At 73.5% G+C, this 57,671-nt stretch carries 48 protein-coding genes (2 of these 48 only partly in view); 15 read left to right on the top strand and 33 right to left on the bottom strand.

What is annotated here, in order from left to right; all coding sequences use genetic code 11:
* The 4 genes from ABD208_RS17730 to ABD208_RS17715 all read left to right on the top strand — a co-directional run.
* Positions 1–518, top strand: partial view of an amino acid ABC transporter ATP-binding protein gene (locus ABD208_RS17730; RefSeq protein ID WP_344105763.1) — the 3' portion only. It extends 241 nt beyond the left edge of the window; 518 of the gene's 759 nt are visible here — the last part of the coding sequence; its start codon lies beyond the left edge, outside the window; it ends in the stop codon at positions 516–518.
* A 49-nt stretch (positions 519–567) separates the two neighbouring features.
* Positions 568–1,413 carry a glutamate ABC transporter substrate-binding protein gene (locus tag ABD208_RS17725; protein ID WP_344105509.1) on the top strand — a complete coding sequence of 282 codons (846 nt, stop codon included), beginning with the start codon at positions 568–570 and terminating at the stop codon, positions 1,411–1,413.
* Positions 1,414–1,499: 86 nt separating this feature from the next.
* A complete protein-coding gene (locus ABD208_RS17720) occupies positions 1,500–2,189 on the top strand; it encodes an amino acid ABC transporter permease (protein WP_344105506.1) in 690 nt (229 codons plus the stop codon).
* The gene (locus ABD208_RS17715) at positions 2,186–3,055 is read left to right on the top strand and encodes an amino acid ABC transporter permease (RefSeq protein WP_344105503.1); all 870 of its coding nucleotides are present in this window, start codon (positions 2,186–2,188) and stop codon (positions 3,053–3,055) included. Before ABD208_RS17720 ends, ABD208_RS17715 begins: the two co-directional genes overlap by 4 nt.
* 110 nt (positions 3,056–3,165) lie before the next feature.
* Here ABD208_RS17715 and ABD208_RS17710 read toward each other — a convergent pair whose 3' ends face one another.
* The 4 genes from ABD208_RS17710 to ABD208_RS17695 form a co-directional block, all read right to left on the bottom strand.
* Positions 3,166–3,750, bottom strand: a complete 585-nt coding sequence (locus ABD208_RS17710) for a regulatory protein RecX (protein ID WP_344105501.1) — start codon at positions 3,748–3,750, stop codon at positions 3,166–3,168.
* Positions 3,751–3,770: 20 nt separating this feature from the next.
* The gene (gene recA / locus ABD208_RS17705) at positions 3,771–5,009 is read right to left on the bottom strand and encodes a recombinase RecA (protein ID WP_344105498.1); all 1,239 of its coding nucleotides are present in this window, start codon (positions 5,007–5,009) and stop codon (positions 3,771–3,773) included.
* Between the two features lie 253 nt (positions 5,010–5,262).
* Positions 5,263–5,502, bottom strand: a complete 240-nt coding sequence (locus tag ABD208_RS17700) for a DUF3046 domain-containing protein (protein WP_344105495.1) — start codon at positions 5,500–5,502, stop codon at positions 5,263–5,265.
* Positions 5,503–5,540: 38 nt separating this feature from the next.
* Complete coding sequence (locus ABD208_RS17695) at positions 5,541–6,464, bottom strand: NADP-dependent oxidoreductase (RefSeq protein WP_344105492.1); 924 nt, start codon at positions 6,462–6,464, stop codon at positions 5,541–5,543.
* A gap of 150 nt (positions 6,465–6,614) precedes the next feature.
* Between ABD208_RS17695 and ABD208_RS17690 the strand changes: the two genes are divergently transcribed.
* Both ABD208_RS17690 and ABD208_RS17685 read left to right on the top strand, forming a co-directional pair.
* Positions 6,615–11,633 carry an Lhr family helicase gene (locus tag ABD208_RS17690; RefSeq protein ID WP_344105489.1) on the top strand — a complete coding sequence of 1,673 codons (5,019 nt, stop codon included), beginning with the start codon at positions 6,615–6,617 and terminating at the stop codon, positions 11,631–11,633.
* On the top strand, positions 11,620–12,420 hold the full coding sequence (locus ABD208_RS17685; RefSeq protein ID WP_344105487.1) for a DNA-formamidopyrimidine glycosylase family protein: 801 nt from the start codon (positions 11,620–11,622) through the stop codon (positions 12,418–12,420). The genes ABD208_RS17690 and ABD208_RS17685 overlap by 14 nt, the downstream gene beginning before the upstream one ends.
* A gap of 104 nt (positions 12,421–12,524) precedes the next feature.
* Here ABD208_RS17685 and ABD208_RS17680 read toward each other — a convergent pair whose 3' ends face one another.
* From ABD208_RS17680 to ABD208_RS17665, 4 genes are all read right to left on the bottom strand, one after another.
* Positions 12,525–12,881 (bottom strand): helix-turn-helix domain-containing protein, encoded by a 357-nt coding sequence (locus ABD208_RS17680; RefSeq protein WP_344105485.1) that lies wholly within the window; start codon positions 12,879–12,881, stop codon positions 12,525–12,527.
* A 256-nt stretch (positions 12,882–13,137) separates the two neighbouring features.
* Positions 13,138–13,677: a CinA family protein gene (locus tag ABD208_RS17675; protein WP_425561126.1), complete on the bottom strand. Its 540-nt coding sequence runs from the start codon at positions 13,675–13,677 to the stop codon at positions 13,138–13,140.
* On the bottom strand, positions 13,674–14,267 hold the full coding sequence (gene pgsA, locus ABD208_RS17670; protein ID WP_344105483.1) for a CDP-diacylglycerol--glycerol-3-phosphate 3-phosphatidyltransferase: 594 nt from the start codon (positions 14,265–14,267) through the stop codon (positions 13,674–13,676). Before pgsA ends, ABD208_RS17675 begins: the two co-directional genes overlap by 4 nt.
* A 129-nt stretch (positions 14,268–14,396) precedes the next feature.
* A complete protein-coding gene (locus ABD208_RS17665) occupies positions 14,397–17,306 on the bottom strand; it encodes an FtsK/SpoIIIE family DNA translocase (protein ID WP_425561125.1) in 2,910 nt (969 codons plus the stop codon).
* Between the two features lie 146 nt (positions 17,307–17,452).
* On the opposite strand from ABD208_RS17665, the gene ABD208_RS17660 reads away from it, so the two are divergent.
* Both ABD208_RS17660 and ABD208_RS17655 read left to right on the top strand, forming a co-directional pair.
* Positions 17,453–19,327 (top strand): HSP90 family protein, encoded by a 1,875-nt coding sequence (locus tag ABD208_RS17660; RefSeq protein WP_344105481.1) that lies wholly within the window; start codon positions 17,453–17,455, stop codon positions 19,325–19,327.
* Positions 19,324–21,717: a hypothetical protein gene (locus ABD208_RS17655; RefSeq protein ID WP_344105478.1), complete on the top strand. Its 2,394-nt coding sequence runs from the start codon at positions 19,324–19,326 to the stop codon at positions 21,715–21,717. Before ABD208_RS17660 ends, ABD208_RS17655 begins: the two co-directional genes overlap by 4 nt.
* Positions 21,718–21,906: 189 nt before the next feature.
* Here ABD208_RS17655 and ABD208_RS17650 read toward each other — a convergent pair whose 3' ends face one another.
* Positions 21,907–22,560: a TetR/AcrR family transcriptional regulator gene (locus tag ABD208_RS17650; protein WP_344105476.1), complete on the bottom strand. Its 654-nt coding sequence runs from the start codon at positions 22,558–22,560 to the stop codon at positions 21,907–21,909.
* 124 nt (positions 22,561–22,684) lie between these two features.
* Between ABD208_RS17650 and ABD208_RS17645 the strand changes: the two genes are divergently transcribed.
* Positions 22,685–23,095 carry a hypothetical protein gene (locus ABD208_RS17645; RefSeq protein ID WP_344105474.1) on the top strand — a complete coding sequence of 137 codons (411 nt, stop codon included), beginning with the start codon at positions 22,685–22,687 and terminating at the stop codon, positions 23,093–23,095.
* Between the two features lie 90 nt (positions 23,096–23,185).
* On the opposite strand, the gene ABD208_RS17640 is transcribed toward ABD208_RS17645, so the two are convergent.
* Together ABD208_RS17640 and dapA are read right to left on the bottom strand one after the other, a co-directional pair.
* The gene (locus ABD208_RS17640) at positions 23,186–24,871 is read right to left on the bottom strand and encodes a ribonuclease J (protein ID WP_344105471.1); all 1,686 of its coding nucleotides are present in this window, start codon (positions 24,869–24,871) and stop codon (positions 23,186–23,188) included.
* A 37-nt stretch (positions 24,872–24,908) separates the two neighbouring features.
* A complete protein-coding gene (gene dapA, locus ABD208_RS17635) occupies positions 24,909–25,898 on the bottom strand; it encodes a 4-hydroxy-tetrahydrodipicolinate synthase (protein WP_344105468.1) in 990 nt (329 codons plus the stop codon).
* A gap of 68 nt (positions 25,899–25,966) precedes the next feature.
* On the opposite strand from dapA, the gene ABD208_RS17630 reads away from it, so the two are divergent.
* Complete coding sequence (locus ABD208_RS17630) at positions 25,967–26,476, top strand: GNAT family N-acetyltransferase (protein WP_344105466.1); 510 nt, start codon at positions 25,967–25,969, stop codon at positions 26,474–26,476.
* Positions 26,477–26,552: 76 nt separating this feature from the next.
* Positions 26,553–27,023: a hypothetical protein gene (locus ABD208_RS17625; protein WP_344105463.1), complete on the top strand. Its 471-nt coding sequence runs from the start codon at positions 26,553–26,555 to the stop codon at positions 27,021–27,023.
* Positions 27,024–27,054: 31 nt separating this feature from the next.
* On the opposite strand, the gene ABD208_RS17620 is transcribed toward ABD208_RS17625, so the two are convergent.
* From ABD208_RS17620 to ABD208_RS17575, 10 genes are all read right to left on the bottom strand, one after another.
* Complete coding sequence (locus tag ABD208_RS17620; RefSeq protein WP_344105461.1) at positions 27,055–27,519, bottom strand: hypothetical protein; 465 nt, start codon at positions 27,517–27,519, stop codon at positions 27,055–27,057.
* Positions 27,516–28,298, bottom strand: coding sequence for a 4-hydroxy-tetrahydrodipicolinate reductase (gene dapB / locus ABD208_RS17615; protein WP_344105459.1), 783 nt, complete (start codon positions 28,296–28,298; stop codon positions 27,516–27,518). Before dapB ends, ABD208_RS17620 begins: the two co-directional genes overlap by 4 nt.
* Before the next feature lie 14 nt (positions 28,299–28,312).
* On the bottom strand, positions 28,313–29,644 hold the full coding sequence (locus tag ABD208_RS17610) for a M16 family metallopeptidase (protein ID WP_344105457.1): 1,332 nt from the start codon (positions 29,642–29,644) through the stop codon (positions 28,313–28,315).
* A 1-nt stretch (position 29,645) separates the two neighbouring features.
* Positions 29,646–31,925 (bottom strand): polyribonucleotide nucleotidyltransferase, encoded by a 2,280-nt coding sequence (locus tag ABD208_RS17605; RefSeq protein ID WP_344105455.1) that lies wholly within the window; start codon positions 31,923–31,925, stop codon positions 29,646–29,648.
* A gap of 198 nt (positions 31,926–32,123) precedes the next feature.
* On the bottom strand, positions 32,124–32,393 hold the full coding sequence (gene rpsO / locus ABD208_RS17600) for a 30S ribosomal protein S15 (protein WP_344105453.1): 270 nt from the start codon (positions 32,391–32,393) through the stop codon (positions 32,124–32,126).
* Between the two features lie 82 nt (positions 32,394–32,475).
* The gene (locus ABD208_RS17595) at positions 32,476–34,209 is read right to left on the bottom strand and encodes a bis-aminopropyl spermidine synthase family protein (RefSeq protein ID WP_344105451.1); all 1,734 of its coding nucleotides are present in this window, start codon (positions 34,207–34,209) and stop codon (positions 32,476–32,478) included.
* Positions 34,210–34,303: 94 nt separating this feature from the next.
* Positions 34,304–35,554 carry a type II toxin-antitoxin system HipA family toxin gene (locus ABD208_RS17590; RefSeq protein ID WP_344105448.1) on the bottom strand — a complete coding sequence of 417 codons (1,251 nt, stop codon included), beginning with the start codon at positions 35,552–35,554 and terminating at the stop codon, positions 34,304–34,306.
* Positions 35,541–35,876, bottom strand: a complete 336-nt coding sequence (locus ABD208_RS17585; RefSeq protein ID WP_344105445.1) for a helix-turn-helix domain-containing protein — start codon at positions 35,874–35,876, stop codon at positions 35,541–35,543. Before ABD208_RS17585 ends, ABD208_RS17590 begins: the two co-directional genes overlap by 14 nt.
* Before the next feature lie 308 nt (positions 35,877–36,184).
* Entirely contained in the window at positions 36,185–37,144 is a 960-nt protein-coding gene (locus tag ABD208_RS17580; RefSeq protein WP_344105756.1) for a bifunctional riboflavin kinase/FAD synthetase, read from the bottom strand.
* A 198-nt stretch (positions 37,145–37,342) separates the two neighbouring features.
* Positions 37,343–37,936 (bottom strand): TetR/AcrR family transcriptional regulator, encoded by a 594-nt coding sequence (locus ABD208_RS17575; protein ID WP_344105443.1) that lies wholly within the window; start codon positions 37,934–37,936, stop codon positions 37,343–37,345.
* A gap of 137 nt (positions 37,937–38,073) precedes the next feature.
* Between ABD208_RS17575 and ABD208_RS17570 the strand changes: the two genes are divergently transcribed.
* Positions 38,074–39,258 carry an ABC-2 transporter permease gene (locus tag ABD208_RS17570; protein WP_344105441.1) on the top strand — a complete coding sequence of 395 codons (1,185 nt, stop codon included), beginning with the start codon at positions 38,074–38,076 and terminating at the stop codon, positions 39,256–39,258.
* A 91-nt stretch (positions 39,259–39,349) separates the two neighbouring features.
* Here the strand turns inward: ABD208_RS17570 and ABD208_RS17565 are convergent, their stop codons facing one another.
* The 7 genes from ABD208_RS17565 to ABD208_RS17535 form a co-directional block, all read right to left on the bottom strand.
* Positions 39,350–39,784 (bottom strand): hypothetical protein, encoded by a 435-nt coding sequence (locus tag ABD208_RS17565; RefSeq protein ID WP_344105440.1) that lies wholly within the window; start codon positions 39,782–39,784, stop codon positions 39,350–39,352.
* A 162-nt stretch (positions 39,785–39,946) separates the two neighbouring features.
* Positions 39,947–41,050, bottom strand: coding sequence for a tRNA pseudouridine(55) synthase TruB (truB, locus tag ABD208_RS17560; protein ID WP_344105438.1), 1,104 nt, complete (start codon positions 41,048–41,050; stop codon positions 39,947–39,949).
* Positions 41,047–41,544, bottom strand: a complete 498-nt coding sequence (rbfA, locus tag ABD208_RS17555; RefSeq protein ID WP_344105436.1) for a 30S ribosome-binding factor RbfA — start codon at positions 41,542–41,544, stop codon at positions 41,047–41,049. Before rbfA ends, truB begins: the two co-directional genes overlap by 4 nt.
* A 136-nt stretch (positions 41,545–41,680) precedes the next feature.
* Entirely contained in the window at positions 41,681–44,662 is a 2,982-nt protein-coding gene (infB, locus tag ABD208_RS17550) for a translation initiation factor IF-2 (protein WP_344105433.1), read from the bottom strand.
* 176 nt (positions 44,663–44,838) lie between these two features.
* Positions 44,839–45,033: a YlxR family protein gene (locus tag ABD208_RS17545; RefSeq protein ID WP_344105430.1), complete on the bottom strand. Its 195-nt coding sequence runs from the start codon at positions 45,031–45,033 to the stop codon at positions 44,839–44,841.
* A 132-nt stretch (positions 45,034–45,165) separates the two neighbouring features.
* Positions 45,166–46,269, bottom strand: a complete 1,104-nt coding sequence (gene nusA / locus ABD208_RS17540; RefSeq protein WP_344105428.1) for a transcription termination factor NusA — start codon at positions 46,267–46,269, stop codon at positions 45,166–45,168.
* A gap of 1 nt (position 46,270) precedes the next feature.
* A complete protein-coding gene (locus ABD208_RS17535) occupies positions 46,271–46,936 on the bottom strand; it encodes an LSm family protein (protein ID WP_344105426.1) in 666 nt (221 codons plus the stop codon).
* A 192-nt stretch (positions 46,937–47,128) separates the two neighbouring features.
* Between ABD208_RS17535 and ABD208_RS17530 the strand changes: the two genes are divergently transcribed.
* On the top strand, positions 47,129–48,229 hold the full coding sequence (locus tag ABD208_RS17530) for a DUF4439 domain-containing protein (protein ID WP_344105425.1): 1,101 nt from the start codon (positions 47,129–47,131) through the stop codon (positions 48,227–48,229).
* Between the two features lie 18 nt (positions 48,230–48,247).
* On the opposite strand, the gene ABD208_RS17525 is transcribed toward ABD208_RS17530, so the two are convergent.
* Entirely contained in the window at positions 48,248–50,071 is a 1,824-nt protein-coding gene (locus ABD208_RS17525; protein WP_344105423.1) for a proline--tRNA ligase, read from the bottom strand.
* Positions 50,072–50,166: 95 nt separating this feature from the next.
* On the opposite strand from ABD208_RS17525, the gene ABD208_RS17520 reads away from it, so the two are divergent.
* Entirely contained in the window at positions 50,167–51,090 is a 924-nt protein-coding gene (locus ABD208_RS17520; protein ID WP_344105421.1) for an Fpg/Nei family DNA glycosylase, read from the top strand.
* A 22-nt stretch (positions 51,091–51,112) separates the two neighbouring features.
* Here ABD208_RS17520 and ABD208_RS17515 read toward each other — a convergent pair whose 3' ends face one another.
* The 3 genes from ABD208_RS17515 to ABD208_RS17505 all read right to left on the bottom strand — a co-directional run bounded on the left by ABD208_RS17515 (position 51,113) and on the right by ABD208_RS17505 (position 54,627).
* On the bottom strand, positions 51,113–52,060 hold the full coding sequence (locus tag ABD208_RS17515) for a GNAT family N-acetyltransferase (RefSeq protein ID WP_344105419.1): 948 nt from the start codon (positions 52,058–52,060) through the stop codon (positions 51,113–51,115).
* Positions 52,061–52,109: 49 nt separating this feature from the next.
* Positions 52,110–53,252 carry a flavodoxin-dependent (E)-4-hydroxy-3-methylbut-2-enyl-diphosphate synthase gene (ispG, locus tag ABD208_RS17510; protein ID WP_344105754.1) on the bottom strand — a complete coding sequence of 381 codons (1,143 nt, stop codon included), beginning with the start codon at positions 53,250–53,252 and terminating at the stop codon, positions 52,110–52,112.
* A gap of 73 nt (positions 53,253–53,325) precedes the next feature.
* On the bottom strand, positions 53,326–54,627 hold the full coding sequence (locus ABD208_RS17505) for a M50 family metallopeptidase (protein ID WP_344105417.1): 1,302 nt from the start codon (positions 54,625–54,627) through the stop codon (positions 53,326–53,328).
* Positions 54,628–54,676: 49 nt separating this feature from the next.
* On the opposite strand from ABD208_RS17505, the gene ABD208_RS17500 reads away from it, so the two are divergent.
* Positions 54,677–57,097 carry an AAA family ATPase gene (locus tag ABD208_RS17500; protein WP_344105414.1) on the top strand — a complete coding sequence of 807 codons (2,421 nt, stop codon included), beginning with the start codon at positions 54,677–54,679 and terminating at the stop codon, positions 57,095–57,097.
* 93 nt (positions 57,098–57,190) lie between these two features.
* On the opposite strand, the gene dxr is transcribed toward ABD208_RS17500, so the two are convergent.
* Positions 57,191–57,671 carry the final stretch of a 1-deoxy-D-xylulose-5-phosphate reductoisomerase gene (dxr, locus tag ABD208_RS17495; RefSeq protein ID WP_344105412.1) on the bottom strand. It continues 689 nt past the right edge of the window, so only the last 481 of its 1,170 coding nucleotides appear in the window; the start codon falls outside the window, past its right edge — the gene reads right to left on this strand; it ends in the stop codon at positions 57,191–57,193.

Genomic DNA, 57,671 nt, shown 5'->3' with positions numbered 1-57,671 from the left:
CCCTGGCGCGGCTGCGGGCCGACGTCGGCATGGTGTTCCAGTCGTTCAACCTGTTCGCGCACAAGAGCGTCCTGGACAACGTGACGCTCGGACCGCGCAAGGTCCGCGGCCTGTCGAAGCCCGCCGCCGAGAAGGAGGCCATGGCGCTCCTGACACGCGTCGGCGTCGACTCGCAGGCGCGCAAGCTGCCCGCGCAGCTGTCCGGCGGGCAGCAGCAGCGCGTCGCGATCGCGCGCGCCCTGGCGATGCACCCCAAGGTCATGCTGTTCGACGAGCCGACCTCGGCGCTCGACCCCGAGATGGTCAACGAGGTGCTCGACGTCATGGTGGGGCTCGCCAAGGAGGGCATGACGATGATCGTCGTGACCCACGAGATGGGCTTCGCGCGCAAGGCCGCGGACCGCGTGGTCTTCATGGCGGACGGCCAGATCGTCGAGGAGGCCACCCCCGACGAGTTCTTCACCAACCCGCGGACCGAGCGGGCGCAGGACTTCCTGTCGAAGATCCTCACGCACTGACCCACCGGACCAACCGATCCAGCACATCCGCATCATCGAAAGGGAACCCATGCGCAAGCACACCACCGCTGCCGCACTGGCCGCAGTGTCCGCCCTCACCCTGGCGGCCTGTTCGTCGGCCACGCCCGGCGAGACCGGCGGCGAGGACGGTGGCGACGCCGCCGAGAGCATCAAGATCGGCATCAAGTACGACCAGCCCGGTCTGGGCCTCCAGGAGGGCTCGGACTTCACCGGCTTCGACGTCGACGTCGCGCGGTATGTCGCCGCGGAGCTGGGCTATGCCGAGGACCAGATCGAGTTCGTCGAGACGGTGTCGGCGAACCGCGAGACGGCGCTGCAGAACGGCGACGTCGACATGATCTTCGCGACCTACTCGATCAACGACGAGCGCAAGGCGCTCGTGGACTTCGCCGGCCCGTACTTCGTCGCCGGCCAGGACTTCCTCGTCAAGGCCGACGACGACTCGATCGAAGGTCCCGAGGACCTCGAGGGCAAGAACCTCTGCTCCGTCACCGGCTCGACGTCGGCCCAGAAGATCAAGGACGAGTACGCCTCGGGCGTCGAGCTCGTCGAGCAGCCCGGGTACGCCGAGTGCATGACCGCGCTCGAGTCCGGCACCGTCGACGCCGTCACCACGGACGACATCATCCTCGCCGGGCTCGCCGCCAACCAGGCCGACCCGTCGGCGTTCAAGGTCGTGGGCAACCCGTTCTCCGAGGAGAACTACGGCGTGGGCCTGCCCAAGGGCAGCGACCAGTGCGAGGCGATCAACGAGGCCATCACCAAGATGATCGACGACGGCACCTGGGAGCAGCTCATCACGGCGAACACCGAGGGCACCGGCTACGAGTTCAACGCGGAGCTGAACCCGCCGGAGCCCGCCGCGTGCGCGTGACGCACGACTAGTCTCCGGTTCGTCCGACGGCCCCGGGTGCGGTTCACCCGGGGCCGTCGGACATCATCACGATCGAAAGGGAAGGTGTGGGCGACTACCTGTCCGGCCTCTGGGAGGTGCTCCAGAAATACGATGCGCTCGGGGCCTTCTGGGTCAACATCCAGCTGACGTTCTGGGCGGGGCTCCTGGCCCTGGCGCTCGGCACGGTCCTGGCCGTCATGCGGATCTCGCCGATCGCGAGCCTGCGGTTGGCCGGGGCGGCGTACGTGAACGTCGTCCGGAACACGCCGCTGACGATCATCATGGCGTCGATGGTCCTGGTCATCACGTTCCAGCTGGGACTGAAGCTGTCGCCGAACCTGAACGAGAGCGGCTTCCGGTTCGCCGTCGTGGGCCTGGCGATCTACCACGCGGCGTTCTTCTGCGAGGCGATCCGCTCTGGTGTAAACACCGTGCCGCTCGGGCAGGCCGAGGCCGCCCGCGCGATCGGGCTGCCGTTCGCGGACTCCGCCCGGCTGATCATCCTGCCGCAGGCGTTCCGCGGCGCCGTCGCTCCCCTGGGCAGCACGCTGATCGCGCTGATGAAGAACTCGACCGTGGCCGCCGCCGCGAGCGTCGCGACGGAGACCGCCTCGGTGATGAAGGTCGCGATCGAGCTCAGCCCCGACTACCTGTACGCGATCTTCGCCGCGTTCGCGATCGGCTGGCTCATCCTCGTCATCCCGGTCGGCCTGCTGACCACGTGGCTCTCCCAGCGTCTGGCGGTGAAGCGATGAGCACCTCTGTCCTGTTCGACGCCCCGGGTCCCCGGGCCCGGGCGCTCATGACGGTCCTCAACGTGGTGGCCGCCGTCGCGGTCCTCGCGCTCGTCACCTGGGTGGCGTACCTGCTGCACCTCAAGGGGCAGTGGTCCTGGACCCTGTGGGGTCCCGTGTTCGGGCCTGAGTTCTGGCAGTTCTACGTCATGCCCGGCCTGACGAACACCCTGCGCTCGGCCGCGTTCGCGACCGTGGGCGCGGTGGCGTTCGGGGTGCTCTTCGGCATGGGGCGGCTGGCGGCCAACCCGCTCCTGCGGGGATTCTGCGGCGCGGTCGTCGAGTTCTTCCGCGCGATGCCCGTGCTGCTGCTGATGATCTTCCTGAACCTGTTCCTGGCCAAGCTCATGCCGGGGTCACCGGAACGGCTCTTCCTCGCCGTCGTGCTCGCGCTCGTGCTGTACAACGGGTCCGTGATCGCGGAACTGGTGCGGTCCGGGGTGCACAACCTGCCCAAGGGGCAGGGTGAGGCCGGTCTCGCCGTCGGCCTGACGCCCGAGCAGACCCTGCGGGCCGTCCAGCTCCCCCAGGCGCTCGTGGCGATGCTGCCGGCGCTCCTGTCGCAGCTCGTCGTGGTGCTGAAGGACTCGGCGCTGGGTCAGATCATCGGCTACGCGGAGCTGCTGCGGTCCGCGCGGATCTTCGCGTCGGCGAACAACGACCCGCTGCAGGCGCTCGTCGTCGTCGCGATCCTGTTCATCGTGATCAACTGGCTGCTGACGGTGCTCGCCAACCGGCTGGCGCGGGGGCTGTCGAGCCGGACGAGCGCGCCCGTGAAGGTGACGCCCGAACGCGTGGCCGCCGGCGTCGGCAACGCCGGCGGCTGACGGGTACGACGGAGATCGCCCCGGCCACGGATCCCGTGGCCGGGGCGAACTCTTTGCGGCTCGGTCCGAGCAGGCCGGCTCGTCAGCCCGTTCAGTCGGAGCAGGGCGCCTCAGTCGGGGCCGGGGAGATCCTCGGTGTCCTCGCCGTCCGCCTCGAGGGCGGTCCGGACCAGCTCGAACGCCAGGCCCGGGGCGTAGCCCTTGCGAGCCAAGGAGCCGACGGCGCGGCGGACGCGGACCTGGCGGTCCAGGCCCTGCGTCCGTGCGACGAGTTTGGCCGCGAGCCGGGCGCCGGCCGCGCGCTCGTCGTCGGGGTCGATCTCGCCGAGGGCCGCGGTGGCGGTGTCCTCGTCGATGCCGCGACGGCGGAGCTCCGCCGAGATGGCCCGGCGGGCCAGGCCGCGCTCGCCCTGGCGGGTGCGGACGATCATGCCGGCGTAGGCGGCGTCGTCGACCAGGCCGACCTCGTCGAAGCGGTCCAGGATCGGGACGACCACGGATTCCGGGTATCCCTTGCGGGCCAGGGCCTGCTCGAGCTCGCTGCGGGATCTCGGGGCGGCGGTGAGGATCCGCAGGACGGTCTCACGTGCCTCGACGGCGGCTTCCTCGGGGCTGAGCTCACCGCTCTCCAGCCGGTCGGCGACCGTCCTGCGCACCGCCCGGCTCCGACGCTTCCCCACGCCGGAACCGGGCATCTGCTCACGGTACTGCACCGTCAGAACGGCGCCTTCGCGGCGGCGGCCTCGGCAACGGCCTCGGCGGAGTCCGCACCGCTCGCGTCCGCGGCGCCGTCGGCCTTCGCCTTGGTGGTGCGGGCGCGCGTCGTCTTCTTCGCACCCGCCTTGGCGGTCGCCGTGGTGCGGGCGGAGGCGGACGCCGCAGCCACCGTACCCGTGGCGGCGGCGTCCTCGGTGCCGTCCGCCGGCGTGGCGCCGGGTTCGGCCGGGGTGTCGACCTGCGGGCCGATGCCGAGCTTCTCCTTGATGCGCTTCTCGAGCTCGGCCGCCAGGTCGGGGTTGTCGCGGAGGAACGACCGCGCGTTCTCCTTGCCCTGACCGAGCTGGTCCCCCTCGTAGGTGAACCAGGAGCCGGACTTGCGCACGAGCCCGTGGTCCACGCCCATGTCGATCAGGCTGCCCTCGCGGGAGATGCCGTGGCCGTACAGGATGTCGAACTCGGCCTGCTTGAATGGCGGCGCCATCTTGTTCTTGACGACCTTGACGCGGGTGCGGTTACCGACCGCATCGGTGCCCTCCTTGAGGGTCTCGATCCGCCGGATGTCGAGCCGCACCGAGGCGTAGAACTTCAGCGCCTTACCGCCGGTGGTCGTCTCGGGGCTGCCGAAGAAGACGCCGATCTTCTCGCGGAGCTGGTTGATGAAGATCGCCGTGGTCCCCGACGAGTTCAGGGCGCCCGTGATCTTGCGGAGGGCCTGGGACATCAGGCGGGCCTGGAGGCCGACGTGGCTGTCGCCCATCTCGCCCTCGATCTCGGCCTTCGGCGTCAGCGCCGCGACCGAGTCGATGACGATGATGTCCAGGGCGCCGGAGCGGATCAGCATGTCCGCGATCTCCAGGGCCTGCTCACCGGTGTCCGGCTGCGAGACCAGGAGCGCGTCCGTGTCCACGCCGAGCTTCTTGGCGTACTCCGGGTCGAGCGCGTGCTCGGCGTCGACGAACGCGGCGATGCCGCCGGCCCGCTGCGCGTTGGCGACCGCGTGCAGGGCGATCGTCGTCTTGCCCGACGACTCCGGCCCGTAGACCTCGACGACACGGCCGCGCGGCAGGCCGCCGATGCCGAGCGCCACGTCGAGCGCGATCGAGCCCGTGGGGATGACCTCGACGGGAGCGCGGGACCCCTCCCCGAGACGCATGACCGAGCCCTTGCCGAAGTTGCGGTCGATCTGGGCGAGAGCTGCCTCGAGGGCCTTCTCGCGGTCTGCCGGTGCTGGCATCTGTCCACCTTCTGATCTCGGGGCGCGCTGCGCGCGCCGCTACGGATGGGTCCTCCGGGGCCTGCCCGGGACGTCAGTTGCGACAGTACGCGGACCCACTGACACGGATGCCTTCTCCGGCCCCTGTGCTGTCGACAGGGTTCCGAAATCCGCGTCTGTGGTCAGAGTCTAGACGAACATCTGTTCGAGGCAACGCGAACGCACCGGCATGGCGCGAAAGACCTGCGCGCTCCGCCCGCCCCGGGCGCGGAGATCAGCGCGCGCTGGACGGCGGGGCCTGCCGGTGCTGATCCGCGCCCCACCGCTCGGGCTCGGGCACGTCGAGCGCATCGCACAGCGCGTGCCAGACGTCGCGCGGCTCGAACCCGGCCGTCATCGCCTCCTCGGCGGTGCGGTTCCCCAGCTTCGGCAGCACCTGCTCCCGCACCAGCACCCGCCCGTAGGCGGGCCCGAAGACCTCGTCCGTCAACTTCTGGAAGTCGCTGTGCCGCACGGGCCCAGCCTACGGCCCGCCCCCGGGCGACGTGCAGGTCAGACCCGCACCACGATCTTCCCGCGCACGTGCCCCGACTCGCTCGCCCGGTGCGCCTCGGCGGCGTCGGCCAGCTCGAACACCTGCGCGACCTCGACCCGGACGTCGCCCGAGCCGATCAGGTCGCCCAGGGTCTCCAGGTCGTGGGCCGACGGCCGCACCCAGACGTAGTGCCCGCCGAACTCGTCCCGCGCCGCGGCGTCGGTGATCGAGGCGATGGTGCCGCCCGTCACGAGCAGCGGGACGCTGGCCGCCACCGCGCCACCGCCCACGTAGTCCAGCACGGCGTCGACCCCGTCCGGAGCCAGCGCGCGGACCCGGTCCGCGAGCCCGTCCCCGTACGTCACCGGCTCGACGCCGAGCGACCGCAGCCACCCGTGGTTCCGCTCGCTCGCCGTCCCGATCACGCGGGCGCCCAGACGCCGCGCGATCTGCACGGCGAAACTGCCCACACCGCCCGCCGCCGCGTGCACGAGGACGGTGTCCCCCGTGCCCACGCCCGCGCGCTCGATCGACTGGTACGCGGTGAGCCCGGCCAGCGGCACGGCGGCCGCCTCCTCGAACGTCATCGAGGCGGGCTTGCGCGCCAGCGTCCGCACCGGCGCCGCGACGTACTCGGCGAGCGTCCCGCCGTGCGTCCAGTCCTTGCGGACGTAGCCGAAGACCTCGTCCCCCACCGAGAACTCGGGGGTGTCCAGGCCCGTCCGCTCGACCACACCGGCCACGTCCCAGCCCGGGACGACCGGGAACCGCACGTCCAGGATGCCGTCGAGGTAACCCTCCCGGACCTTCCAGTCCACCGGGTTCACGCCCGCGGCCCGCACCCGGACCAGCACGCTGTCGGGCCCGGCCTTCGGCATCGGCTCGTCGGTGAGCTCGAGGACGTCGGCGGAGCCGTACCTCGAGTAGGTGATCGCTCGCATGCCAGCTGCAACCCATTGCCCGGGCCACGTGTTCCGCGCCGCGGCCCCGTCGATGTCGGTCCTGGTCGCCGCCGTCTCCCCGGGTTCGGCTCCCGGCGGGTGCCCTGCCGTCGCGCCGTCGATGTCAGTGTCACGGAGCACAATGACGGCATGAGCGATCCGCTGCCCGGGTTCGGGCCCGCCACGCGCGCGTGGTTCACCGGCGCGTTCGAGCAGCCCACCCCGGCGCAGACCGGCGCGTGGGCGGCCGTGGCGCGCGGGGAGCACGCGCTCGTCGTCGCGCCCACCGGCTCCGGCAAGACGCTGGCCGCGTTCCTCTGGGCGATCGACCGCCTCATGACCTCCGAGCCGCCGCGGGACCCGGCGCGGCGCTGCCGCGTGCTGTACGTCTCCCCGCTCAAGGCGCTGGCGGCCGACGTCGAGCGCAACCTGCGCTCGCCCCTGACCGGCATCCGCCGGGCCGCCGCCCGCGAGCGCCTCCCGGTCGCCGAGGTGGTCGTGGGAACGCGGACCGGTGACACCCCGGCGGCGGAGCGCCGGGCGTTCGCGTCGCGTCCCCCGGATGTGCTGATCACGACGCCGGAGTCGTTGTTCCTGGTGCTGACGTCGGCCGCGCGGGCGGGGCTGGCGGGCGTGGAGACGGTGATCGTCGACGAGATCCACGCGGTGGCGGCCACGAAGCGAGGGGCGCACCTGGCGCTGAGCCTGGAGCGGCTGGACGAGTTGCTGGAGCGTCCGGCGCAGCGGATCGGCCTGTCGGCGACGGTGCGGCCGGTGGACGCGGTGGCGCGGTTCCTGTCGGGTGCGCGGACGGGTGACGGGGCACGCGAGGTGACGGTGGTGCAGCCGCCGTCGTCGAAGGCGTGGGACATCGACGTGGTGGTGCCGGTCCCGGACCTGGCGGACCTGGACGCGGTCGGGACGCCGGGCCTGGACTCGCCCGCGGCGGTCCCGTCCGGTGGTACCGGCCCGGCGGCCGACGACGGCGGGGCGGGCGGGCTCCCGTCCTGGGGGGCGGGACCGGACCTGACCGGCGCGGCGACACGTCCGGTGCGGCGCGCGTCGGTGTGGCCGCACGTCGAGGAGCGGGTGGTGGATCTGGTGTCGGCGCACACGTCGACGCTGGTGTTCACGAACTCGCGGCGGGGCGCCGAGCGGCTGACGGCCCGGATGAACGAGGTGTGGTCGGAGCGCCAGGGCCTCGAGGTGGACGATCCGTCGGCGACCTGGACGGCGGTGGTGCCGGGGCAGTCCGGGGTGAGCGCCGGGATCTCGGGCCCGCCGCCGCGCGGAATGCCCGAGGCCGTGCCCGGGCGCGCCGCCGGCGCGACCGTCATCGCGCGGGCGCACCACGGTTCGATGAGCCGCACGGAGCGGACGCAGACGGAGTCGGAGCTGAAGGCGGGCCTGCTGCCTGCCGTGGTGGCGACGAGCTCGCTGGAGCTGGGGATCGACATGGGCGCGGTCGACCTGGTGGTGCAGGTCGGGTCGCCGCCGTCGGTGGCGAGCGGGCTGCAGCGGATCGGCCGGGCGGGACACCAGGTCGGGGCGGTGTCCAAGGGCGTGATCTTCCCGATGTTCCGCGGGGACCTCGTGCCGTCGACGGTGATCGCGGAGCGGATGCGGGCGGGCGAGATCGAACGGCTGCGGGTCCCGGCGAACCCGCTGGACGTCCTGGCGCAGCAGGTCGTGGCGATGCTCGCGGTGGACGAGTGGTACGCGGAGGACCTGCTCGCCGTCGTGCGCCGGGCGGCGCCGTACACGGGGCTGGGCGACGCGACGTGGCGTGCCGTGCTCGACATGCTGGCCGGACGCTACCCCAGCGAGGACTTCGCCGAGCTGCGGGCCCGGATCACCTGGGACCGCACCACCGGCCTGCTGCGCGGGCGCCCGGGGGCGCTCCGGCTGGCCGCGACGAGCGGCGGGACGATCCCGGACCGCGGGCAGTACGGCGTCTTCCTGGCCACGGGTGACGACGGCGCGGCCGGCGACGGCGCCGGTCCGGGCCCGCGGCCACGGGGCGGGAAGCGCGTGGGCGAGCTCGACGAGGAGATGGTGTACGAGTCCCGGGTGGGTGACACGTTCACGCTGGGGTCGAGCACGTGGCGCATCGAGGACATCACCCCGGACCGCGTGCTGGTCACGCCCGCACCGGGGCTGCCGGGACGCCTGCCGTTCTGGAAGGGCGACACGCCGGGCCGCCCGGCCGAGCTGGGCCGCGCCGTCGGCGCGTTCGTCCGGAACGCCGGCGCCGCGCTCGCCGAGGATCCCGCACGGGGTCGTGACCTGCTGCGCGCCGCGGGCCTGGACCCGTGGGCGGCGGACAACCTCGCCACGTACCTCGTCCAGCAGCGTGAGGCGACCGGCCGCGTCCCCGACGACCGCACGATCGTCGTCGAGCGGTTCCGCGACGAGCTCGGCGACTGGCGCGTGGTGATCCACTCCCCGTTCGGCGCACGGGTGCACGCCCCGTGGTCGCTCGTGGTGGCCGCGCGGCTGCGCGCCCGGTTCGGCGTCGACGTCGCGGCGATGCATTCCGACGACGGCATCGTGCTGCGACTGCCCGACACCGGCGGATCCTGGGACGACCGCTACGGCGGGCCCACGACGCCGGGCACCGGGCCGGAGGTCTCCGCCAAGAGCGGGCACGACGGCGTGGTCACGCTCGACGACCTCCTCGTCGATCCGGACGAGGTGTTCGGGGCGGTCAGGGACGAGCTCGGCTCGTCGGTCATGTTCGCCGCGCGCTTCCGCGAGGCGGCCGCCCGCGCGCTGCTGCTCCCCCGGCGCCGCCCGGGCAAGCGGCAGCCGCTGTGGCAGCAGCGGCAGCGGTCGGCCCAGCTGCTGCAGGTCGCCGCCGAGTTCCCGGAGTTCCCGATCGTGCTGGAGGCGGCCCGCGAGTGCCTGCAGGACGACTTCGACGTCGCCGCCCTCACCGACCTGATGCGGGACGCCGCCGCCGGGCGCGTCCGCGTCCTGGAGACCACCACCGAGTCGCCGTCGCCGTTCGCGCAGGCGCTGCTGGTCGGTTACACCGCCCAGTTCCTGTACGACGGCGACGCCCCGCTCGCGGAACGCCGCGCCGCTGCCCTCTCCCTCGACCCCGACCTCCTGACCGAGCTGCTGGGCGAACGCTCGGCGGACCTCGCGGACCTGCTCGATCCCGACGCGATCCGCGGGTACGAGGACGAGCTGCAGGGCCTCGCCCCGGACCGCCGGGCACGGGACGCCGAGGACGTCTGGGACCTGCTCCGGCGCACGGGCCCGCATCCGCGGGCCGCGCTGGCCGCACGCACGACGCCGGACGCCCGCGACCAGCTGCCCGGCTGGCTCGCCGAACTCGAGCGCGGCCGCCGGATCATCAGGGTCCGGATGCCGGCCCCGGCGACGGCCGCCGGCTCCCGCCAGGGCCCGCCGGACGCGGCCGCCGGCGCGCCGTCCGACCTGGAGCAGTGGGCGGTGGCCGAGGACGCGGGCCGGCTCCGCGACGCGCTCGGGGTGGCCCTGCCGGCCGGGATCCCGGAGACCTTCACGGAACCGGTCACCGATCCCCTGGGCGATCTCGTGCGGCGGCACGCGCGCGGTCACGGGCCGTTCGCCGCGCACGACGTCGCCGCCCGGTTCGGCCTCGGCCTCGCGGTCGCCGCCGAGGCGCTCGCCCGCCTGGCGGCCGCCGGGCACGCGGTCCGGGGCCGCCTCCTGCCCGAGATCCTCGGCGGCGCCGGCGACGAGTGGTGCGACCCGGACGTGCTGCGGGTCCTGCGCAGGCGCTCCCTCGCCGCGCTGCGGGCGGAGGTCGAGCCCGTCGAGCAGGAAGCCCTCGGCGTGTTCCTGCCCCGGTGGCAGGGCATCGGCACCGGGGACCTGCGCGGCACCGACGGGCTGCTGCAGGCGGTGGAGCAGCTCGCCGGAGCGGTCGTGCCGGCGTCGGCCCTCGAGACGCTCGTGCTGCCCGCCCGCGTGCCCGGCTACCGCCCCGCGCTGCTCGACGAGCTCACCGCCGCGGGCGAGATCCTGTGGTGCGGCCACGGCCGCCTGGCCGGATCGGGCGGCGGCGACGGCCTCGTCTCGCTCCACCTGGCCGACGGCGCGCCGCTGACCCTCCCGCTCCCCGAGCCCATCGAGCCGGACGGTCCGATCGACACCGCCCTGCACCGGGTCGTGCTCGACCTGCTGCACGGATCCGGAGGCTACTTCCTGCCCCGGATCGCCGAGCTGTCCGCCGCCGACCCGACCGCCGTCCTCGAGACGCTCTGGGACCTGACCTGGTCCGGGCACGTGACGAACGACGGGCTGGGAGCCCTCCGCGAGCGCCTCGGCGGTGCGGGTGGCGCGCACCGGGCGCCGCGCGGTGCGGGCCGGGCCAGGCCGGCGCGCAGGTCGCGTTTCGCGGTGCAGCATCCGTCCGCGTTCTCGCCGGGGCGCCCGGCGTCGTCCCTGGCCGTGGCGCGAACCCCCAGCGGTGGCGGCGGGCGGTGGTCGGCGCTGCCGCTGCGGGAGCAGGACCCGACGCTGCGGGCCCATGCGACGGCGCAGGTGCTCCTGGACCGGCACGGCGTCCTGACGCGGCCCGCCGCGGCGGCGGAGGGCGTCACGGGCGGCTACCGGGACGTGTACCGGGTGCTGTCGGAGCTGGAGCAGCGCGGCGGGGTGCGCCGCGGGTACTTCGTGGAGCATCTCGGGGGCTCGCAGTTCGCGCTGCCGGGCGCCGTCGACGCCCTGCGGAACGACGCGCAGGATCGCTCCCGCCGGGCGGGGCGCGGGGCCGCCGGGACGGCCGTCCTGCTGGCCGCGACCGATCCGGCGAACCCGTACGGGGCGGCGCTGGCCTGGCCGGGAACAGGGCCGGACGGCCCGGGAGCGCACCGGCCGGGGCGGAAGGCGGGGGCGGTGGTGGTGCTGGTCGACGGCGAGCTGGTGCTGTTCGTGGAGCGCGGCGGGCGGAGCCTGCTGTCGTTCGGGCGGGACCCGGCGCGGCTGACCGCCGCGGCGGCGGAGCTGGCCCGGTCGGCATCGGAGGGACTGCTGGGGAAGCTGGTGGTGGAGCGGATCGACGGCGCGGGAGCGCTGCGGTCGGCGGGGTCGGGCGATCTGGTCGCGGCGGCGCTGACCCAGGCGGGGTTCGCCGTCACGCCGCGCGGGCTGCGGGTGTCGCATGCCCGAGGGTGACGTGCTGCGGCTGACCGCCGAGCGGCTCGACGCGGCGCTCGCCGGGCGCGTCCTGGTGCGCGCGGAACTGCGCTGGCCGAGCGCCGCGGGCGCGCAGCTGGCCGGGCGCACGGTGCTGTGCACCGTCCCGTACGGCAAGCACCTGTTCACGAGGTTCGACGACGGCCGCACGCTGCACACCCACCTGCGCATGGACGGGCAGTGGCGGGTGGAGCGCACGGGGTCGCGCGCGGCCGCGGCCCGCCACCCCGTGGTCCGGGCCGTGCTGGCGAACGAGCCGTGGACCTGCGCGGGATGGCGGCTCGGCATGCTGGACCTGCTCGCCACACACGACGAACCCCGCGTCCTGGCTGGCCTCGGCCCGGACGTCCTCGCGCCGGACTTCGACGCCGGCGTCCCGGGATCGCGCCTGCCCGACGGCGTCGGGCGCCTGCTGGCCGACCCGGCGCGGCCGCTGTGCGACGTCCTGCTCGACCAGCGCACGGTCGCCGGCATCGGCACGATCTGGATGGCCGAGTCGCTGTTCGCGTGCCGGCTGAATCCCTGGACCCCGGCAGGGGACCTCGGCGAGGAGCGCGCCGCCGCCCTGCTGAGCCGGGCCCGGGACCTCATGCTGCGCAGCGTGCAGGTGGCGCGCGTGCGCGGGCTGGGCGGCGTCCAGCTGTCGGCGCACGGCCGCCTGGGGCAGCCCTGCCGCCGCTGCCGCACGCCCGTCGCCGTGGGCACCGCGAACGAGCCGCCCTTCGAGCGGCCCGTCTTCTGGTGCCCCACCTGTCAGAGGGCCTGACGCCACGCCCGTCGGACACGAGAACGGGCGCCCCACCCGAGGGTGCGGCGCCCGTCGTACGAGCCGGACGGCTGCGGTCAGCGCTTCCGCCGACCTGCTTCGTGCTAGCCGACCGTCGCCAGGTCCTTGCGTGCGGCGCTCCGCTTCGATGCGGAACGGTCGCCGCGGGCCAGCAGCCCCTGCATGAAGTCCGCGGGGATCGTGTCGGGGATCTCGGGAAGGATGCCTTCGGCGACCGCGACACGGTCGCTGACCTCGCGCAGGATGCGCGACAGCGGTACGTCGAGGGCGTCGCAGATCGAGCCCAGCAGCTCGGAGGACGCCTCCTTCTGACCGCGTTCGACCTCGCTCAGGTAGCCGAGGGACACTCGTGCCGCAGAGGACACCTCACGCAGGGTGCGCCCCTGGAGTTGACGCACATCTCTCAGCACGTCACCGATCTCTTGCCGCATTACGACCATCTCGCGCCCCCTTCCCGTGCCTGTCTCGTTCCCGGTTGCGTCCGTCCCCGTGGCGCGGGAGACGACCGCACGTGCCTTACCTCTGTGCTCTGCGCCTCCGGGGTTCGTCCTACGGTACCCCGTTGCCGTCGAGCCATGACGCCGGGCCGGACCCGTCGACTTCTTCGCGATCACGACCGATCCAACGTCACTGGTCCGACTCTTGTTCCCGAGGGCCATGCTCGTCAAGGGTTTTGCAAGAATTGACCAAGAAGTTTCACCCTTTGGCAACTGCACCCGACAAATCCGAGATCGTGCCCAGGGCGAGCTCGAGGGCTCCGGCGACCGCTCCGGCGATCACGTCGGGCCGGGATCCGGACAGGTCGAGGCGCCGGACCTGGTCGATCCCGGGGCCGCTGACGGCGATGTACACGACTCCCGGCGAGTTCCCGTCCTGCGGGTCGGGGCCGGCCACCCCGGTCGTCGAGATCCCGACGTCCGCGCCGGTCGCGATCCGCACTCCGGCAGCCATCTGCGAGGCCACGTCCGGGTCAACCGCGCCCCGTTCGGCCAGCAGTCCGGCGTCGACGCCGAGCAGGCCGGCCTTGAGGTCCGTCGCGTACGCGACGATGCCGCCCCTGAGCACCGCGGACGTCCCGGGGACGGCCACGAGCGCCGAGGTCACGCCGCCGCCGGTCAGCGACTCGGCGACGCCGAGCGTCCAGCGGCGCAGGCCGAGCACGGCCAGCAGTTCGCCGGCGGTCACCCGCGGCTCCGCCCCGTCCTCGCCCGCGGCCCGCGCACCCAGCGGGATCACGCCCCGGCCCGCGACCCGCGCCGCGCCGAACGCCGGATCCTCCAGCCCTGGTAGGCGTAGTCCAGCCCGGTGACCACCGTGACGACGATCGCGGCCAGCATGACGATCCAGGCGATCAGCGTGAGCCACGGCAGGTCGTCGCGCGGCAGCAGGAACGCGGTGATCGCCACCGCCTGCAGGACGGTCTTGAGCTTGCCGCCCCGCGAGGCGGGCATCACGACGTACTTGAGGACCGCCATCCGCATCCATGTGATGCCGAGCTCCCGCGCCAGGATCACGGCGGGAACCCACCAGGGCAGCTCGCCCACGGGCCACCACAGGAGCACCAGGGCCGCGCCCACCAGGAGCTTGTCGGCGATCGGGTCGAGCAGCTTGCCCAGATCCGTGATCAGGTTGCGCGACCGGGCCAGGTAGCCGTCCACCTTGTCGGACAGGGCCGCGACCACGAAGATCGCCGTGGCCACCAGCCGCCAGGTGTCCGACTCCCCGCCGTCCACCAGGAGCGCCCAGGCGAACACGGGGACCATCGCGATGCGGAGCATCGTGACATAGTTCGCCACGTTCCAGGGCGACGGCGCGTCGTTGACCATTCACCCACCCTAATGGCGCGACGGGCCGCTCCCCGAATCGCGGGCGGCGATGCGAGCCCGCAGGCCACGTCCGCCCCGCGCCCGCCCGGCCGGCTCGACCGCGGCCCCGGGCGGGCGCGGCGCCCGCCGCTAGCGAATGTCGCGCTCGACAGTGACCGCCCCGCCGAAGTCGTCCTCGTCCTCGTCCTCGGCCACCCCGCCGGGGCCGGGCTCCGCCTGGGGCCCCGTGCCGTCGCCGCTCCCGGCGCCTCCCTCCCGTGGATCGTCCTCGTCCTGGTCGTAGAGCCGCGTCGTGTCCCCGCGGATGAGCGCGAGCGCCGACGGCAGGTCGTCCGCCGCCACGAGCACGTCGCGCGCCTTGGATCCCTCCGACGGCCCGACGATCTCGCGCGACTCCAGCAGGTCCATCAGCCGGCCCGCCTTGGCGAACCCGACGCGCAGCTTGCGCTGCAGCATGGACGTCGAGCCGAACTGCGTGGTGACGATCAGCTCCGCCGCCTGCAGCAGCAGGTCGAGGTCGTCGCCGATGTCCTCGTCGATCTGCTTCCGCGCCGCCGCGGCGACCGCGACGTCCTCCCGGTACACGGGCTTGAGCTGCGCCTTGACGTGCTCCACGACCAGCTCGACCTCGGACTCGGTGACCCAGGCGCCCTGCACGCGCATCGGCTTGGCCGCACCCATCGGCAGGAACAGCGCGTCGCCCTGGCCGATCAGCTTCTCCGCGCCGGGCTGGTCGAGCACGACGCGGGAGTCCGCGAGCGACGACGTCGCGAACGCCAGCCGCGAGGGCACGTTCGCCTTGATCAGGCCCGTGACGACGTCGACCGACGGGCGCTGGGTGGCCAGCACCAGGTGGATCCCGGCGGCCCGGGCGAGCTGCGTGATCCGCTGGATCGACGCCTCGACGTCGCGCGGCGCCACCATCATGAGGTCCGCGAGCTCGTCGACGACGACCAGGAGGTAGGGGTACGGCGCGATCTTGCGCTCCGAGCCGGGCAGCGGCTTGACCTTGCCCACCCGCACCGCGGCGTTGAAGTCGTCGACGTGCTTGTAGCCGAACTCCGCGAGGTCGTCGTACCGGGCGTCCATCTCGCGCACCACCCAGTCGAGGGCCTCGGCGGCCTTCTTCGGGCTGGTGATGATCGGCGTGATGAGGTGCGGGATGCCCTCGTAGATCGTCAGCTCGACGCGCTTGGGGTCCACCAGCACCATGCGGACCTGCTCCGGCGTCGCGCGCATCAGCACCGAGGTGATCATCGAGTTGATGAAGCTCGACTTGCCCGCGCCCGTCGCGCCGGCGACCAGGATGTGCGGCATCTTGGCGAGGTTGGCCACCACGTAGCCGCCCTCGACGTCCTTGCCGACGCCCATCACCATCGGGTGCTCGGTGCGGCGCGCGGCCGACGAGCGCAGCACGTCGCCCAGTACGACCGTCTCGCGGTCGGAGTTCGGGATCTCGATCCCGATCGCGGACTTGCCCGGGATCGGGGCCAGGATCCGCACGTCGGCGCTCGCCACCGCGTACGCGATGTTGTTGGACAGGGAGGTGATCCGCTCGACCTTGGTCTTGTGCCCGACCTCGATCTCGTACCGGGTCACCGTCGGGCCGCGCGTGAAGCCGGTGACCTGCGCGTCCACGCCGAACTGCTCGAACACGCCCGTGAGGCTCTCCACGACCCTGTCGTTGGCCGCCGACCGCTTCTTGTGCGGCGGCCCCTCGACCAGCAGCGACTCCTCGGGCAGGAGGTAGACGGTGTCGCCGTCGAACATCGGCTGCTCGCCGCGCGGCATGGGCGCCGGCGCCGCGGGCGGCTTGGGCGCACCCGCCTTCCGGGACGGCGCCGTCCCGGCGGGACCGTCGCCGACGGCGCCCGGCCCGACGGCGGTCACGCCCTTCTCGTCCGGGATCTCCCCCGTGGGGATCCGCTGCGTGGCCGGCCTGGGGCCCCGGCCGGCCCCGGCGTCGTCGGCGGGCGCGCGGAACGCCGCCTTCTCGAACGCCTCGTCACCCACGTACCCCTTGACGCCCTTGCGCTTGCGGCCCCGCTCGCCCCGCTCGCCCCGCGGGACCGGCGGCGCGTCGTCGCCGGGTTCGTCGCCGCCCGCACCCGGGCGGTGGTTGCCCGTGAGCCGGTCGTAGACGCCGATCAGGCGCGCCGGGATGCGATGGACCGGCGTGGCCGTCACGATGAGCAGCCCGAAGAACGTGGCCAGCACGTACAGCGGGATCGCGAACCACTGGGTCAGCCCGGTCACGACCGGCGTGGCGAAGAGGAAACCGATCACGCCGCCCGCGTTCTGCACGGCCGCGAACCCGTCGTCGGCGGGCGAGGGCAGCCCCTCGCCGATGTGCACCAGCGCGCACACGGACACGACGACGAACGTCAGCCCGATCGTCACCCGCCCGTTGGCCTGCGCCCGCTCGGGATGGCGCATCATCCGCAGCGCGATCCACACCAGCAGCACCGGCAGCGCGACGCCGGCCACGCCGAGCGTGCCGGCCACCACGGCATGGACGCCGTCCCCGAAGGGTCCGTCGATCCCCCACCACTCCCGCGCGGCCACGACGACGGCGAGCGCGAGCAGGAAGAAGCCGACGCCGTCGGCCCGGTGATCGGGCGCGGCCCCGGCCGGCGTCGCGCCGGCCGGGGCCGTGCCCGCCTTCGCCGTGCCGGACCCGGGGCCCGTCTCCTTGGCGTCCTTCACGTTCCTGCCCGCCTTGCTCACGTCGTCCTCCCCCTCGGCCGGGCCGGTGCCCGGGTACCGCGGGCCGACGGCGCGGGTCGCGCCGCCCACCGCGTGCGCCATCCCCATCCACGTCCCGCGCGCGGCCCGCACGGGCCAGGATCGCGCGATCCCCCGGCTGCCGGGGTCGTCGCTCCTCGCGGCCGCGGGCGCCTTGCCCGTCTTGCCCTGGGCCGGGGCCCCGCGGGCACGGGAGCCCGCACCCGCGCCCTTCCGTGGCTGGGGTGCGTGCCTGCGCGAGGTGGACCTGCCGGACCTGCCGCCCCGGCTCCCACCCGTGGATCGGGTCGCCATGATGCAGCCCACGGTAGCCAGCCCCACCGACACTCCCCGCGATCCTCCCCGGTGTGTCCGGTTCCGGTCAGGTCACGTCCCGAGGGATCCAGGCCCGGAAAGGACTCGCGGAAGTGTCGTACTCCCCCGATAACATCGCGCGCATCATGACCCAGAACACACCCGCGCCTCCCGCGCACACCTTCCAGGTCGACCTGCGAGGCCTCGTCGACCTGCTGTCCCAGCATCTCTACGCGAGCCCCCGCGTCTTCGTCCGCGAGCTGCTCCAGAACGGCGTCGACGCCGTCACCGCCCGGCGCTCGCTCGATCCCGGCTGCCCGGACTCGATCCGGTTCACGGCCGACGGCGCCGTGCTGCGCGTCACGGACACCGGCATCGGGCTCACCGAGGACGAGGTCCACCGCCTGCTCGCCACGATCGGGCGCAGCTCCAAGCGCGACGGGCTCGACGAGGCCCGCAAGGAGTTCCTCGGCCAGTTCGGCATCGGCCTGCTCGCGTGCTTCGTCGTCGCCGAGACGATCCGCGTGGTGAGCCGCTCGGCCCGTACGCCGGACGCGACGCCCGTGGAGTGGATCGCCCGCGGCGACGGCTCCTACACGGTCCGCACGCTCAGCGACTCCGACCTGGCCGAGGCCACCGGGGGGACCGAGCCGGGCACCACCGTGTTCCTGGAGGCGCGGCGCGGCTGCGAGCACTGGTTCGACGGCGCGACGGTCGCCGAGCTGGCCGCGGACTTCGGCTCGTTGCTGCCGTACGACGTCGTCGTCGGCGAGCGCCGGATCACCGGCGAACCGGCCCCGTGGGCGACGGCGCACCCCGGCCCGGCGGCCCGGCAGGCCGCACTGTCCGCGTACTGCCAGGACACGTTCGGCTTCGCCCCGCTCGACTCGATCGAGCTCGACCTGCCGCTCGTCGGGGTGCGGGGCGTGGCCTACGTGCTGCCCGGCCAGGTCAGCCCCGCGCAGCGCGGGGGCCACCGGGTTCATCTCAAGGGCATGCTGCTCACCGACCGGGCGGACGCGCTCCTGCCGGACTGGGCCTTCTTCGTGCGCTGCGTCCTGGACACCGACGCGCTCCGCCCGACCGCGAGCCGCGAGGCGCTCTACGAGGACGAGACGCTGGCGGTGGTCCGCGACGCGCTGGGGGCCCGGGTCCGGGAGTGGCTCGCCGAGTTGTCGGTCTCCGCGCCGGACCGCCTGCGGCGCTTCCTGTCGGTGCACCACCTCGGCGTCAAGGCGCTCGCGCTGCACGACGACGAGGTGCTGCGGCTCATGCTGCCCTGGCTCCCGTTCGAGACGACCGACGGCGAGCTCACGCTCGACGAGCTGGCCCGGCGGCACGACACCGTGCGGTACACGCGGACGGTCGACGAGTTCCGGCAGGTCTCCGCGATCGCCGCGGCCCAGGGCCTCGCCGTCGTGAACGGCGGCTACACCTACGACGCCGACCTGGTGGCCCGGCTGCCCGAGATCCGCCCGCAGGTCGCGGTGGCGGAACTGGACGCCTCCGCGGTCACGGCGCATCTCGACCCGGTGGACCCGCTCGACGAGCTGGCGCTCGGCCCGGTCCTGGCGACCGCGCGGGCCCGGCTGGACCCGCTCGGCTGCGACGTCGTCCTGCGGTCCTTCCATCCCGCCTCCCTGGCCGCCCTGCACCTCGACGACCGGGCCGCCCGGGCCGAGCGGGCGCGGGCCGAGGCCGAGGCGAGCGCCGACGACCTCTGGTCGGGCATCCTCGGGGCGCTCAAGGAGAGCACGCCGCGCTCCCGGCTGGTGCTCAACCACGCGAGCCCGCTCGTGCGCCGGGTGGGGGCGATCGACGACCAGGAGCTCGCCGGCCTCGCCGTCGAGGCGCTGTACGGGCAGGCGCTGCTCCAGGCGCGCCGGCCCCTGCGGCCGGTCGACCAGGCGCTGGTGAACCGCGCGTTCGCGGGCCTGCTGGAGTGGGCGACGCCGACGCCGCAGGCAGGCCTCGACCAGCAGGACGAACCCGACCGGCACGACGACGAGGACGACCGATGACCGAGATCAACGACCTGGCGAGCCTCCAGCAGGCGATCTGGGACTCGCAGCGCCTGCCGCGCGGGACGGCCCGCGTCACGGCGGCCGAGGAGCTGACCGAACGCGCCGCGGCCCTCGGGCCGAAGGAGCACGCCAAGGCGCTGATCCATCAGATCGAGGCGCTCTACTACACGGACTACTCCGAGCGGATCATGACGCCGTTCGCGACCGCGCTGCGCCTCTACGACCAGGACCCGGGCTCCTTCGACCACTGGGACACCCACTCGCTGTTCTGGACGTTCAAGTGGGTCACCAACGGCATGCACGATCTCCCGCAGGTCCCGCTCGCCTCGATCGAGGCGTGGCTCGCGCGGATGCGGGAGCGGTACGCGGCCGCCGGGCACACGGAACGCGCGGTGGCCATGTGCGAGTACCAGCTCGCCCAGCACGTGGGTGACACCGGACGGGCGGCGCTGGCGTACGCCCGGTGGATCACCGCGGACCGTGGTGAGATGGCCGACTGCGACACGTGCGAGACCCGGGAGCAGGGCCGGTGGCTCCTGGAGTCCGAGGGCGACGACGCGGCGCTGGAGCGATGGCAGCCGATCCTGACCGGAGGCGAGACCTGCGGCGAGGAACCGCACGTCACGCTGGCGGATTCCCTGCTGCCCCTGGTCCGCACCGGCCGGCTCGACGAGGCACGCAGGAACCACCTGCGCGGCTACGAGCTGGCCAAGGGCCAGGAGAACCTCGTCCGCTCGGTCGCCGACCACGTCGAGTTCTGCGCGCTGACCGGGAACGAGGGCCGCGGGCTCGAGATCCTGGCCGCGCACCGCGGGCACCTCGGCCCCGGGGACGTACCGGACACGCGCATGTGGTTCCTGGCGGCGGCCGCGCTGCTGATGGACCGCCTCGTCGCCCTGGGGCGCGGCGAGCTCCGCGTACCCGGGCCGGACGGCACCGAGCCGACCGCCGCCGAGCTCGCCGCGCACGCGCGAGCGGAGGCGCTCGCCCTCGCCGCACGGTTCGACGAGCGCAACGGCACGCAGGCGGTGAGCGACCGGGTCCGGGCGCGCCTCGACGCCGAACCACTCCTGGCGCGGCTTCCGCTCGGCCTGCGAGCGGCCCTGCCGCAGGTGGAACCCGCCTCCGCCCCGCCGTCCGGCCCGGCGGTCGCGCCGTCCTCGTCCCCGGATCCCGCGGCCACGCCGTCGCCGGACGCGGAGAAGGCCGACGAGGACACCGTCGGCCCGCAGGGCGACGACGGGGCACAAGCTGCCGTCATCGAGGCCGTCGACCGGTTCGAGAAGGCGAGGGAGGCCGGCGATCTCGCCGCCGCCCGGACCGCCCTCACGGAGGCCCTGGACCTGGCGGGCGACCGAGCCCGTCCGGACTGGCGCGCCGTCACGCACCTGAATCTCAGCGACGTCCTCTCCGAGGCCGACGACCTGACCGGCGCCGTCCACCACGCGCTCGAGGCGGTGTCCTGGGCGGATCTCGCGGACCGCGGGCTGGCCGCGTTCATGCGGGTGCGGCTCGGCGGGATCCTGCTGCGCCAGGACCAGCACGCCGAGGCCGGGCCGGTGCTGGAGCAGGCCCTGCCTGACCTGTCGGCCGAGCGGCACGGGGACGGCGTGATCGTCCAGGTGCGCTGGTGGCTCGGCGACTGCTACCGGGCCCTCGACGAGTACGCCGAGGCCGCCAGGCACTGGCTGGAGGCCGCCCGCATCGCGGAACACTGGGAGGACCAGCACGACCACGCCATGCTCGCGACCCTCGCCGCGGAGGCGCTCGGCCGCACGCCGGGCGACTCCGGCCGATCGGCCGCCGCGTACCGGCGCGCCGCGGACCTCTGGGCGATCGCGGGCGAGCCGGGGCAACGCGTCAAGGCGCTCCGGTCCCTGGCGTGGCGCCTCCGGCACGACGACGCCGCGGCGGCGTCCGCGGTCATGGAGGAGGCCACGCGCTGCTGCGAGGAGGCGGGCGACGCGCTGGACCCCCTGGAAACGGCGGAAACCCTCGTCCAGCACGCCCGGGTGATCGCCGACGACGAGGACACGGACGACGGCCGGTACGAGGGGCTGTTCGACGGCGCGCTCCCCCGCGCCGCCGATCTCGCGGCCCGCGCCGAGACGCTGTTCCGGCACGCTCTCGGCGCACCTGCCGACGCCTCCGGCGCGCACGGCACGGACGGCACGGACGGCACGGACGGTGCGGACCCGCAGGACGACCTCCTGCGCCGCTGGGCAGGCGTCGCGCTGCTGGCGGCCGACCTCGCCCTGGCCACCGGCGCACCCGACCGCGCCCGCTCGCTCGTCACGGACGTGGAGCAGGCCTATCCGGACGCGGGCGAGCACGACTGGCCCCGCCACTACTGCGCCTGGATCCGCGGCCTGGCCGACGGCGCCTGAGCACACCGCACTCCACGGGCGGCCGCGTCCCCGCGCGGCCGCCCGGCACACGCACCGCCCGGCACACGCCGGGCCCGACACGCACCGGGCGGGACACGCACGCGCCGGGCCCGACACGCGCCGCCCGGCACGCACCGGGCGAGACATGGTCACGATCGGCCGACGTCGGCGGTGAGCTCCACCGGCCCCTCAGAACGCGGCGAGCTGCGGGCCCAGCGAGCTCATGATCTCGGTGTAGCGGCGTTCGCGGGTCCCGGCGTCGCCGTCCAGGAGTCCGGCGAGCTCCAGGGACACCAGGCCGTGCGCCAGGCCCCAGAGGCCGATCGCGACCGTCTCGGCGTGGCCGGCGGGGGCCTCGGCGGGCAGTACCCGGGCGACGGCGTCGCGCAGCACCTCGAACGTCTCCGCCGGCGGGATCGCGGGGTCCCCCGGATCCGCCGCACGGGATCCCGCCACGGGCCCGGCGTCGTCGGCCCCTCCGTCGTATCCGGCCCCCTCCGCGACGGCGCCGCGCCGCTCGAACATGACGCGGTAGAAATGCGGGTCGTCGAGCGCCGACGCGCGGTACGCGAGCCCCAGCGCGAGCAGGTCGCGCCCGGGATCGTCGCTGCGCCCGGCGGCCGCCAGGTGCGCCGCGAACCGCCGGAACCCCTCGGCCGTCACCGCCTCCACCAGCTTCTCCCGCGAGCCGAACAGCGCGTAGACCGCCGACGGGCTCGTGCCCGACGCCGCGGCGACCGAGCGCACGGTGACACCGCCCTCCCCCCGCTCGGAGATCGTCCGGGACGCGACTTCGAGCAGCCGGGTGCGCAGGGCGTCGTCGTAGGTGCGAGGTCGTGCCATGCCGGCGAGTCTAGGCACCTTGACCGGGATTCGGGAACGGTGTTTCATAACAGTGTTACGAAACGTGGGCGCGGGGGTGACCGGCACGGGTGCTCACGACCCCCGCACATGAGGAGTGACGACCATGCTCGAACTGTCCGACGGCGCCCGCATCACCGCCGCGATCGTCCTGCTGACCCTCGTCGGCATCGAGTCCGGCGGGTTCTTCCTGCTCAGGATCCACGCCGGCAAGGTGCCGGCCACGGACTTCCAGAAGGCCTTCTACCGGGCAGGCCATGCCCATGCGGGCGTGCTGGTCATCCTCGGCCTGCTGTGCACCCTGCTCGCCGAGGCGACCGGCCTGAGGGGGTTCTGGCACTGGCTCGCAGCCACCGGGGTACTGATCGCCGCGATCCTCCTGCCGGGCGGGTTCTTCCTCAGCGCGATGGGCGAGGGCCGCACCACACCCAACGGCCTCAAGGTCCTGTTCCCCGCCGGGGCGGCCTTCCTCGGCGCGGGCGTCGTCACGCTGGCGATCGGCCTGCTGACGTCCTGAGCCCGGACGCGGGAAGGGGCACGGCCCGTGGCCGTGCCCCTTCCCGCGTACCCGGCCGGTCGTCCCGGCCGGGTCCTCGGGTCACGCCGCTCAGGCCTCGATGACCACCGGCACGATCATCGGCTTGCGCCGCAGCTTCGTCGCGACGAACCGGCCCACCGTGCGCCGCATGATCTGCTGCAGCTGGTGGGTGTCGGTCGCGCCGCCGGCGATCGCCGTCTCCAGCGCGTTCGTGATCTCGGGCAGGACCTTGTCGAACACGCCCAGGTCCTCGGCCATGCCGCGCGCCAGGATCTGCGGGCCGGCCAGCACCTTGCCGGTCGCGGTGTCCACGGCGGCGTACACCGAGACGAAACCCTCCTCGGCCAGGACCTGACGGTCCTTGAGCTCGGCCTCGCCGATCTCGCCGACGGACGAGCCGTCCACGAACACGTACCCGCACGGCACCGCCCCGACCACGGACGCGCGCCCGTCCACGAGGTCGACGACGACGCCGTCCTCCGCGAGCACCACGCGATCCGCCGGCACGCCGGTCTTGACCGCGATGGAGCCGTTCGCCACGAGGTGCCGGACCTCGCCGTGCACCGGCATGACGTTGCGCGGGCGCAGGATGTTGTAGCAGTACATGAGCTCGCCGGCACTCGCGTGCCCGGAGACGTGCACCTTGGCGTTCGCCGAGTGCACCACGCGCGCGCCCAGCCGCGTCAGCCCGTTGATCACGCGGAACACCGCGTTCTCGTTGCCCGGGATCAGCGACGAGGCGAGGATCACGGTGTCGCCGTTGCCGACCTGGACGCGGTGGTCGCCGTTGGCCATGCGGCTCAGGGCGGCCATCGGCTCGCCCTGCGACCCGGTCGACATGTAGACGATGCGGTCGTCGGCGAGGGTCTCCGCCTTCTTGACGTCGATCAGGACGCCGTCCGGCACGTCGAGGTAGCCGAGTTCCGCCGCGATGCCCATGTTGCGCACCATCGACCGGCCCACGAACGCGACCTTGCGGCCGTGCGCGCGGGCGGCGTTCAGCACCTGCTGGACGCGGTGCACGTGCGACGAGAACGACGCGACGATGATCCGCTTGTCCGCCTGGGCGAACACGCTGTCCAGCACCGGGCCGATCTCGACCTCGGGCGTGACGAAGCCGGGCACCTCGGCGTTCGTGGAGTCGACCATGAACAGGTCGACGCCCTTCTCGCCGAGCCGCGCGAACGCGCGCAGGTCGGTGACGCGGCCGTCCAGCGGCAGCTGGTCCATCTTGAAGTCGCCGGTGTGCAGCACGGTGCCGGCGCCGGTGGTCACGGCCACCGCGAGGGCGTCCGGGATCGAGTGGTTCACCGCGACGAACTCGCACTCGAAGACGCCGAACGGCACCGTCTCGCCCTCGGTGACCACGCGGGTCACGGGCCGGATGCGGTGCTCCTTCAGCTTGGCCTCGATGAAGGCGAGCGTGAGGCGCGATCCCACCAGCGGGATGTCGCGGCGCAGCCGGAGCAGGTAGGGCACGGCGCCGATGTGGTCCTCGTGCCCGTGCGTGAGCACGATCGCCTCGATGTCGTCGAGACGGTCCTTGATGTAGTCGAAGTCCGGCAGGATCAGGTCCACGCCGGGCTGGTTGTCCTCGGGGAACAGGACGCCGCAGTCGATGACGAGCAGGCGCCCGTCGTACTCGAGAACGGCCATGTTGCGGCCCACCTCGCCGAGACCGCCCAGGGCGACGACACGAAGTCCGCCCTTCGGCAGCTCGGGGGGCAGCGGCAACTCAGGATGCGGGTGACTCAATGGGCCTCCAGGCCTAGTTCTGACAAAGTCTCAAGATTCAGCGGGGCTGCGCGATCGCGGGGTGACCCACGATCGTCGTCGCCTCCTCGGGCAGTTCCGGCGGCGACATCGGGGTCGCGTCCTGCTCCAGCAGACCGACGGCGGTCAGCACGGCGCGCAACGTCGCGACCTCGTGGTCGCTCGCGGCCACGTTCGGCAGGCGGAGCGTGCGGCTGTCCAGCACGCCCTGCGCCTGCAGCGCCGCCTTGGTCATCACGGCCTGCGCACCGGTACCGTTCAGCGCGCTGATCACGGGGATCGCGCGGCGGAAGGCGGCCAGCGCCTTGGTGTGGTCCCCGGCGTCCCACAGCCGGATCACCTCGGCGTACCAGGGCGCGACCACATGCGCGGCCACGGACACGATACCCGCTCCGCCGACGCTCAGGAAAGGCAGCAGCAGGCCGTCGTCGCCGGAGTACCAGGCCAGGCCGGTGGCCTCGATCACCTGTGCCGCGGACCACACGTCGCCCGTCGCGTCCTTGTTCGCCACGAACCGCGGGTTCTCGGCCAGGCGCACGAACGTCTCGGGCGCGATGCGCACGCCGGCGCGGCCGGGGATGTCGTAGAGCATCACCGGCAGGTCGGTCGCGGCCGCCACCGCCGTGAAGTGCTGGTACAGCCCTTCCTGCGTGGGCCGCGAGTAGTACGGCGAGACGACGAGCAGCCCGTCCGCGCCCGCCGCGGCGGCCTGCTCGGCCATCCGGATGGTGTGGGCGGTGTCGTTGGACCCGGCGCCCGCGACGATCGCGGCCCGGTCCCCCACCGCCTCCACGACCGCCGCCACGAGCTCGGCCTTCTCGGGGGCGTGGGTCACCGGCGACTCGCCGGTGGTGCCGTTCAGGACGAGGCCGTCGTTACCGTCGTCGACGAGCTTCTTCGCCAGCTTCACCGCGGCCTCGAGGTCCAGCGCGCCGTCACGCGTCATCGGGGTGGCCATCGCGGTGAGCAGGGCGCCGAACGGGCGCTCCGGGGTGCTGGGAAGAACCATGAGGATACGGTACCGCCCGAGGCGGCCGGGCTGCTCCCCGATGGGCCTCGTGGCATAGGGTTCCTGGCATGGCCCTCTTCCTCGACCTCGCCGACGTCTCGGTCCGGCCCGCCGTCCCCGGGGACGAGGTCGCGGTCACCGCGATCCAGGTCCAGGCCTGGGGCGCCACGCACGACGCGACGCTCGGCCGGGCCGTCCTCGCGCAACTCGACACCGAGGTCATGCGCGAGCGCTGGAAGGCCGCGATCGGGTCCGTGCCCGGTCCCGGGTTCGGCGTCCTGGTCGCGATGGACGGCCCGCGGCTCGTCGGCTTCGCGGCCGTCGCCCCCGGTCAGCTGCTGTCCCTCGAGGTGGACCCGGGCCATCGCCGCGCCGGTCACGGCTCGCGCCTGCTCGCGGCCGCCGTCGACCGGTTGCGGGCCGACGGCGCGGGCGAGATCACCACCTGGGTGCTCGAGAACGACACCGCCCGGGAGGCGTTCCTCGCCGACTGCGGGCTCGGCCCCGACGGCACCGAGCGCACGCTCGCGGCCGGCCCGCGCACCGTCGTCGAACGCCGCTGGAGCGCCGCGATCTGACGCGTGTGCGAACGCCGATCCCCAGGGTTCACCGGCGCGTGACACGCCCGTGACATGCGCTTGTCACGATCAGCACATGGGGATCATGACCGAGTACTTCGCCGCGGCGACCGACGACGTCGCGGCGTCGGCGCTGCGCTTCCCCGGCGGCCCCTCCACGTCCGGCGACGGCGACCCGGCGCGCTTCGACACCGTCGTGGTGCCGGCGGTCGACCCGTTCGTGCAGCTCGCCGGCTTCGCCCAGGCGCTGACCGGGCGGCCGTACGGGGAGATCACCGCGAACCCGCGGCACGGCACGCTGGTGGGCAGCAGCGGGGACGAGGGCCCGTGGATCGTCGCGGTCACGGACGAGCTCACCAAGGAACTGGCCGCGGCGACGCCGGACCGGATCGCGCGCGCGACGCGGGACTGGCTGCGCGAGTCGGAGCCGCCCGCACCGCCCCGCAGGCTCGCCTCGGCCGTGCTGCAGCTCGCCGAGCTCGCCGGCCGGGCCGTCGCGGGCGGGCGCGCCCTGTACTGCTGGACCTCGCTGTCGGGGTCCCGCTGAGCGACCCGGCCGTACGGTCCCCGGCCCGCGTTCACCGCGCCGGGTACAGCCCCGAGGCCTTCCGCAACGCCGCCCGCGCCCGGCGGCGGTCGCCCGCCGCGTCGTACGCGAACCCCAGGTGATACCAGGCCCGCCAGTCCGCGGGCGTCGTCTCGACCGCCGCGCGCCGGGCGGCGAACGCGGCGTCGGCGGCCTCGCGGTCGATCCGCCCGCCCGGCGAGCGCGGCAGATCGTCCACGGGCAGCGCGCCGGCGGCGGCGAGCTCGTCCGCCATCGACTGCACGCGCGCCGCGAGCCAGAACTCCCGCGTGATCAGCGCCAGCACCAGCAGCGGGATCACCAGGATCCCGGTCCCGATCCCGATCAGCACGGGCTCGCCCGTGGAGATCATCGCGACGCCGCGCCCCGCCACGGCCCAGACGTACAGCACGAACAGCGCCGTGACGGCCAGCGCGAACAGCAGCCCGCGCGGGATCCGGCGTCGCGGCTCGCTCACGCCAGGTCCAGCACGTGCTCGAGGCCCACGGTCAGGCCCGGCCGGCTCACCACGGCCCGCACCGCCACGAGCACGCCGGGCATGAACGAGGAGCGGTCGAACGAGTCCTGCCGGATCACCAGCTGCTCGCCGGGGTTCCCCAGCAGGATCTCCTCGTGCGCCACGAGGCCGCGCAGCCGCACCGCGTGCACGCGCACCCCGTCGACGTCGGCGCCGCGCGCCTCCCAGCCGGTCTCCGTCGCGTCCGGCGAGGGAGCCAGGCCCGCCTCGGCCCGGGCCGCCGAGATCGCCGCGGCCGTGTGCCGCGCGGTGCCCGAGGGCGCGTCCACCTTGTCCGGGTGGTGCAGCTCGATGACCTCGGCCGACTCGAAGTACCGCGCCGCCTTCGCGGCGAAGGTCATGGCCAGCACGGCGGACAGCCCGAAGTTCGGCGCGATCAGCACACCCAGCCCCGGGGTCTGGTCCGAGCCGCCGGCCCGCGCCGCGTTCAGCCGCTCCAGGTGCTCGGCGACCCGCCCGCGGGACGCGTCGTCCCACCCCGTCGTCCCGACGACGACGTGCGCGCCCGCGTCGAGCGCGGCGTGCACGTTCGCCTCGGTCGTGGCGGGAATCGTGAAGTCGACGACGACGTCGGCCCCCGCCAGCGACCCGGCGTCGATGACGTCGTCCTTGTCGAGGCGCGCCACGAGCGACAGCCCGCCGGCCGCCTCGACCGCCGCGCAGGTCTGCGTCCCCATGCGCCCGGCCGCGCCCAGCACGGCCACCTTGATCTCTGTCACGTCCTGCCTTCCGATCAGTCCTTGCCGAAGGGTCCCACGCGCACCACGGAACGCGGCCGCCCCGCCAGCTCCTGGGCGAGCGCCAGCACGTCCTGCCGGGTCACCGCGCTGATCCGCTCGAGCGACTCGGCCACCGAGTACAGCTCGCCGTACACCAGCTCGGCCCGGCCCAGGCGGCTCATCCGCGAGCCGGAGTCCTCCAGGCCCAGCACGAGCCCGCCGCGCAGCTGCCCCACCGAGCGCTCCAGCTCGGCCGCGGTGATCCCGCCGGCGGCGAGCCGCTCCAGCTCGTCGACCAGCAGCTTCTCGACCTGCTCGGCCTTGGCCGGGGCGCACCCCGCGTACAGCCCGAAGGTCCCGAGCCCGCCGTACCCGGCCGCGAACGAGTAGGTCGTGTACGCGAGCCCGCGCTTCTCCCGGATCTCCTGGAACAGCCGCGACGACATGCCGCCGCCGAGCGCCGCGTTGAGCACCGACAGCGCCCACCGCCGGTCGTCGGTCGCGGCCAGGCCGGTGCCGCCGACGACGATGTTCGCCTGCTCGACCGGGCGGTCGATCGTGCGCACCTCGCCCTGCGCGGGGATGCCGTCGGTGGTGGCGGCCCCGTCGCGCCGCTCCCGCGGCGCGTGCGCCTCCTCCAGCGCCCAGCCGCCCTCGCTCAGGGCGTGCACCACGAGGTCGCACAGCTGGTCGTGGTCGACGCCGCCCGCCGCGGCCACCACGAGCGTGCCCGGCTCGTAGTGCGTGCGGTAGTGGTCCCACACCGCGGCCCGCGGCACCGCGCCGATCGTGTCGGCGGTGCCGCCGATCGGCCGGCCCAGCGGGTGCGTCCCGAGCACGGCCAGGGAGAACTGCTCGTGCGCCACGTCCGACGGGTCGTCGTCGGTCATGGCGAGTTCCTCGAGGATGACGCCGCGCTCGGTCTCCAGCTCGTCGGCGTCGAGCCGCGCGCTGGTGACCATGTCGCCGATCACGTCGACCGCCATCGGCAGGTCCGCGTCGAGCACGCGCGCGTAGTAGCACGTGTGCTCCTTGCCCGTGGAGGCGTTGGCCTCCCCGCCGACGGCGTCGAACGCCTCGGCGATGTCGAGCGCGGTGCGGCGGTGGGTGCCCTTGAACAGCAGGTGCTCGAGGAAGTGCGTGGAGCCGAAGTGCCCGTCGGTCTCGTCCCGGGAGCCGACGCCGACCCACGCCCCCACCGTCGCCGAGCGCAGGCCCGGCATCTGCTCGGTGAGGACGCGAACGCCGCCGGGCAGGACGGTGCGACGGATCGTCGCACCGTCCTGCCCGGCGGTCAGGTCGGCACCGGGCTCGCCCGCGGCTGCGAGCGGCAGGTGCCAGGGCATCTCAGGCGTCCGCGCCGGCCGGGGCCGTCTCGGCCTCGGCCGAGTCAGCCTCCGCGGCCTCGGACGACGAGGGCGCCTCGTCCTCGGTCACCGCGACCAGCGACAGCTTGCCGCGCGGGTCGATCTCACCGATCTCGACCTGGACCTTCTGGCCGATGGACAGCACGTCCTCGACGTTCTCGATGCGCTTGCCGCCCACGAGCTTGCGGATCTGGCTGATGTGCAGCAGCCCGTCCTTGCCCGGCGACAGCGAGATGAAGGCGCCGAACGACGTCGTCTTGACGACCGTGCCGACGAACCGCTCGCCCACCTCGGGGACGTGCGGGTTGGCGATCGCGTTGATCGCCGCACGGGCGGCCTCGGCCGAGGGGCCGTCGACCGCGCCGATGTAGACGGTGCCGTCGTCCTCGATCGAGATGTCGGCGCCCGTCTCCTCCTGGATCTGGTTGATCATCTTGCCCTTCGGGCCGATGACCTCACCGATCTTGTCGACCGGAACGGTGACCGCGATGACGCGCGGCGCGTTCGGCGACATCTCGTCCGGCGTGTCGATCGCCTCGGCGAGCACGTCGAGGATCGTGAACCGGGCGTCGCGCGCCTGGCCGAGCGCCGCCGCGAGCACGGAGGCGGGGATGCCGTCCAGCTTGGTGTCGAGCTGGATGGCCGTGACGAACTCGCGCGTGCCGGCGACCTTGAAGTCCATGTCGCCGAACGCGTCCTCGGCGCCCAGGATGTCGGTCATCGCCGCGTAACGGGTCTCCCCCTCCACCGTGTCCGAGACGAGGCCCATCGCGATGCCCGCGACCGGCGCCTTGAGCGGCACGCCGGCGTTCAGCAGCGACAGCGTGCTGGCGCACACCGAGCCCATCGACGTCGACCCGTTGGAGCCGAGTGCCTCGGACACCTGGCGGATCGCGTACGGGAACTCCTCGCGGCTCGGCAGCACCGGCACGAGCGCCCGCTCGGCGAGCGCGCCGTGGCCGATCTCGCGGCGCTTCGGGCTGCCCACGCGGCCCGTCTCACCGGTCGAGTACGGCGGGAAGTTGTAGTTGTGCATGTAACGCTTGCGCGTCTCCGGGCCGAGCGAGTCGATCTGCTGCTCCATGCGCAGCATGTTCAGCGTGGTGACGCCCAGGATCTGGGTCTCGCCGCGCTCGAAGATCGCCGAGCCGTGCACGCGCGGCAGCACCTCGACCTCGGCCGACAGGGTGCGGATGTCCGCGAGGCCGCGGCCGTCGATGCGGACGCCGTCGGTGAGCACGCGCTGGCGCACGAGCTTCTTCTGCAGCGCGTAGTACGCGGCCGACAGCTCCTTCTCGCGGCCGGCGAACGCCTTGCCCTCGCCCGCGAGGTCGGCCACGAGGCCGGCCTTGATCTCGTCGATGCGGTCCTGGCGGACCAGCTTCTCCGGGATGGACAGCGCCTCGCCCAGCGGCGCGGCGACGGCGCCCTCGACGGCGGCGTACGCGTCGTCCTGGTAGTCCAGGAAGAGCGGGAACTCCTGCGTCTCCTTCGCGGCGGCCGCGGCGAGCGCCGACTGCGCCTCGCACAGCGCCTTGATGAAGGGCTTGGCGGCCTCGATGCCCTCGGCCACGACCTCCTCGGTCGGGACGGTGGCACCCTCGCGCATGAGCTTCATGGCGTCGTCGGTGGCCTCGGCCTCGATCATCGCGATAGCTACATCAGCATTGCCGTCGGCGCCAATGATCGTCCGACCTGCCACGACCATGTCGAAGACCGCGCGCTCCTTGTCGGAGTGCTTCGGGAACGCGACCCACTGGCCGTCGATCAGCGACACGCGGACCGAACCGGCCGGGCCGGAGAACGGCAGGCCGGACAGCTGCGTCGAGGCGGACGCCGCGTTCATGGCGAGCACGTCGTAGGCGTCGTCGGGGTGCAGCGCCATCACGGTGATGACGATCTGCACCTCGTTGCGCAGGCCCTTGACGAACAGCGGGCGCAGCGGGCGGTCGGTGAGGCGGCAGACCAGGATCGCCTCGGTCGACGGGCGGCCCTCGCGGCGGAAGAACGAGCCGGGGATGCGGCCCGCGGCGTACATGCGCTCCTCGACGTCCACCGTGAGCGGGAAGAAGTCGAACTGGTCCTTCGGGTGCTTGCTGACCGCGGTGGTCGACAGCAGCACGGTCTCGCCGTCGAGGTACGCGGAGACGGCACCGGCGGCCTGCTTGGCCAGGCGGCCCGTCTCGAAGCGGATGGTGCGGGTGCCGAAGCGGCCGTTGTCGATGACGGCCTCGGCGAACTGGATCTCGGGACCCTCCACGGGTGCCCTCCCTTTCTCGGAGAGTGCGCCGCGTGCCCCCGACGGTCTTCGATCGAGGCCCACCGAACCTGGGTTCGGGAAGCCACTACCGAGGACCGGACGCGGGGCCCTGGCGGCGCGGTGTTGTTGTGGTACTTACATCTCATCAGACCAGCCCGGCCCCTGCGAGAGGGACCGGGCTGGTCTTTCAGGCGTGAGTCAGCGGCGCAGGCCGAGACGCTCGATCAGCGAGCGGTAACGGCCCACGTCGATGCGCTGCAGGTAGCCGAGCAGGCGGCGGCGCTGGCCCACGAGGAGCAGCAGGCCGCGGCGGCTGTGGTGGTCCTGCTTGTGCATCTTCAGGTGCTCGGTGAGGTCCTTGATGCGCTGCGTGAGGAGCGCGATCTGCACCTCGGGAGAGCCGGTGTCGGTCGGCGTCTTCCCGTAGTCGGCGATGATCTGCTGCTTCGTGGCGGTGTCGAGCGGCATGGCTCTCCATTTCGTGTCGTTGCGCGGTGCGCCCGGACGGATTCTCGGGGCTCTCTTGATCCGCGGCCGATCTACGGCCTTCCTACCTTACCTGTTCGTGCACGATGCCGCGGTCAGTGCGTGCTGTGACGTTGACCTGTGGCAGCGAGCCGACGACGGCGGAGAGCACCGCGCGGACCCGGGAGCGCGGCAGGGTCGCGAGCGGGCGGGCGAGCGTCTCGTCCGGGAGGCCGGCCGACGCGGCGGCGGACGCGACGATCTCGCGCGCCTCGGCCTTGCCGAGGGAACCACCGCCGGCCCGCGCCGCCTTGACGAGGGCGTCCCGCCAGGCGTTCCCCAGGTTCCGGGAGGCGCCGGAGAGGACGACCCGCCGGGCCGCCGCGACCGGATCCGTCGTCGCGCCGGCCTCGTCCGCGACCACCACGGCGTGCCTCGGGTCCGGTGTGCTGCGGCGGAAGGTGAGCGTCCATTTCCCGGCCAGATCGTCCCGCAGGGCGGACTGCGCCGCCTCGCTGCCGATGTCCGGGTGGCCGTTCGGCACGGCGACCGCGACCCGCCGCGCGGTCACGCCGAGCAGGGCCCGGAAGAGCCAGGCCCCGGGGTCGTCCGAGAGGTCGGCCGCGTACGCCGTCGTCCGCGCGTTCCGGACCGACGCCTGAGCCGTGCCGTCGAGGACGGCCCCGAGCGGCACGTCAGCGGCGACCTCCAGTTCGTCCTGCCCGCGGGCCGCGGCCCGGACGGCTTCGGTGACCGCTTCCTCGCCGCGGCCGGAGCGCGCCTCGGACGACTGGGTCCCGTGCGTGTAGATGGTGACGGCGTCCGTGGCGACGCGGGACAGCGACCGCCAGGTCCGCGCCGTCGGGCGGCAGACGTACAGGTCGCTCGCGCTGCCCACCGCCTGGGCGCCGTCGTACCGGTTGAAGTGCGGCAGGATCGCCTCGTAGACGAGCGACAGGTCCCCGGCGGCCTGCTGCACGTTGTACCCCAGGCCCGGGTGGTGGCTCCCGAACCCGTACGCCATGAGCAGCCGCCCGTGCTCGCGGTCCCGCAGTCCTTCCAGGCCGCGGGCGAGGAACAGCCGCACGCCGTCGGGCGTGTACGGCGGGTCGGTGAACACGAGATCGGCGCACTCCCGCGCGGACGCGGGCAGGCCGAACCGGAAGTCGGCCCAGCCGGTCTCGATCCGCAGCCCGCGCTCGGCGGCGACCTGCCCGACGTACGCGAGCAGGTCCTCGTCCAGGTCGACGACGACGGCCCGCACGGCGGGGTTCACGAGGCACGTGACGATCGAGGTCAGGTCGTGGTCCCCGATGCACAGCAGGGTCGCGCCCGCCAGCTCGTAGGTCCCGTCCAGCCACAGCGCCCGGCGCACCGCGGTCTCCGGCGTGGCGGGCACGTGATCGAGCGCCTTCTTCGGCCGCGGCGCGGCGGCGATGATCCGCTCCATCTCGCCGATCAGCGCGTCCGCGTCCCGGAGCCGCCCCTCGCCGGGCAGCTCGACGGCGGTCGGGCCCAGCCGGGCGGCGCCGAACGCCTCGCGGTACTCCCCTGCCTTGTCCGGGCGGATCCGCAGCCGCTCGCCGTCGGAGACCAGATCGTCCCCGAGCGCGCCCAGGACCTGCTCGACAAGGCGCCGCGGCACGGCGGTGGCCCGGACGACGCCGGCGAGCGTGCAGCCGTCGGCGAGCATCGCGACGGCCTCCCGGTGCCCCCGCCCGGCGACGCCGAACGACCGGACCAGCTCCCGGACCCGCTCGAGGGGCGAACCGCCCTCGGCGACGTCGGGGTACCCGGGAACCTCGGAACGCGATGCCATAGCGGCAACCTACGTCACGCCCGCCCGGCCCTCCCATTCCAGCCCCCGCGGTCTCGGACGGTTCATCGGCCGGCTTCGTCCCGAGCCTGCGAACTCAGTAGAAGACCGACTCGTTCAGGATCTGGCGGTGCCACAGCCGATCACGTTCGACCTGCGTGAGCCGTGCGGTGTCGGCCGCCTCCGGCCACCGTTCGTCGATCGTTCCAACCACGTGGTCGACGACCTCTTGTGCATCGGACTTGTCGAGCAGGTACTCGCCGGCCGCCGCCACGCAGACGGAGAACCTCGAGTCACGGCTGCCGTCCCGCCCGATCGCCATGGCCTGGGCGGTCTCGTTGCCGCTACGCGGCTGCGGGCACAGGTCATAGGCCGGGGTCAACGTCAGTGCCGTCCCGTCCCAGAACGCGGCGTGGTTGCGCGCATGGTCGTCGTTGTTTCCGACGGCGACGTTGAAGACGATGCGCGTGAACAACTCCCGCAGGGTTGCAGTCGGCTCGGTGAAGCGCGCACGGATCAGGTCCGCCAGGTCGGGGTAGGTCGCGTAGCGACCCGTCATCTCCGAGAGTCCGAGCATGGTGAGCGCCGAGACGATCTGACGTCGTCCGCCCACGCCGTCGCGGTCGAAGCGCTCGACGACGAGCACGTCCTTTCCCACGACCTCGATGTTCCGCGACGCGGGAACCCTGATCCCGGCTTCCTGCGCGAGCCACATCGCAGCGGCCTCGGCCTTGACCACCGGATAGGTGTCGGACGACGACGAGAACTTCGCGATGAGGCTCCTCCCGCCGTCGTAGAGCAGGGCCTTGGGGCGCGCTCCCCCGATCGAGGTCCCGCGGACAAGCGCTTCGGCGATGTCGGGGGACAGCGGCGTTCCCGCCTGAAGGTGGTCCGCCGCTGCCATGAGCTCCTCGAGCCCGGCCTGCCGGCTCGGAGACCGCGGGATGTACTCCGTGGGGGACGCCTGGAAGTCGAGTGCGCCGATCCTGTCCGAGCCGGACTCAAGGAGGTAGGTGAGCAACGAGAGATCGTCGGTGTCGCTCATGCGGTCGACGTGGCCGAGGTGCCGGGCGAGGATGACTCGGCGACCCCAGGCATCGGGCGCGGCGTCGGCAATGCAGCCCGCAACATCGAGACCGGAAGCCGGACGCCGTCGACCCGGTCCGAGCGGCAGTTCGGGCAGGTAGAGAGGAACCGCGTCCGGGCGGGCAACATAGGACCGCGCGTACGTGAACGCGAGGACCTCGCCGAGTTCTTCAAGACGGCCTGCGACCACAGGATCATGCGCACCCGGAAGCCAGATCCACACGAAGGCGTGATCGGGCGCGGTCTTCTCAGAAGTCGTCATCGACACGCTCACCCTTCTCACGGACACTGGCCGGGAGAACTGCAAGGCGGGACTCGGCAGCACTCCGGACTGCGGCCAGCTCAGTCGCAGGTACGCCGAAGAGCGGGATGGCAAGCATCGTCGCGAGTTCAAAGCAGATGCCGATGGCGACCGTCGGCTCTCCCTTCTCGACGTTGCGCAAGGTGAACGTCGAGATCCCAGCACGCTCGGCCAACTCTGCCGCCGTCCAGCGCCGGGCACGGCGGGCAGCGGCTATCTGGGCGCCCAGAACCGCGACCGCATGGCGGGTCGCGGGTGAATAGGTATGAACTCGACGCGCCATGGCATCCTCGATCCTTGGTATAACAACGCTAAGGGCTCTTATACGCGTTATACCAAGGATACGACGGCGGGACGCGTCCGGCCGTGCACCTCCCGGACGGCCGGGCCGGTCTGGTTGACGCGGCGGGATCCGCAGGTGGGGGGTGGATGCCCCGCCGCGTCGGTCCGGCCCTCCCTGGGAGGTGCACTCACCGGTAAGGACGCACGCGGGGTGCGTTTGGATACAGACCAGCCGGAAATTTCGGCCACGGGCGAAAAAGTGCGGCGTGCGTGTGGAGACTCGCGGCCGCCGCGGTGACGAACCCGGGGTCAGCCGCGCAGGATCTCCCGGGCGCGGGCGACGTCGTCGTGCATCTGGGCGACGAGCGGTTCGATGCCGTCGAAGCGGACCGTGGGCCGCAGGTGCTCGGTGAACTCCAGCACGACGTGCTCGTCGTAGAGGTCGAGGTCGTCGCGGTCCAGCACGTAGGCCTCGACGCGGCGTTCGACGCCGTCGAACGTCGGGTTCGTGCCCACGGAGATCGCCGCGGGCAGCACGCCGTCCGGGTGCGACGGCTCACGTTCGGCCAGGCCGGGCCTGCGCAGCCGGCCGGCGTACACGCCGTCGGCCGGGACCATGCCCTCGATACCGCCCAGGTTCGCCGTCGGGAAGCCGAGCTCGCGGCCGCGCGCGTCGCCGTGCACCACCATGCCCCGCACCCGGTGGGCGCGCCCGAGGACGCGCGCGGCGCCGGCGACGTCGCCCTCGCTGAGCGCGGCCCTGACGGCCGTCGACGACCAGCGGTGATGGTCCGGCCCGCCCACGTCCTCGATCGCCACGACCTCGAAACCGTGCTCGCCGCCCAGCTCCACCATGGTGGCCAGCGTGCCGGCGTTCTGCTTGCCGAACCGCACGTCGTGGCCGACGACGACGGTGCGCGCCCCCAGCGGGTCCACCAGGTACTTCTGCACGAACTCCTGCGGCGTCTGCGCGGCGAAGTCGAGCGTGTACGTGACCACCAGCACGCCGTCGATCCCGGTCTCCGCGAGCAGCCCGAGGCGGTCGGGCAGGCTCGTGATGAGCTCGGGCGCGGTCTCGGGACGGTGCACGGCGGCCGGATGCGGGTCGAACGTGACGGCGACCGCCGCCGCGTCGTCGGCCCGCGCCAGGCGGACGATGCGCCCGAGCACGGCCTGGTGGCCGCGGTGCACGCCGTCGAAGTTGCCGATCGTCACCACGGACGGGCCGAAGCCTGCGGGGACCTGGTCCAGGTCCGTCCACACCTGCACGCGGGTTACTCCTTCAGCGAGCGGGACGGGCGGCACCGCCGCCCGCGTCGCGGCCGGTGCCGCGCTGTCCCAGCCTGCCACGCGGGGAGGCCATCCGGGGAATCGACGACGGCGAGGCGCGGTCCGCGGCGGCGACGGCGGCCGGGCTCAGCCGGCGGGCCGGCGGCGAGCCTCAGCCCGGCGGGGCGGCGGCCGGTCTCAGCCCGGCAGGACCGCGGCCACCGCGTCGAGGTAGGCGTCCGGGTCGAAGTCGTCGAGGATCGCGTGCTGGATCAGGAATCCCTGGGCGAGGGCGAGCATCACCGGCACGACGTCCCGCACCGCCACGTCGGTGCCGTCGGGCGCGTGTTCCGGGTGCTCCGCGAACCAGCGCCGCAGGCGGGCGTCGAACGCCGTCCGGGCCACCTGGACCAGCTCGTTGACCGCCGCCCGGATCGACGGCTCGATCGTCGCCTCGCTCCACAGCTGCACCAGGAGCTGCGGATCGCCGCCCTCCCGGAGCAGGCTCTCGAGCAGGATCCGCAGCATCTGGCCGGGCGACGGCGGCGGACCGCCGGCCGCCTCCCGCTCCAGGGCGGCGGTGCGGCGCAGCAGCGTGTCCCGGGCGACGGCGACGAACAGGTCCTGCTTGCCGGTGAAGTGCGCGTAGACCGCCCCGGTCGACAGACCCGACTCGGCCAGCACGTCCGAGATCGACGTGCGCTGGTACCCCTTGGCGGCGAACGCCCGCTCGGCGGCGGCGAGGATCTCCTCGCGGCGGGCCTGCCGGTACTCGTCGCTGACCTTGGGCACTGTGTCCTCCTTCACGCGGGGGCGGGTTGACAGCCTACGTCGTGAGGAGGACGGTGGTCCACAGGAAAACGAACGTTCGTTTTTCTTTGTCCGACGACGCCGCCCGCCCGGCGGCAGGAGCACCTGGAGAGCACCCCATGTCCGAGGAACCGCGCGGCGGTACCCGCGCACCCGCACCCCGCACGCCCGCCGGCCGGCTCATCGCCACCGCCCTCGGGCTCAGCCTCGTGCTGACCCTCGTCGTGCTGGCCTTCACCTGGCCCGCCATGACCTCGGAGGCCGAGGACCTCCCCGTCGCGATCACCGGGCCGGCCGACGCGGTGGACGCCGTGGCCGGCCGGCTCGCCGAGGCGCGGCCCGGCACGATCGAGCTGATCGAGGTCGGCGACCGGGACGCGGCCGTGGAGTCCGTCGAGACCCGCGAGACGTACGGCGCGATCGTGCTCGGCGACGCGAGCGCGGGCGAGGCACCCGAGGTGCTCACGTCGTCGGCCGCGAACGGCGCGACGAACCAGCTCATGAACGCCCTCGCGCAGCAGCTGCAGACCGCCGTGACCGAGCAGGCGACCGCCGCGACGAGCGAACGGATGACCGCCGCCCAGTCCGAGGCGGCCGAGACCGTGCGGCAGACCGTCGAGGACGCCGTCGCCGCGGCGCTCCGGGCGGCCGCCCAGGGGGAACGGCCCGGGGCGACGGCCGCGGGCGCGGCCCCGGCCGCACCCGAGCCGGTCGACGTCGAGATCCCGCGGGTGAAGGTGACCGACGTCGTCCCGCTGTCCGACGACGACCCGAACGGCAGCGGCTTCACCGCCGCGTTGTTCCCGACGCTGCTCGGCGGGATGGTCGGCGGGATCGGCATCTCGACGGCCGTGCGCGGGGCGATGCGGCGCGTGAGCGCCGTGATCCTCTACTCGGCGCTCGGCGGCGGCATCCTCACGGCCATCCTGCAGGGCTGGTTCGGCGTGCTGCAGGGCGACTGGTGGTGGACGCTGGGGGCGATGTCGCTGTCGATCGCGGCGATCGCCGCGCCGATCACCGGGTTCGTGGCGATCTTCGGACGCGCCGGGATCGCCGCCGGGCCGGTGCTGATGATGCTGATCGGGAACCCGATCTCCGGCGCGACGACGCCCAAGGAGTTCCTGCCCTGGCACTGGGGCGAGATCGGCCAGTGGTTCCCGCCGGGCGCGAGCGGCACGCTGCTGCGGGACCTGTCCTACTTCCCGGCGGCGGACGCCGCGAACGCCTGGATCGCCCTCGGGGCGTGGGTCGCCGGCGGGATCGTCCTGTCGCTGGTCGGGCACGCGCGGGCGACGGCCCGGTAGCCGAGATCCCTGGTGCCCGCGGCCGCACGGCCGCGGGCATCGGCGCGGGCATCAGCGCACGGGCGCGGGCGTCAGCCCGCGGGCGCCGGCCTCAGCGCACGGGCGCCGGTTCGGTCGTGGAGTAGATGAAGCCCGTGAGCCGCCGCTCGCCCAGGGACTGGCGGACCGTGAGGTCCAGGGTGCGCAGGAAGTCGCCGTAGTCCGTCTCGGTCAGCGTCGAGCCGATGAGCTGGATCTGGCGGTCCCCCACCTGCCGCCAGCCGACCTGGGCCGGGTCCACCGGGTCGGGGACCGCTTCCGTGAGCATCGCCGGGTAGCGCGTGCGCACCACGATCCGCCCCTGCAGCGCGACCAGCGTCAGATAGGTCTCCTCGAACGCTATGCCCAGTTCGGTGTTCTCCGGCCACCACGGCAAAGCGGACACCAGCGCGTGCAGCAGCTCCAGGCTGCTGTCGGTCCCCTCGCGATCCCCCTCGGCGATGTCAACACTCGCGTCCCGCCCCACCAGGGCGGGCAGTGCCGCCATGACAGCCTCGACGTCGTCACAACCTGCTGTTATGCGTACCCCCACGGGGCCAAGGTATCAATCCGACATGTCCGCCGGAACCCTGGAAGCAATTTGCCTCGCACGGTTTTTTGTCGCTCATCCCTCTTTGACCTGGACCGTTATCTGGTGTACAGCGACTGTTCAGGCGCCGGACGCCAGCACGAGGACCGGCCGGGCCAGTTCCTCGCCCTTGCGCCGGGTGTCCTCCACGAGCGCCACCAGTTCGCCCGCCGGGTCGATCGCGGCCAGCACGCCCGGTCGCCCGCTCGGCGCGATCCACTGCCCGTAGCCCAGCGCGCGCGCCGCGGCGTCGTCGATCTCGCGGACGGGCAGGACGCCGCGGGCGGCGTCGGCGAGCGGGAGGGTCGCGAGCGTGCCGTCGTCGTCGGCCTGCGCCTCGAGCTGCCCGAGCGTGCGCGCGGCGCCGAGAGCGTAGCCGCCGACGCGCGTGCGGCGCAGCGCGGTCAGGTGCCCGCCGGTCCCGAGCGCGGCGCCGAGATCGCGCGCGAGCGCGCGCACGTACGTCCCGGACGAGACGGTGACGCGCACGTCCAGGTCGACGACCGGCGTCTCGCCGGCGACGCCGTCGGCCGCCCTGCCCTCGGCGGCCCCGCCGCCGGGCAGGTCGGTACCGCGGACGACGGCGGTGCGGGTGGCCAGGACGTCGAAACGGGACACCGTGACCGGGCGGGCGGTGAGCTCGACCTCTTCCCCGGCCCGGGCGCGGGCGTACGCGCGTTTGCCGTCCACCTTGATCGCGGAGACCGTGGTCGGGACCTGCAGGATGTCGCCCGTGAGGGGCTCGATCGCGGCGCGGAGGGCCGCATCGGAGATGTCCCGGGCGCCGGGGGTCGCGGTGACCTCGCCCTCGGCGTCGTCCGTGGTCGTGGCGACGCCGAGGCGGATCGTGGCGTCGTAGTCCTTGTCGGCGCCGACGACGTACGTCAGGAGCTTGGTCGCCTTGCCGACGCCGAGCACGAGCACGCCGGTCGCCATCGGGTCGAGCGTCCCCGCGTGGCCGACCTTGCGCGTTCCGGCCAGCCACCGCGTCTTGGCGACCACGTCGTGGCTGGTCCAGCCGGCGGGCTTGTCGACGACGACGAAGCCGTCGGGCGCGGTGGGGCGACGCGGCGGGCGGTCACGCTGCTCGGTGCGGCCGCGCCTCGTGCCGCCGGCCCTGCCACCGGCCGTCGTGCGGCCGGCCCCGGCGTCCCCGGGGGCCGCGCCGGACGAGCTCTCGCTCACCGCGCGTCGTCGTCCCGGTCGTCGCCGGCCAGGTCGTCGTCCGACCCGTCGTCCGGCTCGTCGTCGTCAGCGATCTCGCGCGGCTTCTTGTACGGGTCCGCCTCGCCCGCGTGGCTCGCGCCCTCGCGGAGGGCGGCCAGCTCGGCGTCGCGGCGCTGCGCCTCGTGCAGGGCGGCGTTCAGGGTCGCGGCCGTCTCCGGCACGACGTCCGGGTGGAACTCGATCGAGGGGGTCAGGCGCACGCCGGTCTGGCGCCCCACCTCGGAGCGGATGCGGCCCTTGGCGCTCTCGAGGGCGGCCGCGCTGCCCGCGCGGTCCTCGTCGGAGCCGTAGACGGTGTAGAAGACCGAGGCGTTCTGCAGGTCACCGGTCACGCGGACGTCCGTGATGGTCACGAAACCAAGGCGCTCGTCCTTGATCCGGGAGTCCACCATCTGCGCGACGATCACCTTGATCCGGTCGGCCAGCCGCCGTGCCCGGGGGTTCTCGCTCATGAAGTCTTTCCTTGTCGGAACGGCGCCGAGGTAGCGGCTCCCGGACGGGAGCCCGCTACCTCGGCGGAAAGCCTGTCCGCCGCCGGCAGCGCGCCCCGTACGGGACCCGCTGCCGGCGGCGATGGACGGACCAGGATCAGGTGCGCGGGATCTCGCGCATCTCCCAGGTCTCGATGATGTCGCCCTCGGTGAGGTCGTTGAAGCTGCCGAGGCCGATACCGCACTCGAAGCCCTCGCGGACCTCCGTGGCGTCGTCCTTGAACCGCTTGAGCGACTCCACCTGGAGGTTGTCCCCGATGACCTTGCCGTCGCGCAGGACGCGCGCCTTGGCGTTGCGGCGGATCTCGCCCGACCGCACGATCGAACCGGCGATGTTGCCGAACTTCGAGGAGCGGAAGATCTCGCGGATCTCCGCCGTACCGAGCGTGTGCTCCTCGTACTCCGGCTTGAGCATGCCCTTGAGGGCCGCCTCGATCTCCTCGATCGCCTGGTAGATGACCGAGTAGAACTTGACGTCCACGCCCTCGCGGTCCGCGAGGTCCTCGACCCGCTCGCCGTACTTGACGTTGAAGCCGATGATCACCGCGCTGTCGACCGTGGCCAGGTTGACGTCGTTCTGCGTGATGGCACCCACACCGCGGTGGATGACGCGCAGCTCGACCTCCTCGCCCACGTCGATCTTGAGCAGCGCGTCCTCCAGTGCCTCGACGGCACCGGACACGTCACCCTTGAGGATGAGGTTGAGGCTCTCGACCTTGCCCTTCTTGAGCTCGGCGTCGAAGTCCTCGAGGCTGATCCGCTTGCGGCGCTTGGCCAGCAGGGCGGCGCGCTCGGCGGCCTGGCGCTTCTCGGCGATCTGCCGGGCGGTGCGGTCGTCCGGCGCCACGAGGAACGTGTCACCGGCGCTCGGCACCGACGTCAGGCCGGTCACCTGGACCGGACGCGCCGGAGTCGCCTCCAGCACCTGCTCGCCGTGCTCGTCGACCATGGCACGCACGCGGCCGTAGGCCGTGCCCGCCACGATGCCGTCACCGACGCGCAGCGTCCCGGACTGGACCAGCACCGTGGCCACGGCACCGCGGCCGCGGTCGAGGTTCGCCTCGATCGCGACACCGCGCGCGTCCTTGTTCGGGTTCGCCTTGAGGTCCAGCGCCGCGTCCGCGGTCAGCAGCACGGCCTCGACGAGGTCGTCGATACCGATGCCGGGCTTGGCCGCGACGTCGACGAACATCGTGTCGCCGCCGTACTCCTCGGCCACCAGGTTGTACTCGGTGAGCTGCTGGCGGACCTTGGCCGGGTTCGCGCCCTCGAGGTCGATCTTGTTCACCGCGACGACGATCGGCACCCCCGCCGCCTGGGCGTGGTTCACCGCCTCGACCGTCTGCGGCATCACGCCGTCGTCCGCCGCGACCACGAGGATCGCGATGTCCGTCACCTGCGCACCACGCGCACGCATGGCGGTGAACGCCTCGTGACCCGGGGTGTCGATGAAGGTGATGGCGCGCTCGACGCCCTCGTGCTCGTGGTGGATCTGGTAGGCACCGATGTGCTGCGTGATGCCACCGTGCTCGCCCGCGACGACGTTCGACTTCCGGATCGCGTCCAGGAGCTTCGTCTTACCGTGGTCGACGTGACCCATGACGGTCACGACCGGCGGACGCGCCACGAGGTCCTCGTCGGACTCGTCGGCCTCCTCCGCCTCCAGGTCGATGTCGAAGGCCCCGAGCAGCTCGCGGTCCTCCTCCTCGGCCGAGACCATCTCGATGACGTAGCCCAGCTCGACGCCCAGGGTGCCGAACGTGTCCTCGTCGAGCGACTGCGTGGCCGTGGCCATCTCGCCCAGGTGGAACAGGACGGTCACGAGCGCCGCGGGGTTCGCGTCGATCTTGTCGGCGAAGTCGTTCAGGGACGAGCCCTGACGCAGCCGCACGACGGTGCTGCCGTTGCCGCGAGGCACCGACACGCCGCCGAGCGACGGCGCCTGCATCGCCTCGAACTCCTGGCGCTTCTGACGCTTCGACTTCCGCCCGCGGACCGGACGACCGCCGGCGCGCCCGAAGGCACCCTGCGTCGCACCGCGACCGCCGCCGCCACGACCGCGGAAACCGCCGCCGCCCCCGGGACGACCCGCGCCCCCGGGACCGCCGGGCCCGCCCGGGCCACCGGCGCCGCCGGGCCCGCCAGGACCGCCGCGGCCGCCACGACCACCGCCGCCGCCACCCGGGCCGGGACGTGCGCCCGGACGCGGCACCGACGTCTTGCCGGGCATCATGCCCGGGTTGGGGCGCGGGCCACCCGGACGGGGACCGCCCGAGCCGCCGGGGCGCGGACCGGCGCCACCGGGCCCGCCGGGGCGGGGACCGCCCGGACGGGGACCGCCGGAGCCGGCCGGCGAACGCTCGGCCTTGTCGGCACCGGGGCCGCCGCCACGGCGGTCACCCGGGCGCGGCATGCCCTGGCTGGGAGCGAACGGGTTGTTGCCCGGACGCGGGCCCGCTCCGCCCTCGCCGCGGGAACCCGCGTCGCGGCCGCCACCGGCACCGGGGCCGCCGGCGTCACGGCGAGGACCGCCACGGCGGTCACCCGGGCGCGGCATGCCCTGGCTGGAGGCGAACGGGTTGTTACCCGGACGCGGGCCCGCCCCGCCGGGCTTGGGCGCCGCGGCCGGACCCGGCTTGGGGCCGGACGGGCCGGGCCGTGCCGCCGGGTCGGCGGACGACGTGCTCGCGGCCGGCGCCTCGGGCGCCTGGGCCTCGGGCGAAGCAGTGGGTGCGGCCGGCTCGGCCGGGGCCGCCTGTGCCGCGGGCCGGACCGGTTCGGGCGCCGCCGGCTGGGCGGGCGCGGCCGGGGCCGTCTCCGCGGGAGCAGGCACGGCGGGGCGGACGGCCCCGGGCTTCGGGGCCGGCTTCACGCCCGGCTTGGGGGCGGGACGGGCCTGCTTCTTCGCGCCGGACGTGCCGGCGTCGGTGAACTTGTCGCGCATACGTCGCGCGACGGGCGCCTCCAGCGTCGACGACGCCGAGCGCACGTACTCGCCTGCTGACTTCAGCTCGGCGAGCAGGGCCTTGCTTTCCACTCCGAGCTCTTTTGCGAGCTCGTAGACGCGGACCTTTGCCACAACTCTCCTGTCTCGGTCCGTCCCGAGGCAGGGGCGAACCGCACTAGTACGAGGTACTCATCGCTGGGGACTCATCGGGTGCCCATCGGCTTCTGACCCGCTTTCCTGTCGACGAATTTCTGGTGCGGCCGGCCGCCTTCCCGGCGGCCGGTCGTGACTGTCCCCGCGGCCGGCGCTCACCGCCCGAGATGTTCCCGGAGCCGCGCCAGGTCGAGGGGCCCGCCCACCCGCAAGGCGCGGGGGAAGGCCCGACGACGCTCCGCGAGCTCCAGGCACTCCGGCCTGGAGTGGATCCAGGCACCTCGCCCCGGTAGGCAGGCCCGCACGTCGACGACGATCCGGGCCGGCGCCGCGGCGGGATCCAGGACCACACGCACGAGAGCAGACCGCTGGTCGCGTCCCCGGCATCCGACACACGTCCGCACCGGAGGCGACGGAACGTAGGACGAAGGACGGGCTCGCGGCCCAGACTCGATCAGTCTACCTTGCCTGTTCACCTGCCGTTACCGGTTCGGCGACACGTGAGCAGCGCCACCCTCCCCGGCCGGGGTCCCGCCCTGCTCGTCACCGGCGGCGTCGTCCTGCTCCCCGCCCGCGGCGTCGTCGGCCGCCTCGTCGGACCGGATGTCGATCCGCCACCCGGTGAGCTTGGCCGCCAGGCGGGCGTTCTGCCCCTCCTTGCCGATGGCCAGCGACAGCTGGTAGTCCGGGACGACGGCGCGTACCGCGCGCGCCGCCTCGTCCACCACGGTGACCGAGATCGTCTTGGCCGGCGACAGCGCGTTCGCGACGAACCGCGCCGGGTCGTCGCTCCAGTCGACGATGTCGATCTTCTCGCCGCGCAGCTCGGCCATGACCGCCCGCACGCGCGCGCCCATCGGGCCGATGCAGGCGCCCTTCGCGTTCAGGCCCGCGACCCGGGAGACGACGGCGACCTTGGTGCGGTGGCCCGCCTCGCGCGCCACGGACATGATCTCCACGGAGCCGTCGGCGATCTCCGGGACCTCGAGCTCGAAGAGCTTGCGCACCAGCCCGGGGTGCGTGCGGCTCAGGGTCACCTGCGCGCCCTTCATGCCCCGCGACACCTCGACCACGTACGCACGCAGCCGCTCGCCGTGCTCGTACACCTCGGTGGCGACCTGCTCGTGCGGCGGCAGCACCGCCTCGGTGTCGCCCACGTCCACGAGCACCATGCGGGGGTCGCGGCCCTGCTGGATGACGCCCGCGACGACCTCGCCCTCCTTGTCGCGGAACGTGCCCAGCACCTGGTCGTCCTCGGCGTCCCGCAGGCGCTGCACGATCACCTGGCGCGCGGTCGCGGTCGCGATGCGGCCGAAGTCCTGCGGCGTGTCGTCGAACTCCGGGCCGAGCTCGACGGGCGCGGGCGCCGCCGGGTCGTCCGGGTCCGCGTAGGTCTCGAGCTCCTCGCGGGCCCACACCGTCACGTGGCCGGTGGTGCGATCCACCTCGGCGCGGGCGTGCTTGAAGGAGTACGGCGTCCGGTGGTACGCGGAGAGCAAGGCCTGCTCGATCGCCGAGACCAGGACGTCCAGGCTGAAGTCCTTCTCGCGCTCCAGCATGCGCAGCGCGCTCATGTCGATGTCCATCTCAGCCCTCCTCGTCGCGGCCCGCCGCGCCCTCGCGGGGCAGGCGGGTCACGCTGTCGTCGTCCGCACCAGAACTCTCGCGCACCCCGGCGCGGTCGGCATCCCCAGCCCGGCGTCCTGCGACGGGCTCCTCCGCGGCGTCCGCGGCGTCGTCGTCGTCGAACGCGGCGTCGTCGGCCCGCTTGAGCTCGACCTCGACGCTCCCCCGGGCGACCGACCCGAGCGGGATCTCGCGCGCGTCGTCCAGCACGAGGACCACGGCGTCGTCGTCGCCGGTCGCGCCGGTGCCCCGCACGTCGGTGAGCCTGCCCGACGCGGTGCCGCCGTCGGCGAGCGCGAGCGTCACCAGGCGCGTGCGGGCCCGCCGGAAGTGGCGTGCCGTGGTGAGCGGCCGGGACACCCCGGGGGTGCTGATCTCCAGGGTGTACGCGCCGGCGACGGCGTCGGCGTCGTCCAGGGCCGCCGAGATCGCGCGGGACGCCTCCCCGAGCGTGTCCGAGTCCAGGCTGCCGACCCGGTCCTCGGGCAGGTCGAGCGTGATCCGCACGACCGACCTGTTCCCGGCACGCGTGACCCGCACCTCCTCGAGGTACAGGCCGTGATCACCGGCCACCGGCTCGGCGATCCGGGTCACGTCGTCCTGTGACCGGTTCGCGGGCTGCGCCATCGTGTTCCTCCCGTCGGCTCCCACAAGAAATGGGGGTACCGCTCGAGTCAGGACCCGACCGGTGTGCTGTTGTCGTCTACCGCGCCCAGCCTACGACGCCTCCGCGCCCGCTCGCAGGTCATGGGGCGTGACATCCGACGCAACCGGTCACCTGCGCCGGGAAGGGGCCCGGGCGTGGCATCATCGGGCACGATGAACCCGCCTCCGTCCACAGCGTCGTCACGCCGTCCCCGCCACGTCCCGCCGGCGGCGGTCGCGCTCGCCGTCGCGCTGCTGCTCGGCGGGTGCGGGGTGCGGCTCGACTCGCCGCCCCCGACCGAGCCCGTCCCGGACCCGGTCGAGATCGTGCGCCGCACGGCGGTCGACGACGCGCTCCTCGTGGCGGGCCAGGCGGAGGCGGTGGCGGGCCGCAAGGACACCAAGCCGGTGGTCGCCGAGGCGCTCACGCAGATCTCCGAGATCTCGCTCGACCACGCCGACCAGCTCGGCGGCGTCTACGAGTCGGGGCTCGCGTCGGACGCGCCCGCCCCGTCGCCGTCGGCCTCGGAGGGGTCCGCGCCCGGGCCGGACAAGGTGCTCGCGACCCTGCGGGACGCCGCCGCCCGCAACGCGACCGCCGCGGACGTCTGCGAGGACGGGCCGCTGGCCCGCCTGCTCGCGTCGGTGTCGGCGGCGCAGACGCTGTCGGCCCGGAAGCTCGCCGAGACCGCCGGGAAGAAACTGCCGCCGTACACGCCGCCGGTGGTCCCGGGCTCGCCGCAGGCCGCGGCCTCCCCCGCGCCGTCGGACGACGGCGGGGACGAGGGCGGCTCGGACGACGACGACGCGACGACGACGGCGGTCTCGGCCGCCTCCCGCCTGACGACAGCGCCCGCGGGCCTGGAGCCCGAGGACCTCGACGCGGTGATCCTCGCCGAGGACTCCACCGCGTACGCCTACGAGGTCGCGGCCGCCTGGTCCGACGAGGAGCCCACGCAGCTCCGGCTGCTCAACCTCGCGCGCCGGCACCGGGAGCGCGGCCAGGGCTGGGCGCGGGTCGCCGGCGTCGCGGGCACCGAGAAGGACCCGCGGCGCGCCGCCTACCAGCTGCCGGATCGCGGCGCGACGGCCAAGGACGTCGTGGTGCAGGCCGAGAGCCGCCTGGCCGCCGGCTACGCGAGCCTGGTCGCCCAGGCGGAACCGGCCACCCGCGCGGCCGTGGTGGCCCTGCTGGCGGACTCGGCCCTCACCCAGCGCGCCTGGGGCGCCCCGCTGCCCCCGTTCCCGGGCCTCCCGGAGCAGGCCAGGGCCTGACCTCCGGTCAGGCCGGGGTCACGGGGTCAGCAGGGACTCGACCCGGGTGATCGTCTGCTGGACGACGTCGGCGACCGGGATCTGCTCCGCCTCGCCCGCGCGGGGGCGGATCTCGACGACGCCGTCGGCCAGGCCCTTGCCCACGACGACGAGCAGCGGGGCGCCCAGGAGCTCGGCGTCCTTGAACTTCACGCCCGGAGCGACCTTCGGGCGGTCGTCGTAGAGGACCTCGACGCCCGCGTCGACCAGGCCGGCCGCGATCTGCTCGGCGGCCTCGAAGACCTCCGTGCCCTTGCCGGTGGCGACCAGGTGCACGTGCACCGGGGCGATCTGCGCGGGCCACGCCAGGCCGTTCTCGTCGTGGTTGGCCTCCGCGAGCGCCGCCAGCGCGCGCGTGACGCCGACCCCGTAGGAACCCATGGTGACGACGGCCTGCTTGCCGTTCTCGTCGAGCACCTTGAGGCCGAGCGCGTCCGCGTACTTGCGGCCGAGCTGGAAGATGTGGCCCATCTCGATGCCGCGGGCGAGCTCCAGCGGGCCGGAGCCGTCGGGGGCCTCGTCACCGGCGCGCACCTCGGCGGCCTCGATGGTGCCGTCGGCGGTGAAGTCGCGGCCGGCGACCAGGTCGAAGACGTGGCGGCCGGGCTCGTTCGCGCCGGTGATCCAGCGGGTGCCGGGCACGACGCGCGGGTCGAGCAGGTAGCGCACGGCCGAGCGCTTCTCGCCGTCCTCCCCCTCGACCCGGGCGCCCTGCGGGCCGAGCGCCTGCGGGCCGATGTAGCCCTTGACCAGTTCGGGGAACTTCTTGAAGTCCTCCTCGCTCGCGGCCTCGGCCTCGGCCGGGGCCACGGCGGCCTCCAGGCGCTTGAGGTCCACCTCGCGGTCGCCGGGCAGGCCGACAACCAGCAGCTCGCGGGTCCCGTCGGGCTGCGTGAGGGCCAGCACGACGTTCTTCAGCGTGTCCGCGGCGGTCCACTCGCGGTCCGGCCGGGCGTGCTTCGCGTTGGCGAACGCGACGAGCGTCTCGATGGTGGGCGTGTCGGGGGTGTCCTCGACGTGCGCGGCGGGGGCGTCGTCGTACCCAATCGCCTCGGGGACGGGCGTGACGACGGCCTCGACGTTGGCGGCGTAGCCGCCGGCCGACCGCACGAAGGTGTCCTCGCCGATGGGCGACGGGCTGAGGAACTCCTCGGAGCGGGAGCCGCCCATCGCGCCGGACATGGCAGAGACGATGACGTACTCGAGGCCGAGCCGGCGGAAGATCCGCTCGTAGGCGTCGCGGTGCTTCTGGTAGGCCTCCTCCAGGCCGGAGTCGTGCACGTCGAAGGAGTACGAGTCCTTCATGACGAACTCGCGGCCGCGGATCAGGCCCGCGCGGGGGCGCGCCTCGTCGCGGTACTTGGTCTGGATCTGGTAGAGGATCGCGGGCAGGTCCTTGTACGAGGAGTACAGGTCCTTGACCAGGAGCGTGAACATCTCCTCGTGGGTGGGAGCGAGCAGGTAGTCGCCCTGCTTGCGGTCCTGGAGGCGGAACAGGTTGGGCCCGTACTCCTCCCAGCGGCCGGTGGCCTCGTAGGGCTCGCGCGGCAGCAGCGCGGGGAAGTGCACCTCCTGCCCGCCGATGGCGTTCATCTCCTCGCGCACGATCGCCTCGATCTTCGCGAGCACGCGCAGGCCCAGCGGGAGCCAGCTGTAGATCCCCGGGGCGGCGCGGCGGATGTACCCGGCGCGCACCAGGAGCTTGTGGCTGGCGACCTCGGCCTCGGCCGGGTCCTCACGCAGCGTGCGGACGAAGAGGGACGACATGCGAAGCAGGTCGCCCGAGCGGAGTGCGGATGACATGGGGGCAATGCTACTGGCGACCTGTGACATCGCCGTCCTGACAACCGTGGACCCAGGCGTGGCCGGCGGCGGCAACCCGGACGATAATGGCCCGCATGCCGGAGCTTCCCGAGGTCGAGGCGCTGGTGCGGTTCCTCGGGGAGCGCACCGGCTCACGCGTGGTCACATCGATCGAGGTCGGCAACATCGCCGCCCTCAAGACCTTCGAGCCGCCCGTCACGGCCCTGACGAGCCGGAGGGTCACCGCCTGGTCCCGCCACGGCAAGTGGCTCGACATGACGGTGTCCGGCGACGGCTCGACGTCAGCAGGCGACGCCCCGCTGCATCTGGTCTTCCACCTGTCCCGCGGCGGCTGGGTGCGCTGGTCCGACAAGCTCCCGGCGACGCCCGTGCGCCCGCGGCTCGGCGGCTCCGCGAAGGGCGCGGCGATCGCCGTGCGCGTCCGGCTGGACGACGGCGCCGGGTTCGATCTGACCGAGGCCGGGACGAGGAAGCGGCTCGCGGTCCACGTGGTGCGCTCGCCGGAAGACGTCGCGATGATCGCCTCCCTCGGCATCGACCCGCTGACCCCGGAGTTCACGGCCGAACGCCTCGGCGAGCTGCTGGCGGCGAGGAACCAGCAGATCAAGGGCCTGCTCCGCGATCAGTCGGCGATCGCGGGCATCGGCAACGCCTACTCGGACGAGATCCTGCACGCCGCCCGCTTCAGCCCGTACAAGCAGACGCGCACGTTCACGCGAGAGGAGACCACCCGGCTGCACACGGCCGTCGGCGAGGTGCTCTCCGAGGCCATCGCGACGTCGTCGGGCAAACCGGCGAAGGATCTGAAGGACGCGAAACGCGCGGGGATGCGCGTGCACGGCCGCACCGGCGAACCCTGCCCCGGCTGGGACGGCACCCCCTGCGGCGACACGGTCCACGAGGTCAGCTTCGCCGACCGTTCCCTCCAGTACTGCCCCACCTGCCAGACCGGCGGGCGGCCCCTGGCCGACCGCCGCCTGTCCAAGCTCCTGCGGTAGCCCGATCGGCGGACGGTCCAGCTCAGAAGAGGACCGTCGCGAAGGTGCCGACCTGTTCGAAGCCGACGTGGCGGTAGGTGGCGATGGCGCGTTCGTTGTAGGAGTTGACGTAGAGGGAGACGACCGGGGCGATGGACTCGCGGACGGCCCCGACGACGGCGGACATCCCGGGGACCGCCCAGCCGCGGCCGCGGTACATCGGGTCGACCCAGACGCCCTGGATCTGGGCGACCGTACCGGCCACCGCGCCCACCTCCGCCTTGAAGGCGACCGTGTCCCGGCCCCGTGGCGTGCGCTCGGTGCGGATGAAGGAGCGGCCGTCCGCGATCAGGGAGCGGACGCGCTGCACGTACGGGCCGCCGCCGCCCGCGACCGGGGAGTAGCCGACCTCCTCCGTGAACATGCGCACGCAGGCCGGCAGCACGATGTCGAGCTCGGCGAGGGTGGAACGGCGCAGCGCGGGATCCGGGGCGACGTCGGAGCCGCGGCTGATCGCCATCGACGGCTGGTCGCAGCGGACCTCGCGCGGGGCGGGCCAGTGCGCCTCCAGCGCGTCCCAGAGGCCGAGGGCCGCGTCCCGCTCCCCCACGATCGAGCTGGACCGGCGGCCCTGGGAGCGCGCCAGGCTCGCGAACGCCGCCGTCGCGGCAGCCTGGCCGGCTCGCCCCAGGGCGCGGGGCACCACGGGGACCAGGTTCGCCCCGGCCCAGCACACGGCCTCCGGCGGGCCGGACGCCGGGAACCCCCACGCCTGCCCGCCCGCCGCGGTGAAACCGGCACGCGCGGCGATCTCCAGGCGCGACGCCGCCAGAACGGACGCGACCGGCTCGGCATAGCAGACCTCCAGGGCCGCCCCGAGATCCTCCGCCCCGAGGATCCTCGCGTCCTCCGCGGGACCGCCGGGCCGCCCGTCCGCGGGCGCGCCCCCCACGCCGCCGCCAGGGCGGAGCGGGGTGTGCGGTGCGGCCATGAGGTCGGCCTCCCTCAGTACGTGTTCGTCACGCTGTTCGCGCCTGTTGTCAGCCGACGGTCACCACCGGCGCGCCGGCCTGCATCTCGTTCTCGGGTGCGGGCATGGAGTCGGCGATGCGCATCGCCTCCTCGATCAGTGTCTCCACGATCATCGCTTCCGGCACGGTCTTGACGACCTCGCCCTTGACGAAGATCTGGCCCTTGCCGTTGCCGGAGGCGACGCCGAGGTCGGCCTCGCGGGCCTCACCGGGGCCGTTGACGACGCAGCCCATGACGGCGACGCGCAGCGGCACCTCCATGCCCTCCAGCCCGGCGGTGACCTTCTCCGCCAGGGTGTAGACGTCGACCTGCGCGCGGCCGCAGCTCGGGCACGAGACGATCTCCAGCTTGCGGGGCCGCAGGTTGAGCGCCTGGAGGATCTGGTTGCCGACCTTGACCTCCTCGACCGGCGGGGCGCTGAGCGAGACGCGGATGGTGTCGCCGATGCCCTTGCTGAGCAGGGCGCCGAAGGCCGTGGCGGACTTGATGGTGCCCTGGAAGGCCGGGCCGGCCTCGGTGACGCCGAGGTGCAGCGGCCAGTCGCCGCGCTCGGACAGCAGCTCGTAGGCGCGCACCATGACGACCGGGTCGTTGTGCTTCACCGAGATCTTGAAGTCGTGGAAGTCGTGCTCCTCGAAGAGGCTCGCCTCCCAGACGGCCGACTCCACGAGCGCCTCGGCGGTGGGCTTGCCGTACTTCTCCAGCAGGCGCTTGTCGAGGGATCCGGCGTTCACGCCGATGCGCAGCGAGACCCCGGCGTCGGACGCGGCGCGCGCGATCTCCTTGACCTGGTCGTCGAACTTGCGGATGTTGCCCGGGTTGACGCGGACGGCCGCGCAGCCGGCGTCGATCGCGGCGAAGACGTACTTCGGCTGGAAGTGGATGTCGGCGATCACGGGGATCTGCGACTTCCTCGCGATGGCGGGCAGCGCCTCGGCGTCGTCCTGGCTGGGGACGGCCACGCGGACGATGTCGCAGCCCGACGCCGTCAGCTCGGCGATCTGCTGCAGCGTGGCGTTGATGTCCGTGGTGGGCGTCGTCGTCATGGACTGCACGCTGATCGGCGCGTCACCGCCGACCTCGACCTTGCCGACCCGGATCTTGCGGGTTTTCTTACGGGGGGCCAGGACGGGCGCAGGTGCTGCCGGCATGCCAAGACTGATCGCGGTCACGGTGTCCAGTATCCACGCATCAGGCGGCCCGCCCGCAACCGCGTGGCGGGTCTCACGTGATCCGCACGGGATCCACCAGGTCGGCGACGAACAGCAGGCCGCCCACGGCGATCAGCGCGAGGAACACCACATAGGTGGCGGGCGTCAGGCGGGCGACGTCGGCCGGGCCGGGACGCGGCAGGCCGCGCAGCTTGTGCACCGCGCGTTTGCCGGCCTCGTACAGCGCGTTGACCACGTGCCCGCCGTCCAGCGGCAGCAGCGGGATCAGGTTGAAGACGAACAGCGCGATGTTCAGGCCCCCGAGGATGCTCAGGATCGCCGCGAACTTGTCCTCCCACGGGGCGTCCAGCGCGATGATGTCGCCCAGCACCCAGCCGACGCCCACGACGCTGGTCACCGAGTCGGGCGACCGCTCCTCGGCGGTGAAGGCCTGGCGGGCCGTGTCCGCGATCCGGGGCGGGAGCGTGGCGACCATCACCATGGTGTCCCAGGTCTGCTGCCCGACCGCGGGGAAGGCCTCGTACCACTCCGTCCGGATCTCGGCCATGGGGCTCATCCCGATGAAGCCGGACTCCCTGGTGACCAGCTCACCCGCGTCGTCGTCGCTGACCTGCTTCTCGGTGGCGATCGGGGTGATCTCCAGCTCGACGGCGGCGCCGTCGCGGTCGACGACGACCGGGACCGTGCGCCCGGGGCTCTGCTCGATCAGCCCGACGAGCTGTTCCCAGCCCGTCACGGCCACGCCGTCGTAGCTGGTGATGACGTCGCCCGGCTCCAGGCCCGCCTCGGCGGCCGGCACCGGGGTGTCCGTGCACTCCTGCTCGCCCTGGGCCGCGGACACCACCGCGGCCGGGACGCACTCGGAGACCGCGCCGACCTGCGTGGTGGGCTGGCCCGTCGGCAGCCCGAACCCAACGATCAGGATCCCGAACACCACCAGCGCGATGACCAGGTTCATGACCGGCCCGCCCAGCATGACGATGATCTTCTGCCGCGCGGGCAGGTTGTAGAACGCGCGGTGCTCCTCACCCGGGTGGATCTCCTCGACGGACTGGTCCCGCGCGTCGGCGATCATCTGGGAGAAGAAGCCCGAGCCGCGCCCCCGCCCCTCGGGCGCGGGCGGCATCATGCCGACCAGCCGGACGTACCCGCCCAGCGGGATCGCCTTGACGCCGTACTCCGTCTCGCCCCGCACGCGCGACCACAGCGTGGGCCCGAAGCCCACCATGTACTGGCTCACGCGCACGCCGAACCTCTTGGCGGGCACCATGTGCCCGAGTTCGTGGAGCGCGACCGACACCAGCACGCCGACGAGCAGGACGACGAACCCCGCTACCCAGGGAAGAAAGCTCACGGTGGCGAGCCTACGACAGCCGGCCGGCAGCAGTGAATACGCTCTGGGCATGTCTGACATGCCCGACGTGGCGCAAGGGACGACCGGTCTCGACGAGCACCGCGCCCACCTGCCCGGCAACCTGGGGCAGATCGTCGAGTCGCTCTTCGCGATCGAGGCCTGGGTCAGCGCCGACCACGCCACTCCCCTGGCCAACCGCCTGGGCGCGATGGGGATCGACATCCCTCGCCTCTGGTCGGCGCCCCGCTGGAACATGGGGGTGCGCAAGGCGTCCCGTCGCCGGCACATCGACGACGCCGACCCCCGCCTCCGCAAGGCGGAGGACCACCTGCTGACCGTCGTCGGCCACCCGGCCGGTCCCGTGCTGCTGGGCCTGTACCTGTGGTCCATCACCAACGACGCGTCCCAGCAGTCCGGCCGGCACGGCCGCGTCCTGGCCCCGGTCAGCGGCTTCACGCGCGCGTGGGAGCGCCACCGCGACAAGGTCCCCTGCGGCCACTGCCGCGTCGAGGGGGACGCCGCCGTCGCGCTGTCGCACTGCCTGATGGCTCGCCTCGAGGTCGCCGGCGCGCGGAACTCGGGCAGCATCGCCCGGTTCACCGGCAAGGTCTCCGGCGCGATCGACGCCGCGGAACGCCTGCTGGACGCCGCCGGCCGCATCGCCGACGACGGCCCGCTGCGCAAGGCCTTCACGAACCAGGCCCGCTGGCGCATCCGCTACTTCACGGCCCTGCACGACGCCGCCACCGCGACCGCGGCCACGCTCGCCGGCGACGCGAGCGGCCTGGCCGCGGCCATCGAGACGTTGCACGACGTCGAGCGGACCGGCGGGCTCAACTACATCCTGGCGAGCGAGCTGCGCGCGCACCGCACGCACCTGGAGGCCCTGTGCGCGGGCGCCGGCGCCGACTGGCTGGTCCTGGACCGCTGTCGCACCGTGTACGTGTTCCCGTTCGGGCTGCCGCAGGTGGACGGGAAGGCGGCGACCGCCACGATCCGCGAGCTCATCCACCACCCGCTGCCCTACCTGCTGGGCGCCCGCGCCGCCTCGGTGCGCACCGCGCTCAAGCTGGACGACGTGTGGGACACGGAGGACCCGTTCGGTTCGTTCGACGGGGCGACACTCAACCTGCCGGACGTCGAGATCAGCCATCAGGACGGCACGCTCGTCGCGCACCTGTCCTGCGAGGTGCGGTTCGGCGACCTCGGGAACCACTACGTCCGGTTCCGCCAGACGGGCCGGGAGCTCGGCCCGCAGCAGGTGCGCGACACCCGCTACCTGATGTCCAGCCTGCACGACGACCTGGTGCTGAACTGGGTGATCCCGCGCCCGGACGGCAGCATCGAGCACGTCCCCATCGTGACCGGCACGGGGTATCACCCCGTGCACCTCTTCCACCTCGCCTACCGGCTCCAGGAGGCGATCGCCGCGCACTTCACCCGCTCGGTCGCCGACTGGCACGACGAGAACGCCCCGGCCATCCGCTCCGAGCAGAAGCTCAAGCACTACCTGGCGCGCGGCCGCTCGCACGTCCTCACGTTCGTCTACGAGGCCAGCGCCGGCCCCGCCGCGGCGCCCCGCGACCGGCGCCGGCCCGTGGCGAGCGCCGACGAGCTGCTGGCGACCTACGGCCACCAGCCCCTGCTGCAGCCCGTCCCCTTCCACACGAGCTCCCTGGTCGACTGGACGCTGCCGCAGCGCTCGCCGCACGTGCTCCAGGGCGTGCGGAACATCGGCGACCTGGTGGCGGTCACGCCGAACGCCACGACCGTGGCGCTGTTCGGGTCGGCGCACTTCAAGATCGTGCAGTACGGCTCCCTGCTGGAGTTCGTGGCCGGCCTGAGCGGCATGCTCGCCGCGTGGAACACCCGCCTGGCGGAGTACGTGAGCGACATCGAGGCGATGCTCCGGCAGCAGGAGGATCCCGCCGACGACCTCGCCCACCGCGTCGAGCACCTGCGCGAGCAGCAGCTGCAACTGCACGAGTTCGGCGCGCGGGCCCGGCGGGCGCTGTCGGTGGTCAGCTCGCCGACGATGCTGGCGTCGGCCACGGAGTTCCAGCAGCTGGCGGAGCTCATGCAGGCGTTCGACGTCACCCGGCAGGCCTCCGAGCTCAACCGCCGCATGCGCGAGCTGCTCGCCGAGCGGGTCGAGGCGCGGCTCACGACGATCCAGCGGCAGCACGAGGAGCACGAGTCCGCCGAGCAGCGCCGGATCCTGGAGGGCCTGACCGTGGCCGTGTCCACGTTCGCCGTGCTCACGGTGATCCACACGATCCTCGCGATCGGCGTGGAGGCGGGGCTGTGGGACGGCTGGCCGCCGGCCGTCTTCGCCGTCGCCTCCAGCGTCGTCGCCTTCGTCATGGCCGTGCTGGTGTTCCGCTTCTGGGTGCGGCGCACGCGCGGCGGGCACGAGCCGCCCGCCCTGCGGCTCTACGTCGCGTCGGGGGGCTCCACGACGCCCCGCTAGGGGGCGTGCGGCGCAGCCGCGCGCCGCGCCGTGCGGCGCGACGCCGCGCGACGCCCCGCGGTGCAGCAGCACGCGGGCGCCCCGCGGGAGGCGCTATCTCGCCAGGGCCCGGGTGAGGCCGCGCGCGTGGGCCCGCGCCCAGGCGTCGGCGGCCAGGACGCCCTCGATCGAGCCGGCGTCGCCCCGGGCCGCGGCGTGGGCGTCCACGACGGCGGCGACCGTGTCCACGATGTCGGTGAACCCGATCGCGCCGTCGTGGAACGCGTCCACGCAGACCTCGTTCGCCGCGTTGTAGACCGCGGGGAAGGTGCCCGCCGCCTCGCCCACCTGGCGCGCGAGGCGCACGGCCGGGAAGGCGTCGTCGTCCAGGGGCGCGAACTCCCAGGTCGCCGCCTGGGTCCAGTCGATCGCGACGTCGACGTCGTCCAGCCGGTCCGGCCAGGACAGGCCGAGCGCGATCGGCACGAGCATCCGCGGCGGGCCCGCCTGCGCGATCGTGGAGCCGTCCGTGAACTCGACCATGGAGTGGATCATCTGCTGCGGGTGCACGACGACGTCGATCGCGGCGAACGGC

This window comes from Myceligenerans crystallogenes (assembly GCF_039529775.1).
Classification (GTDB): Bacteria; Actinomycetota; Actinomycetes; order Actinomycetales; family Cellulomonadaceae; genus Myceligenerans; species Myceligenerans crystallogenes.
Note: the sequence above shows the minus strand (reverse complement) of the source record. Positions and strands in the feature narration are given on the sequence as shown.

Coding starts and splice junctions, on each gene's coding strand:
- ABD208_RS17585 (WP_344105445.1), bottom strand. CDS start 35,876: ATGGCGCGTCGAGTTCATACCTATTCACCCGCGACCCGCCATGCGGTC.
- ABD208_RS17530 (WP_344105425.1), top strand. CDS start 47,129: ATGAACCCGCCTCCGTCCACAGCGTCGTCACGCCGTCCCCGCCACGTC.
- recA (WP_344105498.1), bottom strand. CDS start 5,009: ATGCCAGCACCGGCAGACCGCGAGAAGGCCCTCGAGGCAGCTCTCGCC.
- ABD208_RS17570 (WP_344105441.1), top strand. CDS start 38,074: ATGTCCGAGGAACCGCGCGGCGGTACCCGCGCACCCGCACCCCGCACG.
- ABD208_RS17520 (WP_344105421.1), top strand. CDS start 50,167: ATGCCGGAGCTTCCCGAGGTCGAGGCGCTGGTGCGGTTCCTCGGGGAG.
- ABD208_RS17610 (WP_344105457.1), bottom strand. CDS start 29,644: ATGCCCTGGCACCTGCCGCTCGCAGCCGCGGGCGAGCCCGGTGCCGAC.
- rpsO (WP_344105453.1), bottom strand. CDS start 32,393: ATGCCGCTCGACACCGCCACGAAGCAGCAGATCATCGCCGACTACGGG.
- ABD208_RS17710 (WP_344105501.1), bottom strand. CDS start 3,750: ATGCCCGGTTCCGGCGTGGGGAAGCGTCGGAGCCGGGCGGTGCGCAGG.
- ABD208_RS17665 (WP_425561125.1), bottom strand. CDS start 17,306: ATGGCGACCCGATCCACGGGTGGGAGCCGGGGCGGCAGGTCCGGCAGG.
- ABD208_RS17590 (WP_344105448.1), bottom strand. CDS start 35,554: ATGACGACTTCTGAGAAGACCGCGCCCGATCACGCCTTCGTGTGGATC.
- ABD208_RS17630 (WP_344105466.1), top strand. CDS start 25,967: ATGGCCCTCTTCCTCGACCTCGCCGACGTCTCGGTCCGGCCCGCCGTC.
- ABD208_RS17565 (WP_344105440.1), bottom strand. CDS start 39,784: ATGGCGGCACTGCCCGCCCTGGTGGGGCGGGACGCGAGTGTTGACATC.
- ABD208_RS17680 (WP_344105485.1), bottom strand. CDS start 12,881: ATGGTCGTAATGCGGCAAGAGATCGGTGACGTGCTGAGAGATGTGCGT.
- ABD208_RS17660 (WP_344105481.1), top strand. CDS start 17,453: ATGACCCAGAACACACCCGCGCCTCCCGCGCACACCTTCCAGGTCGAC.
- ABD208_RS17535 (WP_344105426.1), bottom strand. CDS start 46,936: ATGGCGCAGCCCGCGAACCGGTCACAGGACGACGTGACCCGGATCGCC.
- ABD208_RS17690 (WP_344105489.1), top strand. CDS start 6,615: ATGAGCGATCCGCTGCCCGGGTTCGGGCCCGCCACGCGCGCGTGGTTC.
- pgsA (WP_344105483.1), bottom strand. CDS start 14,267: ATGGTCAACGACGCGCCGTCGCCCTGGAACGTGGCGAACTATGTCACG.
- rbfA (WP_344105436.1), bottom strand. CDS start 41,544: ATGAGCGAGAACCCCCGGGCACGGCGGCTGGCCGACCGGATCAAGGTG.
- ABD208_RS17695 (WP_344105492.1), bottom strand. CDS start 6,464: ATGCGAGCGATCACCTACTCGAGGTACGGCTCCGCCGACGTCCTCGAG.
- ABD208_RS17515 (WP_344105419.1), bottom strand. CDS start 52,060: ATGGCCGCACCGCACACCCCGCTCCGCCCTGGCGGCGGCGTGGGGGGC.
- ABD208_RS17725 (WP_344105509.1), top strand. CDS start 568: ATGCGCAAGCACACCACCGCTGCCGCACTGGCCGCAGTGTCCGCCCTC.
- ABD208_RS17645 (WP_344105474.1), top strand. CDS start 22,685: ATGCTCGAACTGTCCGACGGCGCCCGCATCACCGCCGCGATCGTCCTG.
- ABD208_RS17650 (WP_344105476.1), bottom strand. CDS start 22,560: ATGGCACGACCTCGCACCTACGACGACGCCCTGCGCACCCGGCTGCTC.
- ABD208_RS17655 (WP_344105478.1), top strand. CDS start 19,324: ATGACCGAGATCAACGACCTGGCGAGCCTCCAGCAGGCGATCTGGGAC.
- ABD208_RS17625 (WP_344105463.1), top strand. CDS start 26,553: ATGGGGATCATGACCGAGTACTTCGCCGCGGCGACCGACGACGTCGCG.
- dapA (WP_344105468.1), bottom strand. CDS start 25,898: ATGGTTCTTCCCAGCACCCCGGAGCGCCCGTTCGGCGCCCTGCTCACC.
- ABD208_RS17500 (WP_344105414.1), top strand. CDS start 54,677: ATGTCTGACATGCCCGACGTGGCGCAAGGGACGACCGGTCTCGACGAG.
- ABD208_RS17525 (WP_344105423.1), bottom strand. CDS start 50,071: ATGTCATCCGCACTCCGCTCGGGCGACCTGCTTCGCATGTCGTCCCTC.
- ABD208_RS17715 (WP_344105503.1), top strand. CDS start 2,186: ATGAGCACCTCTGTCCTGTTCGACGCCCCGGGTCCCCGGGCCCGGGCG.
- ABD208_RS17685 (WP_344105487.1), top strand. CDS start 11,620: ATGCCCGAGGGTGACGTGCTGCGGCTGACCGCCGAGCGGCTCGACGCG.
- nusA (WP_344105428.1), bottom strand. CDS start 46,269: ATGGACATCGACATGAGCGCGCTGCGCATGCTGGAGCGCGAGAAGGAC.
- ispG (WP_344105754.1), bottom strand. CDS start 53,252: ATGCCGGCAGCACCTGCGCCCGTCCTGGCCCCCCGTAAGAAAACCCGC.
- ABD208_RS17595 (WP_344105451.1), bottom strand. CDS start 34,209: ATGGCATCGCGTTCCGAGGTTCCCGGGTACCCCGACGTCGCCGAGGGC.